We start from the raw sequence: 55,540 nt of genomic DNA, 5'->3' as shown, positions 1-55,540 counted from the left end.
CATGCCGTTGTCGCGGAAATATTCGCCCATCGCGCAGCCGGTATAGGGCGCGAGGAACTGGAGCGGCGCCGGCTCGGACGCGGTGGCGGCGACGACGATGGAATATTCCATCGCACCGTTTTCCTCGAGCTGGCGGACGATCTGGGCGACGGTCGAGCGCTTCTGGCCGACGGCGACATAGACGCAGTAGAGCTTCTTGCCCTCGTCGTCGCCCTTATTGGCTTCGCGCTGGTTGATGAAGGTGTCGATCGCGACCGCGGTCTTGCCGGTCTGGCGGTCGCCGATGATCAGCTCGCGCTGGCCACGGCCCACGGGGACGAGCGCATCGAGCGCCTTGAGGCCGGTCTGCACCGGCTCGTGCACCGACTTCCTGGGGATGATGCCCGGCGCCTTCACCTCGACGCGGCGGCGCTCGCTATATTCGATCGGGCCCTTGCCATCGATCGGGTTGCCGAGGCCGTCGACGACGCGGCCGAGCAGGCCCTTGCCGACCGGCACGTCCACGATCGTGCCGGTGCGCTTGACGGTATCGCCTTCCTTGATCTCGGAATCGGTGCCGAAGATCACGACGCCGACGTTATCGGCTTCGAGGTTCAGGGCCATGCCCTTGATGCCGTTGGCGAATTCCACCATCTCGCCGGCCTGGACATTGTCCAGCCCGTGGATGCGGGCGATGCCGTCGCCGACCGACAGGACCGAGCCGACCTCGGAAACCTGCGCTTCGGAGCCGAACGAGGCGATCTGGTCCTTGATGACCTTTGAGATTTCTGCGGCGCGGATATCCATGTTCAGCCTTTCATCGCAGTCGCGAGAGTGTTCAATTTGGTGCGGATGGAGCCATCGACCTGGCGGCTGCCGACCTTGACGATCAGCCCGCCCAGAATCGCAGGATCGACATGCAGGTTCACGGCGACGTCGCGGCCGATCTGGGCCTTCAGCGTGGCCTTGAGCTCTTCCACCTGCGCATCGGAAAGCGGGTGGGCGGACGTCACCTCGGCGGTGGTTTCGCCGCGATACTGCGCCAGGATCTGGCCGAAGGCGCGGATGGCCGCGCCCGTCTGCGCCAGGCGGCGGTTGGTGGCGAGCACGCCCAGGAAGTTGGTGGTGAGGGGATCGAGCTTCAGCGCCACCGCCACGGCTTCCACCGCGTTGTTGGCGTCGTAGCGGGACACCATCGGGCTGGTCGTCAGCTCGCGCAGCTCGGCCGAATCGGCGAGCGCCTGCTTCAGGGTGGCGAGGCTGGCGGAAACGACGTCCAGCCTGTTCTCGTCACGGGCGAGCTCGAACAGCGCTATTGCATAGCGTCCTGCAAGGCTTGCCTGAATACCGCCGGAAATCTCCACGCGCCTAAAATCCCCCAAATGGATTTCGACCCATACGCAAAAAGGGGGCGCCGGAAGGGCGTCCCCGCATGGGTTGGGCGCCGGTTAGCAGGGGCGGTGCGGGGATGCAAGGCAGCCGTTCACCTTGTGGACATGCGGAGGGACAGGAAGGCCCGATCCGGCGGGACAAGCGCGACATCGGGGGTTCGACAAAGGCCGGCCGCGCGGGCTGGTGCCCGCCGGAAAGGCATCGCCGCTTTGAAAGCAAGCTGCGGGATGCGAAGCGGGCCAACCGGGTCCACATAGGCGGCATGACCCAGATCGAATCATCCCACCCGATCCCCGCAGGCGAGGCCATAGACGGCGATGCCGCCTGGGCGGCGGTGCTGCGCCGGGACCGGGCGCGCGACGGGCATTTCGTGACCGGGGTGCTTTCCACCGGCATCTATTGCCGGCCGTCCTGTGCGGCGCGGCACCCCCGGCGAGAAAATGTCCGTTTCTTTCGCGATGGCGCGGCCGCCCGCGCCGCCGGCCTGCGCCCCTGCCGGCGATGCCTGCCGGACGACGTCGCGCGCGACGAAGCGGGGATCGCCCGGGCGCTGGCCTATATCGCGGCGGAGACCGAGCCGCCCTCGCTCGACGCCGTGGCCGCCGTCGCGGGCTATGCCCCCCACCATTTCCTGCGGCTGTTCCGCCGCGCCACCGGGCTGACGCCCGCCGCCTATGCCCGCGCGCTGCGGGCCCGCCGGGCCGAAACCGCGCTGAAGGAGACCGAGACCGTGACCGAAGCTCTCTACGATGCCGGCTATGCCGCCCCCGCCCGCTTCTACGCCGAGGCGCCGGCCCGGCTGGGGATGACCCCATCGGCCTGGCGCGACGGCGGCCGGGGCGTCTCCATCCGCTGGGCGATCGCGCCGACCAGCCTGGGCGCAATGCTGGTCGCCGCCACCGATCGCGGCATCTGCCGCCTGTCCTTCGACGAGGACGAATCGGTGCTGGCGGACCGTTTCCCACATGCCGATATCGCGCCCGGCGGGGCGGAGCTGGCCGATCTCGTCCGGCGCACGGTGGCGGCGGTCGAGGAGCCGGAACGGCCGCACGATCTGCCGCTCGACGTGAAGGGCACCGCCTTCCAGGAAGCGGTGTGGCGCGAGCTTTCCCGCATTCCGCCGGGCGAAACCCTCTCTTATGCCGCGCTTGCCGCCAAGGTGGGCCGGCCGGGCGCTGCGCGGGCGGCGGGTTCCGCCTGCGGCGCCAACAATGTCGCGGTGCTGATCCCCTGCCACCGCGCCAAGCGCGGCGACGGTACGCTCGGCGGCTATGCCTATGGCCTGGCGATCAAGCAGGAACTGCTGGCGCGGGAAGGGCGGGAGGGCTGAGGAGGGGCGGGATGCCGTCACGCTGGACCGGGCTCAGCGCCCCTCGCGCGACAAGCGATGTCGGCGCGCGTGGAAGGATGGATGCTGAGCGAGTTCAGCATGGCGGATTGGGACAGGAATGCGCTCGGGCATCCGCTAGTGCATCGGCAGGACGAAGCCGTTAGGAGGGGCGTCGCCCTTGTCTCTCTGGAGCTTCCGTGACCGCCGATCCCTTCGCCCAGCTTTTCCGGTCCTCGGCGGAATTGTTCGTGCAGTCGCTGGACGTGGCCGGGGATCGCCTGCTCGTCGCGCGGATGGCGGAGGCGGATTATGCCGGAGCGAGCTTCCTCGATCAGCGCATCCTCACCCAGGATCGCCCCTGCCAATGGTTCGGCTGGGAGGATCTGGAACGCCTGTCGGGATCGTTGCCGGCCACGGCCCGTCACATCTTCCATATCGGCCATGTCGGGTCGACGCTGATATCCCGGCTGCTGGGCGAGCTGCCGGACGTGCTGGCGGTGAGGGAGCCGGTGCTGCTGCGCGGGCTCGCGGACCTGCGCCGCATCCGGGGCAGGCCCGAATCCGCCTGGTCGCCGCAGCGGTTTGATGCGCGGGTCGGCATGGCGCTGGGCTGGCTTTCGCGGACGTTCCGGCCCGAGCAGCGCGCCATCGTCAAGGCGACCAGCTTCGTTTCCGATCTTGCGCCCGAAATCCTGGCGGCCGGGCAGAAGGCGCTTTTCCTGTTCGTGAAGCCCGAAAGCTATCTGCCGACCATCCTGGCCGGCGAGGCATCGATGCAGGAGCTGGCGGTCTGGAGCCCGACCCGGCTCCTCCGCCTCCACGCCCGGATCGGCGCCGAGCCCTGGCGGCTGTGGGAGATGTCGCCGGGCGAGCGCGTGGCGCTCGGCTGGGCGTGCGAGATGGCCGCGCTGGAAGAAGCGGGCGCCGGCGCCGCGGAAGGGCAGGCGCTGTGGATGGACTTCGATGGCTTCCTGGCCGATCCGGCGGCATCGCTTGCGCGGATCGCCGCCCATTTCGGGGCGCCGCTGGCGATGGAACAGGCGCAGGCGCTTGTCGGCGGGCCGATCATGTCGCGCTATTCCAAGGCGCCCGAGCATGGCTATAGCCCGCAATTGCGGCGCGACGTGCTGGCCCAGGCGATGCGCGATCAGGCGGGGGAGATCGCCCGGGGCCAGCGCTGGCTTGCCGAGGCCGGCCGCCAATATCCGTTGATCGCCCGCGCGCTGGATCGCGCGGCGCAGGGAGTGCATTGATGTTCAGGCTGATCGAGAATGTGTTGGTGCCGGAGGCGGTGGCGGAGCTCCGGCAGATCGCGGCGACCTCCAATTTCGTGGACGGGCGCGTCAGCAACCCGCACTCGCGGGTGAAGAACAACCAGCAGCTTCATGAACCCCAGCCGGCGGAACGGACGGCGCAGATCGTGGCGCGCGCGCTGCTCGGCAACCGGGAATTCTTCGACGTGGCCTTTCCCAAGGCGATCGCGCCGCCGCTGCTGGCGCGTTACGAGCCGGGGATGAATTACGGCCTGCATCCCGATGCGGCGATGATGCAGACGCCGAACGGGCCGCTCAGGTCCGATCTGAGCTGCACGGTCTTCCTGGCCGATCCGGCAAGCTATGACGGCGGCGCGCTGCGCATCATGCTGGGCAGCGGCGAGATGCGGTTCAAGGGGCCGCCCGGCTCGGCGATCGTCTATCCGTCGATGACGCTTCATGAGGTGGAGCCGGTGACGCGCGGGCAGCGGCTGGTGGCGATCACCTTCATCCAGAGCCGCATCGCCGATCCGGTGGAGCGCGACCTGCTCTACGAGCTGAACGAGGTGGCGGCGCTGGAGGGCAATAATATGGCGCCGGAGAATTTCTCCCGCCTGCAGGCCGTGCAGTTCAATCTGATGCGGCGCTGGACGGATCACCCCTGATCGGCATTTCCTTTCCGGCTTCGCATCCCTAATTCGGGGGCGTGAACCCTCGCGCCCGTGTCCTCCTGCTCAACCCCGCGCTCGGTCCGCTCGATTATCGGGTGGATCCGGGGCAGGACGTGCGGCCGGGATCGATCGTGCTGGCGCCGCTCGGCCCCCGGCAGTGGACCGGGGTGGTGTGGGAGGCGGATCGCATGCCTTCCGATGCGGAGGTGGGCGACAATCGCCTGCGCCCGCTGGCCGGCGTCTATGATCTGCCGCCGCTGGGCGAGCCGCTGCGCCGGTTGATCGAGTGGACCGCCAATTATTATCTCGCGCCGCCGGCCGCCGTGCTGCGGATGGCGCTTTCCTCCGCATCGGCGCTGGATGGCGCGCGGACCGTGACCGAATATCGCGCCACCGGCCGGGTGCCGGATCGCCTCACCCCGCAGCGCGAGCAGGCGCTGGAGCGGATCGGCGAGCGGCAGGGGCTGGTGCGCGAGTTGGCCGCCATCGCCGACGTTTCCGATGCGGTGATCCGGGGGCTGGTGAAGGCCGGCGCGATCGAGGCGGTGGAGGTTTCGGTCGACGATCCCTTCCTCGATCCCGATCCCGACCATGCCCGGCCTGATCTTTCGGCGGATCAGGCGGCGGTGGCGGGCCGGCTGGTGGAGGCGGTGCGCGCGCACGCATTCCAGCCCTTCCTGCTCGACGGCGTGACCGGATCGGGCAAGACCGAGGTTTATTTCGAGGCGGTGGCCGAGGCGATTCGGCAGGGGCGGCAGACGCTGGTGCTGCTGCCCGAGATCGCCTTGACCGAGCCGTTCCTGAAGCGCTTCGCCGCGCGTTTCGGCCATGCGCCCATCGCCTGGCATTCGGACCTGCGCCAGTCGCAGCGGCGGCGGGCCTGGCGGGCGATTGCGACCGGCGAGGCGAAGGTGGTGGTGGGCGCGCGCTCCGCCCTGTTCCTGCCTTATGCGAAGCTCGGCCTGATCGTGGTGGACGAGGCGCACGAGACCAGCTTCAAGCAGGAAGACGGCGTGATGTATCACGCCCGCGACGCGGCGGTGATGCGCGGCGGCTTCGAAAGCTGCCCGGTGGTGCTGGCATCCGCCACGCCCGCGATCGAGACGCGCCAGCAGGTGGCGCTGGGCCGTTATGAGGAGCTGAAGCTGCCCGGCCGTTACGGCGTGGCGCAGATGCCCGATATCAACGAGGTGGACCTGCTGCGCGATCCGCCGCCGCGCGGCCGCTGGCTGGCGCCGACGCTGGTGAAGGCGATCGAGGAGACGCTGGAGCGCAAGGAACAGGCGCTGCTGTTCCTCAATCGGCGGGGCTATGCGCCGCTCACTTTGTGCCGAACCTGCGGGCACCGCTTCCAATGCCCCAATTGCACGGCCTGGATGGTGGAGCACCGGCTGATGGCGCGGCTCGCCTGCCATCATTGCGGCCATGTGATGCCGCCGCCGGCTTTCTGCCCCGAATGCAAGGCGGAGGATTCGCTGGTCGCCTGCGGGCCGGGGGTGGAGCGGATCGCCGATGAAGCGTCCACGCTCTTCCCCGATGCGAAGACGGCGGTGGTGACGTCCGACACGCTCTGGTCGCCGGCCAAGGCGGCGGAGTTCGTCGGCCGGATGGAAGCGGGTGATATCGATATCGTCATCGGCACCCAGCTCATCACCAAGGGCTATCACTTCCCGAACCTCACCCTGGTGGGCGTGGTGGATGCCGATCTCGGGCTGGCCGGCGGCGATCTGCGCGCGGCGGAGCGCAGTTTCCAGCAGATCGCGCAGGTGGCGGGGCGGGCGGGGCGCGGGGCCAAGCCCGGCCATGTCTATATCCAGACGCGCGAGCCGTCCGCGCCCGTCATCCGCGCGCTGGTGTCGGGCGATGCGGAAAGCTTCTACGCCGCCGAAACCGAATCCCGCCGCGCCGCCAACGCGCCGCCCTTCGGCCGTTACGCCGCGATCATCATCTCGTCCGAAAAGCTGGAGGAAGCGGTGGAAACGGCCCGGCTGATCGGCCGCACCGCGCCCGAGGTGGATGGCATGCACGTCTTCGGCCCCGCGCCGGCCCCGCTCGCGATGCTGCGCGGCCGGCATCGCCAGCGCCTGTTGGTCCATGCCCGCCGCGCGCTCGACGTGCAGGACGTGATCCGCCAGTGGCTGGGCGCGCTGGAATGGCCGCGCGGCGTGCGCGTGGCGGTGGACGTGGACCCTTACTCCTTCGTTTGAGCCATTGTTGCCGGGGCGCGGCCGTGGCACCTTGCGGGCCATGGGCGTGGTGGAACTGCTCGGTGTCGCCGCCAGCGTCAGCCTGCTCGCGGGCTGGAGGCTCTATCTCTGCGTGTTCGCGACGGGGCTGGCGATGCGCACGGGCTGGATCGATCTGCCGCAGCATCTCTCCTCGCTGGACGTGCTGGCCAATCCCTGGGTGATCGGCATATCCGCCGTGGCGCTGCTCGCCGAATTCCTGGCGGACAAGATCGCCATCGTCGACAGCGTCTGGGATGCGATCCACACGCTGATCCGCCCGGTGGGCGGCGCGCTGCTGGCCATGGCGATCGTCGATGCCAGCGATCCCGCCTGGCAGGTGGCGAGCTTCCTGCTGGGCGGCGGCGCGACGCTGATGGCGCACGGCGCCAAGGCCGGGGCGCGGGCGGTGGTGAATGCCAGCCCCGAACCGTTCAGCAATATCGCGGTTTCGACCGGGGAGGACGTCGCCACCACGGGGCTGCTCTACCTGGCGCTCGCCAATCCGGTGGCGGCGGTGGCGATCGCCTTGCTGCTGCTGGCGGCGGTGGTGTTGACGCTCTGGTGGGTGCGGCGGCTGTTGAAGCGGTTGCTGGGCGGGCCTGAAAGGGCCGCGTGAACCGGCGCCGATAGCCTCATGACCAAAAAGAAAACGCCGCCCCGGCGATCGACCGGGGCGGCGCTGTTTCCTGGACGTAGCGGCGGAGCCGCGTCGATCAGCCCTTCACCTCGGCCTTGGCCTTGCCGCCCTTCTTCGGGCGCTTGGGCGCGGCGGGGGTGATCTCGAAGGCGAGGGCCTCGTCCTTCAGGCGGACCTTCACCTCGCCGCCATGGACGAGCTTGCCGAACAGCAGCTCCTCGGCCAGCGGCTGCTTGATCTTCTCCTGGATCAGGCGGCCCATCGGGCGGGCGCCGTAGAGCTTGTCATAGCCCCGGGCGGTGAGCCACGCCTTGGCGTCCTCGTCCATCGAGATGTGGACATCGCGATCGGCCAGCTGAAGCTCGAGCTGGAGGATGAACTTCTCCACCACCCGGCTCACCACCTCGGTCGGCAGGTAGCTGAACGGCACGATCGCATCGAGGCGGTTGCGGAATTCGGGGGTGAACATCTTCTTCACCGCCTCTTCCTGCGCATCCTCGCGGCTGGTCGCGCCGAAGCCGATGCCCTCGCGCGCCATGTCCGACGCGCCGGCATTGGTCGTCATGATCAGGATGGTGTTGCGGAAATCCACCGTCTTGCCGTGGTGATCGGTCAGCTTCCCATTGTCCATCACCTGCAGCAGGATGTTGAACAGGTCGGGATGTGCCTTCTCGATCTCGTCGAGCAGCAGCACGCTGTGCGGATGCTGGTCGACCGCATCGGTCAGCAGGCCGCCCTGATCGTAGCCGACATAGCCCGGAGGCGCGCCGATCAGCCGGCTGACCGAGTGGCGCTCCATATATTCGGACATGTCGAACCGCTGCAGCGGGATGCCCATGATCTGGGCGAGCTGGCGGGCGACCTCCGTCTTGCCGACACCGGTGGGGCCGGAGAACAGATAGTTGCCGATCGGCTTGTCCGGATCGCGCAGGCCCGCGCGGCTCAGCTTGATGGCGGAGGAGAGGACCTCGATCGCGCGATCCTGGCCGAACACCACGCGCTTCAGGTCGGTCTCCAGCGTCTCCAGCACCTTCTTGTCGTCGGTGGAGACGGATTTCGGCGGGATGCGCGCCATCGTCGCGATCACGGCCTCGATCTCCTTGGGCGTGATCACCTTCTTCCGGCGCGACGGCGGCACCAGCATCTGCATGGCGCCCACCTCGTCGATCACGTCGATCGCCTTGTCGGGCAGCTTGCGATCGTTGATGTAGCGGGCCGAAAGCTCGACCGCCGACTTGATCGCATCCGGCGTATATTTCACCGAATGATGTTCCTCGAAGGCCGAGCGCAGGCCGGCGAGGATCTTGATCGTATCCTCCACCGTCGGTTCATTCACGTCGATCTTCTGGAACCGGCGCAGCAGCGCGCGATCCTTTTCGAAATGGTTGCGGAATTCCTTGTAGGTGGTCGATCCGATGCAGCGGATCGTGCCGCCGGAAAGGGCCGGCTTCAGCAGGTTGGACGCATCCATGGCGCCGCCCGACGTGGCGCCGGCGCCGATCACGGTGTGGATCTCGTCGATGAACAGCACGGCGTGCGGCAGCTTCTCCAGCTCCGTCACCACCTGCTTCAGCCGTTCCTCGAAATCGCCGCGATAGCGGGTGCCGGCGAGCAGCGCCCCCATGTCGAGCGAATAGATCACGGCCGGCAGCAGCACGTCCGGCACGTCGCCTTCCACGATCTTCCGGGCCAGGCCCTCGGCGATCGCCGTCTTGCCCACGCCGGGATCGCCCACATAAAGCGGGTTGTTCTTGGACCGGCGGCACAGGATCTGGACGGTGCGGTCCACCTCCGGCCCGCGGCCGATCAGCGGATCGACGCGGCCGTCCTTGGCCTTTTCGTTGAGGTTGACGCAGAACTGCTTGAGGGCGCTCTCGCCCTTCTTGCCATCCTGCTTCTGGGCCTTTTCCTCGTCCGCGCCCTTCACTTCGCGCTGCTCCGTGGGCTGGCCGGCCTTGCCGACGCCGTGGCTGATATAGCTGACCGCATCCAGCCGGCTCATATCCTGCTGCTGGAGGAAATAGACCGCGTAGGATTCGCGTTCGGAAAAGAGCGCGACGAGAACATTGGCGCCCGTCACTTCCTCCCGCCCGGAGGATTGGACGTGGAGGATTGCGCGCTGGACCACGCGCTGGAAACCGCTGGTGGGCGAGGGATCGGTATTGCCCTCCACCTTCAGCGCATCGAGTTCGGTATCGAGATAGAGGCGCACGGCCTCCTTGAGATCGCCCAGCTCCACCCCGCAGGCGGCCATGACCTTGGCGGCATGCTCGTCGTCGATCAGCGCGAGCAGGAGATGTTCGAGCGTGGCATATTCGTGACGGCGGCTGGACGCGGCGGAAAGCGCGTTGTGCAGGGTCTGTTCCAGCTCGCGGGCGAAAGATGGCATTGCAATCTACTCCTTCAGGCCGCGTGGGAGGCGCGACCCGCTGACACATATGTCGTGAGCCTGGGGGCGTTCATCAAGGCACCCGGCCGATCCGGTGCTTCCCGCGTGGAAAGAGCGCCCATCGCCGTTGAAGCCCGCCCGAGCCCGATCGCGTCTTCCGCGCTCAGGCTGGCCCGTCCTCATCGCCGGAATAGGGACTCGGCGCTTGCGCGGTGGTTAACGGCGGCATCGATCTTGCCGCGCACCCGGGCGATCTCCGCCTCCAGCGCGGCGATTCTCGCGTTCAGCTCGTCCACCGAAAACGGGTCGAGATCCTGCAGGCGAAGCAGCGTCAGCGGATCGTCGGTGCGTCGGGGAAGATTGTCGTCAACGTCCATTCGGGGAGCGTTGACCGATGCGCGCTCCATGTCAATAAACGCGACCTGACAAAAGCGCCGAACGGGGGAAATATGGCCGCGCTTCCGGAAACCATGCGGGCGATCGATCCGGACGAGACCGGCGGGCCGGAGGTGCTGCGCGTGGTGGAGCGGCCGGTGCCCCGGCCCGGCGCGGGGGAGGTGCTGATCCAGGTCGCGGCGGCGGGCGTGAACCGGCCGGACGTGGTGCAGCGCAAAGGGGGCTATCCGCCCCCGCCCGGCGCCCCCACGATCCCCGGCCTGGAGGTGGCCGGCCGCATCGTCGCGCTGGGGCAGGGGGTGGAAAGCGAATGGCTCGCCCAGCCGGTCTGCGCGCTGCTGGCGGGTGGCGGCTATGCCGAATATGCGGTCGCGGCCGTCGGCCAGTGCCTCGCGGTGCCGCCCGGCCTGCCGCTGATGGAGGCGGCCGCCATTCCCGAGACGCTGTTCACCGTGTGGACCAATTTGTTCGAGCGCGCTTATGCGGTGGAGGGGGATGTCTCCCTCGTCCACGGCGGCACCAGCGGGATCGGCACGATGGCGATCCAGCTCGGCAAGCTGTTCGGCCTCACCATGATCGTCACCTGCGGATCGGACGAGAAATGCGCCCGCGCGATCGCCATCGGCGCCGATCACGCGATCAACTATCGCACGGCCGATTTCGTCGAGGAGGTGAAGCAGATCACCGGCGGGCGCGGCTGCCAGGTAGTGCTGGACATGGTGGGCGGGGATTATGTGCCCCGCAACCTCGCCTGCCTGGCCGAGGACGGCCGCCACGTCTCGATCGCGGTGCAGCGCGGCGCCAAGGCGGAAGTGCCGATCTGGGATATCATGCGCCGCCGCCTGACCCTCACGGGATCGACGCTGCGCCCCCGCTCCGCCGCGTTCAAGAGCCTCGTCGCGGACGAGCTGGCGGCAACCGTATGGCCGTTCGTGCGCGAAGGCCGGCTCAGGCCGGTGATCGACCGCACCTATACGCTGGAGGAGGCCGCCCTTGCCCATGCCCGCATGGAATCGGGCGATCATGTCGGCAAGATCGTGCTGCTGGTCGGCGAACAGGGCAGCGCTGCTTCCTTATAATTCCGCATCGATCCGCCATCCGCCGCCGGCATCGGGCGGGTGCGCGATTTTCGCGCGCATTTCCCGACGGGCTCGCCTATAGGGGGCCGATTTCATATGGAGGCATGATTGTTCAAGGGTGTGCGGCCGATCCTCTACGGGGGGCGCGAGGTGTGGCCGTTGATCGAGGGCGGCAAGGGTGTCGCCGCTACCAACCATATGAGCTCCGGGGCCTGGGCGGCCGCCGGCGGCATCGGCACGGTATCGGCGGTCAACGCCGACAGCTACGATCCCGAAGGCAAGATCATTCCCCAGGTCTATCATGCGCTTACCCGGCGCGAACGGCATGAGGAGCTGATCGCCTACGCCATCGATGGCGCGGTGGAGCAGGTGAAGCGGGCGTTCGACATCGCCGGCGGCAAGGGCGCGATCAACATCAACGTGCTGTGGGAGATGGGCGGCGCGCAGCGCGTGCTCCACGGCGTGCTGGAACGCACCAAGGGCCTCGTCACCGGCGTCACCTGCGGCGCGGGCATGCCCTACAAGCTCTCCGAGATCGCGGCCTCCTACGGCGTCCATTACCTGCCGATCATCAGCTCGGCCCGCGCTTTCCGCGCTTTGTGGAAGCGGGCTTATTCCAAGGCGTCCGAATGGCTGGCGGCGGTGGTCTATGAGGATCCCTGGCTGGCGGGCGGGCATAACGGCCTGTCCAACGCCGAAGACCCGTTGAAGCCGCAGGATCCTTATCCGCGCGTCAAGGAATTGCGCGCCACCATGCGCGAGGGCGGCATTCCCGATAGCGTGCCGATCGTGATGGCCGGCGGCGTCTGGTATCTGCGCGACTGGAACGAGTGGATCGACAATCCGGAGCTGGGGCAGATCGCCTTCCAGTTCGGAACGCGGCCGCTGCTGACGCAGGAAAGCCCGATCCCGCAGGCGTGGAAGGACCGGCTGACGACGCTGGAGGAGGGCGACGTGCTGCTCCACCGCTTCTCGCCCACCGGATTCTATTCCTCGGCCGTGCGCAATCCCTTCCTCCGCAACCTGGAAGGCCGGTCCGAACGGCAGATCGCCTTTTCGGGCGAAGCGGCCGGCGACCACCAGTTCCAGCTCGACGTGGGCGTGAAGGGCAAGAATTTCTGGGTGACGCGCGGCGATCTGATGCGCGCGCGCGAATGGTTCGGCCTCGGCTACACCACCGCGCTCAAGACGCCGGATAACACGCTCGTCTTCGTGACGCCCGAGGAAACCAAGGAAATCCGCAAGGATCAGGCCGATTGCATGGGCTGCCTCAGCCAGTGCGGCTTCTCGTCCTGGGCGGATACGGAGGGCAATTCCACCGGCCGCCTCGCCGATCCGCGCAGCTTCTGCATCCAGAAGACGCTGCAGGATATCGTCCATGGCGGCGATGTGGAGAACAACCTGATGTTCGCGGGCCACGCGGCCTATCAGTTCAAGAAGGACCCCTTCTATTCCAACGGCTTCGTGCCGACGGTGAAGCAGCTCGTCGATCGTATCCTGACGGGCGACTGATCGGGCGATGAAGCGGGCGCTGGTGATCCGGCATGTGCCGGTGGAAGGTGTCGCCGGTTTTCGCGCGCCGATCGAGGCGGCCGGCTTCATCGTCGATCGCATCGACGTGACCGATCCGGCCTTCCCGGAAACGGACATGGTGGCGCCGGACCTCGTCGTGATGATGGGCGGGCCGATGGGCGTCTACGAGACGGATCGGCACCCGTGGATCGCCTGCCAGATCCGCCGCCTGGGCGAGCGGCTGGCGGCGGACCGCCCCACGCTGGGCGTGTGCCTGGGCGCGCAGATGATGGCGGCGGCGCTGGGCGCCCGCGTCTATCCGGGCGGGCGGCAGGAGGTGGGCTTCGCGCCCGTTTCCCTCAACGGAAAGGGCGCGGATTCGCCGCTGCGCCATGTGGAAGGGCTGCCGATGCTGCACTGGCACGGCGACACCTTCGATCTGCCGGGCGGCACCGAATTGCTGGCCTCCACCGATCATTACGCCCATCAGGCGTTCCGCCGGGGCGCCAATATCCTCGCCCTCCAGTTCCATGCGGAAATGGGCGAGGACCCGCGCTTCGAAAACTGGCTGGAGAAATGGCCCGACGCCATCGCGGCCGCCGGCGGCACCGCCGACGAGCTGCGCGCCCACCACGATGCGCACGGCCCCAATGCCGTCGCCGCCGGCCGCCGCATGATCGCCGAATGGCTGGAAGGGCTGCGGCTGTAGGGCGCTGCCCCGCTTCATGTTTTCGGGCGCCGCTTCCTGTTCCCAACCCACGTCATTCCCGCGAAGGCGGGAATCCGTCATGTCGGATGTCGTCGGCTCCATCGGGCCGCTCGCTTCCACGGATTGGCTGCGGCGGCCTTGGCGGGAATGACGGTTGTTGGGTGCGCCCTCAGAATTGCGGCGCGATCTCCACTTCCAGCCCGTCCAGCTCCGGCTTCAGGATGATCTGGCAGGACAGCCGCGAGGAGGGGCGGACCTCGACGATCGAGCCCATGCCCTCCAGCATGTCCGCCTCGTCCTCGCTGGGCTTGGGCAGCGTGGTTTCGGAAGCGATATAGACGTGGCACGACCCGCAGGAACACATGCCCCCGCAGGTGCCGTCCACGCCCAGCCCGGCGTCGCGCAGCATCTCCATGAGGGCGGAGCCTTCCTGCCCGTCGATCTGCTGGCGGTCGCCGTCGCGGGTGGTGACGTTGATGGTGATCATCACACGATCTCGAACAATCCGGCTGCGCCCATGCCACCGGCGATGCACATCGAAACGATAGCATATTTCACGCCGCGGCGCTTGCCTTCGATAAGCGCGTGTCCCACCAGGCGCGATCCCGTCATACCGAAGGGGTGGCCGATGGCGATGCCGCCGCCGTTGACGTTCAGGATATCGGGATCGATGCCCAGCTTCTGCTGGCAATAGATCGCCTGGCTGGCGAAGGCCTCGTTGATTTCCCACAGGCCGATGTCGGAAACCTTGAGGCCGGCGCGGTCGAGCAGCTTGGGGATGGCGAAGACCGGGCCGATGCCCATTTCCTCCGGCGCGCAGCCGGCGACCTGGAAACCGCGATAGATGCCCAGGATCGGCAGGCCTTCCTTCTCCGCGATCGCGCGATCGACGACGATCTGGGCGGAGGCACCGTCCGAAAGCTGGCTGGCATTGCCGGCGGTGATGTGGCGGCCTTCCTGGATGATCTCGCCATTCTTGAAGACGGGCTTCAGGTTGGCGAGCGCTTCCACCGTGGTATCGCCGCGAATGCCCTCGTCGCGGTCGAGCGTCACCTCCTGCTTGCCGGTCTCGTTGCCTTCCTTGTCGAACAGCGCCTTCTGGACGGTGATCGGCACGATCTCGTCGGCGAAGCGGCCGGCGGCCGTCGCCGCACCGGCGCGCTGCTGGCTGCGGGCGGAAAATTCGTCCTGCGCCTCGCGGCTGATGCCGTAGCGGTCGGCGACGATCTCGGCCGTCTCGATCATCGCCATATAGGCGTGCGGCTCGGCGGCGATCACCGCCTGGCTGCGGTTGCGATAGGTCATCGCATGCTTGTTGAGGGTGAGCGAGATCGATTCCATGCCGGCGGCGACCGCCGCGTCGATATCGCCCGCGATGATCGATCGCGCCGCCAGCGCCACCGCCGTCAGCCCCGATCCGCATTTCCGATCCAGCGCGAAGCCGGCGACGCTCTGGCCCAGGCCGGCGGTGGCCGCCGTCAACCGGCCCAGATTGTAGCTCTGCGTTCCGCTCTGCGTGCCCACGCCCATGAAGATGTCGTCGATGCGCTTGGGGTCCAGCCCCGAACGATCGAGCGCCGCCTTCACCACATGGCCGGAAAGGACGGGCGCCTCCGTGTCGTTGAAGGCGCCGCGATAGGCTTTGCCCACGCCGGTGCGGGCGGTGGATACGATGACGGCTTCACGCATGATCGATTACATTCCCTGCATGTTGTTCGGGCCGAAATAGGCGCGCATCTCCACGACCTTGCCGTCCTCATTGAAGCGGAAAGTATCGATCACGTCGATCCGTGCCGTATCCTTGAAGGCCAGCGACACGGAAAAGGCGAAGGCGGCATAGTCGCCGGCGGTGCGCACGGGGCCTTCCAGCTTCAGCTTCGCGCCCGTCTTCATCGATTCGGTGTAGAAGGCCAGGATCGCGTCATGGCCTACATGCGCGCCGGTGCCGACCGGGTCCTCGACGGACGCGCCCGGCGCGAACAATGCGGCGACGGCGGCGGGATCGCCCTTGGCGAACGCATCGATATAGGCCTGGACGACGGCAACCTTCTGTTCGTGGCTGGGCATCTCTCTCACTCCGGGAAATAGCGGCCGATTGTGTCGACGACGCAGGCCGGCTTGTCACCGCCGTCGATCTCTATGGTGATGCGCACGACCAGCTGGATCGCGCCCTTGATCTCCTCGACATGCACGATCTCGCCCACGCCCCGGATGCGCGATCCTTCGGGCACGGGAGCGAGGAAGCGCGTCTTGTCGGTGCCCACGTTCACCGCATGGGCGAAGCCCTGCACCTCGATAAGCTGGGGCAGGAAGAAGTTGGCGAGGCTGAGCGTGAGGTAGCCGTGGGCGATGGTGCGCCCGAACGGCCCGGTCTTCGCGCGCTTGACATCGACATGGATCCACTGGTGATCGCCCGTCACCTCGGCAAAGCCGTCGATGCGCTTCTGGTCGATCGTCAGCCAGTCGGTGGGGCCGAGCTTCGTGCCCTCCTGGCCGATCAGATCCTGGGGCCTGGCATAGACCTTCGCCGTCATCGTCAGGCCCTCTGGCTGGAAACGCTGACGACCTCGCCGGTCATGTAGCTGGCGAGATCGGAGGCGAGGAACAGCATGACGTTGGAGATTTCCCACACCTCGGCGGCGCGGCCGAAGGCTTCCCGCTCGGTCAGCTTGGCCAGCAGCTCGTCCGTCGTCACCTTGGCGAGGAAGGCGTGCATCGCGATCGAGGGCGATACGGCGTTGATCCGCACGCCATGTTCGGCGGCTTCCACGGCGGAGCAGCGGGTGAAGGCCATCACGCCGGCCTTGGCGGCGGCATAATGGGCCTGGCCCTTCTGCGCGCGCCAGCCGAGCACCGAGGCGTTGTTCACCACCGCGCCGGTCCTGCGCTCATACATGTGGGGCAGGAAGGCGCGGCTCATGCGGAACACGCTGGTCAGCGTCACGTCCAGCACGCGGTTCCACTGGTCGTCGGTCATGTCGACCACGTCGACCTCGCCGCCCAGCCCGGCATTGTTGATGAGCACGTCGACATGGCCGAGCTCAGCCACCGCCGCATCGCGCAGCGCCTGCACCTGCTCCTCGTTCGTCACGTCGCAGATCCGGGTGAAGGGGCGGGTGCCCACTTCCGCGGCGATCCGATCGGCGGCTTCGTTGAGGCGGCGCTCGTGGAAGTCGCTGATGAGGACGGTGGCCCCTTCCTCGGCCGCGCGCTTGGCGGTGGCGAAGCCGATGCCGGTGCCGGCGGCGGCGGTGACGACCACCGTCTTGCCCTTCAGCAGGCCGAGCGGGGTGGGGTAGGCGGGAATGCTGGTCATGCGGCTTGTTCCGTATCGATGATGGCGCGGGCGATAAGCTCGCGATGATGCGCGGGCGAATCCAGCAGCGTGGCCGTTCCGCGCGCGCGCTTGAAGAAGAGGTGGGCGTGATGTTCCCAGGTGAAGCCGATCCCGCCGTGAAGCTGGATGCCGTCCGCCGCGATGCGGAGATAGGCGTCCGAGCAGTAGGAGCGGGCGGCGGCCGAGAGCGTCTCCATGTCGCCCGCGTCGCGGGCGATGGCGTCGGCGGCCATGGCGGCGGCGGACCGGGCCGCTTCCAGCCATAGCTTCATGTCGGCCATGCGGTGCTTCATCGCCTGGAAGGAGCCGATCACCCGGCCGAACTGCACGCGCTGCTTGGAATATTCGACCGTCTCGTCGAGCGTGCGCTGCATGCCGCCCACCTGTTCGGAGGCAAGGATGCCCGATGCGATGGCGAGCGTGCGGCGAAGCGCCGGGCCCGCGGCACCCACGGCGCCCAGGATCGCATCCGCGCCGATCGTGACGTCGAGATCGACATGGGCGAGCGGACGGGTGAGATCGAGCGAGGTGAGCGCCTCGCGCTCGAGGCCGGCGGCGGCAAGCGCGATCAGGCTGATGCCGTCCCAGCCGGCGGAACCGGGCTCACGCGCGGCGACGATCAGCAGATCGGCATCCGCGCCGAAAGGCACGAAATGCGCGCGCCCGCTGAGGCGATAGCCGCCGCCGTCCTTTTCCAGCACCGGGCCGATGCCTTCGGGGATCGGCCCGCCGGCCGCATCGCGCATCGCCAGCGTGGCGATGGTCTCGCCGCGGGCGATGGGGCCGAGCAAGGCCGCCTGCTGCGCCTCGCCGCCGGCTTCCGCGATCGCGGTCGCGGCCAGCACGGCGGTTTCGAACCAGGGGATGGGCGCCAGCGTGCGGCCAAGCTCCTCGGCGATCAGCGCCAGCTCCACCGGGCCCAGCCCCGCGCCGCCATGGGCTTCCGCCACGCCGATCCCGGCAAAGCCCAGTTCCCCGGCGAAGCTGTCCCACAGGGCGCGATCCCAGCCGGCGCCGTCCACGGCCTTGCGCAGCGCATCGAAATCCGCGCGGTCGCGCAGGAAATCCCGCGCGCTGTCGCGGATGAAGATCTGGTCGTCGGTCAGGCCGGCGGACATGGATCAGGCGGTCCCGTAGACGGGCTTGGCGGGCTCGCGCGTCGCCACCAGCTTCTCGACGATCGGGGCAAGCTCGCTCGCCTCGAAGCGGGCGCCCTTGTCGTAGGCGGGGCTGTCCGTCCAGCCCTGCGACAGGAAGATGCGGCCGCCCTTCAGCTCGAACACCTGGCCCGTCACCTTGCGGGATTGCTCGCTGACCAGATAGGCGACCAGCGGCGCCATATTCTCCGGCGCGAACACGTCGAACTCGCCTTCCGCCACGCTCATGTCGAAGGCGGTGGCCGTCATGCGGGTGCGGGCGTTGGGCGCCAGCGCGTTGGCGGTGATGCCGTAACGGGCAAGCTCGGCCGCCTGCACCAGCGTCAGCGTGGCGATGCCGGCCTTGGCGGCCGAATAGGCGCTCTGGCCGATCGAACCCTGCAGGCCCGCGCCGGAGGTGGTGTTGATGATCCGCGCGTCGATCGGGTTGCCCGCCTTCTGCTGCGCGCGCCAGTAATCGACCGCGTGACGGCTGGTGCAGAAATGGCCGCGCAGGTGGACGCGGGTGACGGCGTCCCATTCCTCGGGCGTGCAGGAAACGAACATGCGATCGCGCACGAAACCGGCATTGTTCACCACCGCATCCAGCCGGCCGAAGGTGGAGACCGCAAGGTCCACCATACGCTTGCCGGCATCCCAATCGGCGACGTCGCCGGTATCGGCCACCGCCTCGCCGCCCATGGCGCGGATCTCATCGACGACCTGTTCGGCAGCGCCCTTGGTGAGGCCGTCCTCGCCATGCGTGCCGACGCCCAGGTCGTTCACCACCACCTTGGCGCCTTCGGCCGCCAGGCCCAGCGCATAGGCCTTGCCGAGGCCGTTGCCGGCCCCCGTCACGATCGCCACGCGCCCTTCGCAGATGCCCACGTCTTTCCTCCGTATCTATATCATTTGGATCGCGCGAAGCGGACCGCCCTGGCGCCGCCCGCCGGGCGCCCGCGCCCCGGCTCCATCGCGGCCAGCGGTTCGCATTCGACGAGGCCGGCCAGCGATCGGCGGGCAAGGCGGACATATTCGCCATCCTCCCCCATCCGCCAGAAAACCTTGTCCTCCGGGATTTCCTTCACGACCCTGGCGGGGTTTCCCGCGATCAGGCTGCGCGCCGGTGCCCGCATGTCCGATTTGACGAGGCTCAAGGCCCCGATCAGGCTGTCCTCGCCGATTTCCGCATCGTCCAGCACAACGCTGTTCATGCCGACCAGCACGTTGCGGCCCAGCCGGCAGCCATGGAGCACCGATCCATGGCCCACCGTGCAGCCGAACCCCACCACGCAATCGCTTTCGGACGATGTGTGGAGGGTGCAATTGTCCTGGATGCTGGCATTGCCTTCGACGACCACGCGGCCGAAATCGCCGCGCAGCGACGCGCCGGGGCCGATATAGCAGCCGGGGCCGATCACGACGTCGCCGATCAGCACCGCCGTCGGGTGCAGAAAGGTCGCCGGATCGACCACGGGCACGAGGCCCTCGAAGGCATAGACCGGCATCAGAGCCTTTCGATGATCGTCACGTTGGCGAGGCCGCCGCCTTCGCACATCGTCTGCAGGCCATAGCGGCCGCCGGTGCGCTCCAGTTCGTAGAGCAGCGTCGTCATCAGCTTGGCGCCCGTCGCGCCGAGCGGGTGGCCGAGCGCGATGGCGCCGCCATTGACGTTGACCTTCGACAGGTCGGCGTCCAGTTCCTTCGCCCAGGCGAGGACGACGCTGGCGAAAGCCTCGTTGATCTCGACCAGGTCGATGTCGGAAAGCTTGAGGCCGGTCTTTTCCAGTGCATGGCGCGTGGCCGGGATCGGCGCGGTCAGCATGAAGATCGGGCTGTCGCCACGCACCGTCAGATGATGGATGCGCGCGCGCGGCTTCAGCCCGTGAGCCTTCACCGCCTGCTCGCTGGCGACCAGCACGGCCGATGCGCCGTCCGAAATCTGGCTGGAGACGCCGGCGGTGATGAGGCCGCCCTCGCGCACGGTCTTGAGGCCCGCCAGGCCTTCCAGCGTGGTGCCGCGACGGACCGTCTCGTCCATGCGGAAATCGCCGACGGGCACGATCTGGCTGTCGAAGCGGCCTTCGTCGATGGCGCGTTCCGCCCGCGCATTGCTTTCGACCGCGAAGGCTTCCATGTCCTGCCGGCTGATGCCCCAGGTGGCGGCGATCTTCTCGGCGGCGTAGATCTGGTTCACTTCCTCGTCGCCGTATCGCGCCTTCCACGCCGGCGAGGTGGAGAAGGGCGTTTCGAAGCCCAGCGCCTGCCCGGCATACATGGCGGACGAGATCGGGATGGCGTTCATGTTCTGCACGCCGCCCGCGATCACCAGGTCCTGCGTGCCACTCATCACGCCCTGCGCGGCGAAGTGGATCGCCTGCTGGGAGGAACCGCACTGGCGATCGATGGTGACGCCGGGAATGGCCTCGCTATAGCCGGCCGCCAGCCAGGCGCTGCGGCCGATATTGCCGGCCTGCGGGCCGACGGCGTCCACGCAGCCCCACACCACGTCGTCCACCGCGTTGGGATCGATGCCGGTGCGATCGACGATCGCCTTGATCGGGATGGCTCCCAGATCGGCCGGATGCCAGCCGGCAAGGCTGCCCTTCTTCTTGCCGGTCGGCGTGCGGATGGCATCGACAATATAGGCTTCAGGCATGGATCATCTCGCTTGCGAAGGTGCGATCGGGGCCAAGGTCGATGCCGCCGCCGATCACGGCGTCATCGATACGTTTCAGGTGGAAGGCGCGGTCGCCCCAGGCGCCGGCCAGCGCCCAGGCGCGCTTCATCCAGAAATGGAGGTCGACCTCATAGGTATAACCCATGGCGCCGTGGATCTGGATCGCGGTTTCGGCCGCGAAGATCGCGGCGTCGGTGGCGGCCAGCTTGGCGTGGCTGATATGGACGGAGCCGCGGGCATGGCCGTTCTGGAGCGCATAGGCCGCCCGCCACAGCACCGGCTTGGCGAACTCCACCTTCACCGCCACCGATGCGGCGTGGTGCTTCACCGCCTGGAACGATCCGATCGGCTGGCCGAACTGCTCGCGCTGCTTGGCATAATCGACCGCCAGCGCCAGCATGCGATCGGCCGCGCCGACCAACTGGGCGGCCGCCATCAGTGCCGCAAGGTCGAGCAGCAGCGGATCGCCGCCGCCCAGATCGCCGCGCGCGGAAAGCCGGCGCAGCGGATCGACCGAATCCAGGGCGACGGGCGAGGCGGCGACGTCGGCCAGCTTGCCGTGCGAGATCACCGCGCCCGCCTGATCGAGATCGGCGACCCACGGGTTCACGTCATGGGCGAGCGCCACCTTGAGCGCGCCGCCGGCGATATCCCCCAGCCGATCGGTCTGCCCTTTGGCCGCGAGCCATGGCGCCGCGACGAAGGCGGTATCGACGATCGGCTCGCTGACATTGGCGCGGCCCAGCTCGACCGCGATCAGGGTCGCCTCGATCAGGCCCATGCCCAGCCCACCCTGGTCCTCGGGCACGAGCAGGCCGGCGAGGCCCATTTCGACGAGGCCGTTCCACACGCCGTCGTCGCGGTTGCCATGTTCGTCCAGTTTGCGCAGCAGTTCCGGCGTGTGCGTGCCTTCCAGATATTCGCGCACGCTGTCGCGCAGCGTGATCTGGTCTTCGGTGAAGCGGAAATCCATGGCGCTTACCTCGGCAGGCCGAGCAGCCGCTCGGCGATGATGTTGCGCTGGATCTCGTTCGATCCCGCATAGATCGGGCCGGAGAGCGAGAAGATATAGCCTTCCAGCCACTCGTTCATCGCGCCGTCCGCGAAGGTGCGCAGCTCCGCCGCCGCGCCGAGCAGGCTCATCGCCGTGCGGTGCATCGACCGGTCGAGTTCCGACCAGAAGATCTTGTTGAGGCTGGCCTCCGCGCCGATATGACCGCCCGCCTGGATGGTGGAGGCGACCATGTAGGTGTTGAGCGCATAGGCTTCCGCATCGGTCCAGGCCTGCGCCACCGCCTCGCGCGCGGCGGGGGCGGCATGGGCTTCGTGCTGGCGATAAAGCTCCACCAGCCGCTTCGCCGTCGCCTGGAAGCGGGCGGGGGAGCGCAGCATCAGCCCGCGTTCGAAGCCTGCCGTCGCCATCGCGACGTTCCAGCCCTCGCCTTCGCCGGCGATGCGGTTTTCCACCGGCACGCGCACTTCGTCGAAGAAGATTTCGGCGAAGCCCGTCTCGCCATGAAGCTGGCGGATCGGCCGCACGGTGACGCCGGGCGAGTCGAGCGGCAGCAGGATGAAGCTCAGCCCCTTGTGGCGCTTGCTGTCCTGATCGGTGCGGAACAGGCCGAAGCACCAGTCGGCGAAGGCCGCGCGGCTGGACCAGGTCTTCTGGCCGCTGATGACATAATGGTCGCCGTCGCGCACGGCGCGGCTGCGGATCGCCGCCATGTCCGATCCGGCGTTCGGCTCGGACCAGGCCTGCGCCCACATGATCTCGCCCTTGGCCATGGGGGTGAGGAAGCGGGCCTTCTGCTCGTCCGTGCCATATTCCATGATCGTCGGGCCGAGCAGGAAGATGCCGTTCTGGTTGGCGCGCAGCGGGGCCTTGGCGCGATAATATTCCTCCTCGAAGATCAGCCAGCGGATCAGGTCGAGGTTGCGGCCGCCATAGGCTTCGGGCCACGTCACCATGCCCCAGTTGCCGGACGCCAGCGTGCGCTCCCACTCGACATGCTGGTCATAGCCTTCGCGGCCTTCCAGCGTCTTGAGCGCGGTCTTGGGAACATGGGCTTCCATCCACGCGCGGACCTCGGCGCGGAAGGCTTGCTGTTCGGGGGTGTAATTCAGATCCATCAATTCAAATCCGTTCGTGTCGAGCGAAGTCGAGACACGTTTGCGATCCGCCTGCGGCACGTCCCTCGACTTCGCTCGGGACGAACGGGGAAAGAAAGTCAGCGGGCATCAGAACTTCGCCGCCTGGCCCTTCTCATGGACGAAGGCGTCGCGCGATTTCTGGCTGTCCTCGTGCATGTACATTTCCAGCGTGAAGCCCTGTTCCCAGCGATAGCCCTGGTCGACGTCACGCGGCTCGATGCCGTTCAGCGCCTCCTTGGCGGTGGTCAGCGCCTTGCGGCTCTTGGAGGCGATGATCGCGCAGAATTCGCGGGCCTTGGCATGCAGCTCCTCGACCGGCACGACCATCTCGACCGCGCCCAGCCGATAGGCTTCGGCGGCCGGGATGCGCCCGCCGGTGAAGAAGGCGGCGCGCACCTTCTGGATCGGGAACATGCGCTGGAGGTGGCTGGCGCCGCCCATCGCGCCGCGATCGACCTCGGGCAGGGAGAAATAGGCGTTCTCGGCGGCGATCACCACGTCGGACGCGCCGCAGATGCCGATGCCGGTGCCGATCACGAAACCCTGCACCGCGCTCACCACGGGCACCGGGCAGGTGTGGATCGCCTTGAACGTGCGGTAATTGCCCCGGTTGAGGTTTACGATCCGCTCCGGGTTCGCCTGCATTTCCTTGATGTCGGCGCCGCCGTTGAAGCCCTTGCCCACGGCGCGGATCAGGATGCAGCGCACGTCCTCGCGCTGGCCCACCTCGGCGATGATGTCCGCCAGCTCGTTCACGGTCGCGCTGTCGAGCGCATTAACCGGCGGGTGATCGACGATCACCTCGCCGATATTGTCCTCGACATGGATACGGATGGGCATTGGCTATTCTCTCCTCAGGCCGCCGCGGTCGATGCGGGGGCGGCGCCGGTCAGCGCGGCGATGCGGGCGCGGGCCTCGCTTTCGATCGATGCGATCAGCTCGGCGCAGGTCGGCAGCTTGTCGATGCGGCCGCCGACCACGCCGGTGGCGAGCAGGCCGTTCTCGATATCGCCTTCCACCACCGCCTTCTGGATCAGCGTGGGCGCGGCGGCGGCGAGCATCGCCTGCATGAAGCTCAAGCCGCCATGGCTGGTCATGCCCTTGGCCGCCGCGATCATCTCGCCCCAGCTCGCGCCGGTGCGCTTCTTCATTTCGAGCCCGCCTTCCATCGCGCGCAGCCACATGCCGATCGTGCCGGAACGCTCGATCTTGTCGAACAGGGGCGTGCGGACCATGCGCTGGGGCAGGCCGTCGATCTTCTTCGATACGATGATGTCGTCCGTGCCGGCCTTCAGATAGACGTCCTTGGCCTTCTGCGGCAGCGGGCTTTCCTGCGTCATCAGGAAGCGCGTGCCCATGGCGATGCCGACCGCGCCGAAGGCCAGCGCCGCCGCCAGCCCGCGCCCGTCCGCGAAGCCGCCGGCGGCGATCACCGGCACCTTCACCGCGTCCAGCACCTGCGGCAGCAGGATGGTGGTGGGGACGGAGCCGGTATGGCCGCCGCCTTCGCCGCCCTGCACCGTCACCATGTCGACGCCGAGTTCGACCATCTTCTGCGCATGCTTCACCGCCCCCACGGTGGGCACGCAGAGGATGCCGGCATCCTTGAAGCGCTGGATCATCTTCCGGTCCGGCCCGCGCCCGAAGCTGACGGCGCGCACCCGATCCTTGTTGGCGATGACGAGATCGACGATCTCCGCCGCGCCCGGCTGGAACATGTGGAAATTGACGCCGAAGGGCGCGGTCGTCGCCTCGCGGACCAGCTTGATCTTCTCGGCCGCTTCCCTGGGCGTCATCACCGCGACGCCGAGGAAGCCGAACGCGCCGGCATTGGTGGAGGCGATCACGAGCGGGGGCTCGGCCACCCAGCCCATCGCCGTCTGGATCACGGGCACGCTGCAGCCCAGCCGCTCGGTCAGGACCGTGGCGAGGGGATCGTAAGCCATCAGCGCTTCACGATCACCGAGGAACCGTGGCCGAACAGGCCCTGGTTCGCGGTGATTCCCACCTTGGCGCCTTCCACCTGCCGGTCCCCGGCCTGGCCGCGCAGCTGCCACGTCAGTTCGCACACCTGCGCGATCGCCTGCGCCGGCACGGCTTCCCCGAAACAGGCGAGGCCGCCCGAGGGGTTCACCGGAATGCGCCCGCCGATCCGCGTCGCGCCCGAACGGGTGAGGGCGGCCGCCTCGCCACGGGCGCACAGGCCGCAATCCTCGATCCAGTCCAGCTCCAGCGCGGTCGAAAGGTCGTAGACCTCGGCGACGGACACGTCCTCCGGGCCGATGCCGGCCTGCTCATAGGCCTTGGCCGGCAGTGCCGAACGGAAGCTCAAGGGCGCACCCGCCACCGCGCTGTCGGTGGCGAGATCGGGCATCTCGACCAGCGCCGAGGGGAAGCTCGGCGTCACGGTCGAGATGGCGGCGATGCGCACGGCATCGGCCTTGCCGATCCTGCGGGCATAATCGAGGCTGCACACGATCAGCGCGGCGCCGCCGTCGGAGGTGGCGCACACGTCCATCAGCCGCAGCGGATCGGCCACCATCGCGGATGCCGCGACATCCTCCGCCGTGAACTTCTTCCGATAGCGCGCATTGGGATTGGTGAAGCCATGCTCGGCATTCTTCACCTTCACGGCCGCGAAATCGTCCTGCGTGTCGCCGTAGATTTCCATGCGGCGGCGGGCATAGAGCGCGAAATAGGTGGGGTTGGTGATGCCCACCCGGAAACGCACCCAATCGGGATCGTCGGGGCGCTCGCCCTTGGCCGGGGCCAGGAAGCCCTTGGGCGTGGTGTCCGCGCCCACCACCAGCGCGACCTCGCAATCGCCCGACAATATCTTGGTGCGCGCGGCGGCCAGCGCCTGCGAGCCGGAGGCGCAGGCGGCGTAGGAGGTGTTCACCTCCGCCCCCTGCCAGCCCAGCGCCTGCGCGATGGTGGCGCCGGCGACATAGCCCGGATAGCCGTTGCGCACGGTGCCGCCGCCGGAAATGAAGCGCACGTCGCGCCAGTGGATGCCGGCATCCTTGATGGCGGCCTGCGCCGCCGCCACGCCATATTCGGCGAAGTTGCGGCCCCATTTGCCCCAGGGGTGCATGCCGACGCCGATGATCGCGATCTCGCCGCTCATTGGCCGGCTCCTTCGACGGGCTTCCATTTCCAGGTGAGCTTGCCCTCGGGCAGGTTCGCATCGGCTATGGTGCCCAGCACCAGCTCCATCTCGATGCCGGCCTTCAGGTCCTCGACGCCGACGCCGTCGACCACCTGACCCAGCACGACCATCTTCTCGCGATCCAGCTCCACCGCGGCGATGGCATAGGGCACGAACGGATCGGCCGCGATATAGGGCTCCGGCGGCTTGTAGCAGGCGTTGGTGAAGGACCAGAGCCTGCCCCGGCGCGACAGTTCCACCGTCTCGAACTGCGAGCTTTCGCAGTCCGGGTTGCGGCAGAAGGTTTCCAGCTTGGGGAAATAATAGGTGCCGCAGGCGGCGCAGCGCGTGCCGATCAGGTGCGGGGCCGCACCATCCAGCGTGAACCAGCCGTCGAGAACGGGAACCGTCGCTTCCGTCATCAGTCGCGCCTTCCGGGGGGATTGTCCTTCAGCATCTTGGACCGCACGTCGTTCGGATCGAGCCGCGCGATTTCCGCGAGCACCGCTGCCGACGGGCCTTCCGTCTCCGGGATCGCGCCTTCGGGGCGGACGATGTCGAAGCCGGTATTGTCCTGCACCTCATCGAAGGTGACGCCGGGATGCAGCGAAACGATGCGGATCGCGTGGTCCGGCCCGCCGAAGTCCATCACGCACAGATTGGTGATGATGACGCGCAGGTCGAGGCCGGGCGGATAGCGGCCGTTCATCTGGCGGGCCGGATTGTAGCCGGCCATGCAGACATAGTCGACCTCGCCGCCCATCAGCGCCCGCTTGTTGTGCACGGGGAAGAAGAAGCTGTTGGCGTGGCTGATCGAGTTGCCGGGGAAGCCGCGCGCGCCGAGCAGCGCCGCCTTGGGCTTCGCATGATCGCCGATCACGCTGATATTGGCCTGGCCGAACCGGTCCATCTGCACCGGGGCCACCATCGCGTGGCGCTTGCCGCTCCAGAGGTTGTTGAAGGTGCGGTCGTAAGGCGCCCAGCCTTCGATCACATAATCCTTGCCGTTGCGCGGGCCGGGCGGGATCGGCGCGTCGGCGAACCAGTTTTCGCCGTCCGAGACGATCAGGCGCGGGTTGAGCGTGGTCTTGGCCAGGCTGGCGCCCAGGCGCGGCAGGGGCGTGATGCCGGAAGCGAGGATCTCGCCGTCATTGGCCCAGGCCTTGGAGGCGGTGTGGATGATGAGTTCCGCGAGCGTATAGGTCATGGTCCCGCCTCCCTCAATAAACCGGACGGGGCGAAGCGAGCACGGCATCCGCGCCGCCGACCGCCGCCAGATAGGCATCGGCATCGACCGCAACGAACTGCTGGCGATAGGCCTCCCATGCCTCCGGCGTCTCCGCCGAGGCGACGTAGGTCTTCAGATGCTTCATATCGATCTCATAGTCGGGCTGGGCGCTCGTCGGATGGGCGCCGAACGGGGCCTCCGCCACGCCGGTCAGCACCGAACGTTCGAACAGGTTGAACCGCGCGTTGGCGCGCATGTCGAGCTCGGCTGTGGAGACGATCTTCTCCGCCGTCGCGTAGACCTCGTCGGCGGCGCGGGCGAGCAGCTCGTCGAAGAAGGGGTCCGGCGAAAGCACCAGCACATTGCCCTTCTCGTCCGAACGATGGACGTGGATCAGCGCGATATCGAGCTTCAGCGGCGGCACCGCCACCAGCTCCTCGCCATCCTCGAACGGGCTCTTCACCGTGGCGAAGCCCGGCTGCTCGATGATCGAGGTGCCGATGCCGACGCGGGTGGGCAGGAAGGGCAGCTTCATCGCCGCGCAGCGCAGCATCCAGTGCGCCATGCCCTCGTCCAGCTCCAGCACCGGCAGGCCGGCCTGGCGGGCATTCTTGAAATGCGGCTCGATCGGGATCTGGTCCATCGATGCGAAGGCGAACACCAGCTTCTTGAGCTTGCCCGAAGCGGCCAGGATGCCGATCTCGGGGCCGCCATAGGGCGCCACCAGCGTCAGGTCCTTCAGGTCCGACCGCGCGATCGCGCGGGCCAGCGCCATGGGCTTGCGGCGGGTGGCCCAGCCGCCCATGCCGATCGTCATGCCGTCCTTGATCCGGCCGACGATGTCATCGACCGTCATACGCTTGTCGAAACTCAGATCACTCACTGGCCGAAATCCCATACATGACCCCACAGATCCTCCTTGATGGTGAAGGTGGGGGTGAAATTGCTCCAGTCGGGGCGGATGCCGCCGCAGCCATATTCGATGTCGAACCCGCCCGGCGTGCGCATGTAGAAGCTCACCATCTTGTCGTTGGTGTGCTTGCCCAGCGTCGAGGAGATGTGCGTGCCGGCGGCGAGCGCGCGATCGAGCGCGATGCCCACCTCGTCCAGCGTCGCCACCTCGACCATCGTGTGCACCAGCCCCGAAGGATTGGGGAACTGGGCCAGGCCGATCACATGGTGACGCGGGCTGCCGGCATGGAGGAAATGCATGCCGATGCCGGGATCGTCCGGGCCGCCCTGCAGATAGACGCGCATCTCGTCCGAATTGGCGAAGCCGAGCAGGTCGACATAGAAAGCGCGGGTCTCGTCGATGTTTGGCGCCGGCAGCACGGCATGGCCGAAGCCCATGTCGTTGTCGCCGTCCAGCGTGATGAATCCGTCGACCGCCTGGGGCGAGATGAAGGGCGTGCCGGAAACGATGTGTCCCCAGCCGATCTCCAATGGATTGCCCGCCGGATCGACGCAGCGGAACAGATCGTGGAAGCCGCGCGCCTTGGCTTCGGCTGCGCTCGCCACCTCGACGGCGACGCCCGCATTCTTGAGTGAAGACAGGGACTTGTCCCAATCCGCGCGCGATGCGCATTCCAGCCCGGTGGCGATCAGCTTGTCCGCCTCGCCTGCTTCGATGCGGAAGCGGAAGCTGCGGTGATCCATGCGGTAGTGGAGCACGTTCTCCTGGCCCGAATCCCCCCGCATCAGCCCGACGACCGATTCGGCGTAACTCGTCCAGGCAGCGAGATCGCGGGCGCCTATGACCAGATAGGCGAGCGAATGTACCGACATGCCCCCATCACTCCTCTCTCGTCGCCGCGCTGCGGGCGACGTTCATGCCATCGGCTCTATCGGCCGTTATCGGGCATTTCAAGCGTTAGTCGTTGTCGAAAGCGCGATATGGTTGCGCATATGGTCATCTAAAATGCGGAATTGGCGCCTTGTGCGGAGTGATGATGGCCATTTGCGCGGCATTCGGCATTGACTGTTGACAGCTTGATCCATTCAAGGTGAATGTGATTCACGTTGGCGGCAAGAGGATTCCGTCAGCGCTCGCCGCGGGACATGCGCGGTGGCAGGATCCGCCTACCGCGAAAACGCGGGGGCATCAGGAGGAGAGGTTATGGCCGGCGTTCTCGACGGACTGAAAGTGCTCGATCTTTCCTGGGGCGTGGCGGGGCCGATGACGGCCATGCTGCTCGCCGACCATGGCGCCGAGGTCACCCGGATCGAACGCCCCCAGGGCGATCCCTTCGGCCAGCTCCTCGGCTACAAGGTATGGAATCGCGGCAAGCGCAGCGCCGTGTTTGATCTGAAGGACGTGGACGATCACGCGCTGTTCCTGAAGCTGGCGGCCAATGCCGACGTGCTGATCGAAAGCTTCGCGCCCGGCGTCACGAAGCGGCTGGGCATCGATCACGAGGCGCTCGCCGCCATCAATCCCCGGCTGATCTACTGCTCGATCACCGCTTATGGCGAAGGCACGCCCGATCAGGACCGCAAGGGCTATGACGCGCTGGTCGCCGCCCGCGTCGGCCTGCAATATGAACAGCGCGGCCATCCCGAAGGCGCCGTCTGGCACATGACGGGCCGGGAAAACCCCTTCATCGACGCGGCCGAGATCGATCCCGAATGGCTGCAGGGCGCCAATCGCGAAGGCCCGCTGTTCGTGGCATCGCCCTGGCCGTCGCTGGGCGCCTTCTTCTCCGCCTCCACCGGCATCGCCGCCGCCCTGTTCGCGCGCACCCGCACCGGGCGCGGCCAGAAGGTCAGCACCTCGCTGCAGCAGGGCGCGATGGCCTGCGCCTCGGGCGTGTGGCAGCGCATGGAGGAACCGGACGCCCCCGGCTTCAACACCTGGATCCTCAGCTCCAAGTCGCCCAAGGGGCATTTCCGGTGCAAGGACGGGCGCTGGGTGCATAATTGGGTGCCCAACCCGCGCTTCATCCTGAGCGCGTCGGCCGGCGAAACGCTGAACGCCACGCCCGATCTCACCGTGCAGAACGATCCCGACCGCTTCGGCATCGGGCCGGAGGAATTGCTGGTGATGGCGCATTATCAGCCGCTGCTGCAGGATGCGATCGCCAAGTTCAGCGCGGCCGAATGGGTGGAGGCCGCCCGCATCGCCGAGATGACGATGCAGGAATGCCGCCCGCTCGAGGAATCGCTCACCGATCCGCTGCTGATCGACGATCGCTGCGTCACCACCGTGAACGATCCCGATCTCGGGCCGATTAACCAGGTCGGCATCACCTATCGCCTGTCGAACAGCCAGGGCGAGGTGAAGGGGCCGGCCCATGCCCGCGGCGCGGACACCAAGGCGGTCAAGGACGAGGCGGCCGCGCTGCCCGATCCGGTTCGCCAGCCGGTCGATACCACGCCGGGCGATCCGCCGCTCAAGGGCATCCGCGTGCTCGATCTCGGCCTGGCCATCGCCGGGCCGTTCGGCTGCCAGCTCCTTGCCGATCTCGGCGCGGAGGTCATCAAGATCAATGCCTTGTGGGATACCTACTGGCATCGCAACCACATCGCCTACATGGCCAATCGCGGCAAAAGCTCGATCGCGCTGATGCTGAAGCATCCGAAGGCGATGGCGATCCTCAAGGATCTGATCGCCAGCGCGGACGTGGTGCAGCACAATATGCGCTACGACGCCGCCCAGCGGCTGGGCCTCGATTATGAGACGCTGTCGAAGGAATTTCCGCGCCTCATCTACTGCCACACGCGCGGGTTCGAGAAGGGGCCGCGCATGGGCCTTCCCGGCAACGACCAGACCGGCGCCTGCCTGTCCGGCATCCAGCATGAGGACGGGGCCGTCGCCGCCGGCGGCCGCCCGATCTGGAGCCTCACCTCGCTGGGCGATACCGGCAACGGCTTCCTCTCCGCGATCGGCATCCTCAATGCGCTGATGGAGCGGGAGAAGACCGGCCGGGGCCAGTTCGTCGATACCTCGATCGTCAACGCCTGCCTGCTCAACACCAGCTATGCGGTGGCGAAGCCCGACGGCGCGGCGGTTCCCCGCCTGCGGCTCGACAAGGACCAGACCGGCTATTCGGCGCATTACCGCCTCTATCAGGCGGCGGACGGCTGGGTGCAGGTGGCGGCGATCACGGATGCGGAAAAGCAGGCGTTCGATGGTCTCGCCGGCGGCGATCCGGTTGCCTTCTTCGCGGGCAGGGCGGTGGCCGATGCGCTGGCCGCGCTGGCGGCCGCCGGCGTGCCCGCCGAGCTTTCGGACGACACGGCATCGCTGCGCCTGTTCGACGATCCGGTGCTGCGCCAGCGCAAATGGACGACCGACTATCACGATCCGGCCGTCGGCAAGCTGGAGCAGATCGGCCTGACCTACGAGCTTTCGGGCACGCCGGGCGTGATCCAGGGGCCGCCGCTGATCGTCGGCCGCGATACGGCCAAGATCCTCGAAACGCTCGGCTATGACGATGCCGGGATCGATGCGCTGGCGGCCGAGGGCGCGATCGCCTGCGATCCGCCCCGCGCCACCCAGCAGCAGATGCGGAGCCCTTGGCAATGAATGCGGAGCCCCTGGCGATGAGCGGCGATACCAATCCCAACCCCCACCGTCCTGATCCGATCATGACGGTGGATGGCGCGCCTTTCTGGCGGGCCGCCAACGAAGGGCGCTTCGTCGCGCAGAAATGCGGCGGCTGCGGCCGGCTGTGGCACCCGCCGCGCGCGATCTGCCCCGATTGCCTCAGCAAGGACCGGCAGGAGCAGGAGCTTTCCGGCCGCGGCACGGTGGTGAGCTGGGTGATGCCCGTCCACCCGGCGGCGTTCGGCTTCAACGAGCCGCCGATCGTGGCGCTGGTGGAGGTGGAGGAGGGGCTCCGCTTCGTCACCAATGTCGAAGGCGTGCCGGCGGAGCAGATGCGGATCGGCATGAAGGTGGAGGTGGGCTTCGCCACCACCAGCGGCGGCAATCGCATCCCCGTCTTCCATCCCGCGAAGGAGGCCTGATGATGGTCGATCGCAATGCCCAGGCCGCGATCGTCGGCATCGGCCAGACGGAATTTTCCCGTAATTCGGGCCGTTCGGAACAGCAGCTGATGGCGGAGGCGGTGCTCGCCGCGCTCGACGATGCCGGCCTTTCGCCCAAGGATGTGGACGGCTGCCTGACCTTCGATCTCGACAATTCGGACGAGGTCGATCTGATGCGCAACCTCGGCGTGGAGGAGATCAAATATACGCTCCGCACGCCGCAGGGCGGGGCATCCTCCGTCACCACGCTGGTCCATGCCAAGAAGGCGGTGGAATCGGGTTTCTGCGACGTGATGGTCGTATGGCGCGCGATGAACGAGCGTTCGGCCTATCGTTTCGGCCAGCCCAACCTCAACATCCAGCCCAGCGGCCGCAGCAGCACCTTCATCGAATGGTGCTTCCCTTATGGCGCGCAGACGCCGGCGGTGTGGGAAGCGCTGTCGTGCGCGCCCTATATGAACCGCTACGGCGTCACGTCCGAGGATCTCGGCCGCATCGCGGTGCTGTTGCGCAGCAATGCCGCGACCAACCCGATCGCCTGGTTCCACGGCAAGCCGATCACGCTGGAGGATCACCAGAATTCCAAGTGGATCGTGGCGCCTTGGCTCCACCTGCTCGATTGCTGCCAGGAATCGGATGGCGGCGTGGCGCTGGTGATCGCGCGGGCCGATCGCGCGCGGGATACCAAGAACAAGCCGGCGCGCATCCTGGGCGCGGAATATGCCTTCCTCAAGAATCACGAGATCATATCGGATTATTATGAGGGCGACCTGACCGAGCTTGCCGTGTCGCAGCGGGTGACGGAGCGGTTGACCAAGGCCGCCGGCATCGCGCCGCGCGAAACCAACGTCGCGATGATCTACGACAATTTCACGCCGCAGATCCTGCGCCAGACCGAGGGCTTCGGCTTTTGCGGGCGGGGCGAGGCCAAGGATTATATCCGCGACGGCCATATGAACCTCGACGGCCGCACGCCGCTCAGCCCCAATGGCGGGCTGATGGGCGAGGCCTATATCCACGGCATGAACAACATCACCGAAGGCGTCCGCCAGCTGCGCGGCACGGCCGCCAACCAGGTGAAGAATGTGGAGACGGTGTTCTGCGCCTCCGGCGTCGCGGGCGCGATCCTGGGGCTATGACGGCGGTGGCCGCCTCCCGCGCCGCACCGCGCCACGCCGTGCATGTGCTCAGGGTGGACGTGGGGGAGATCGCGCCGGGCGCGGGGGCGATCGAGCTGGCGCTCGACCTCCATGTCCCCTCCCGGCTGGCGGATCGGCCGCTGCTCTTCTGGTGCGTGCCGGGCGGCGGGGTCGCGCGCGGCTATTATGATCTCCACGATCCGCAAAATCCGGATGACGAGGCGTTCAGCCTCGCCGCCGCCCTGGTCGCGGCCGGGCATGTCGTCGTGGCGATCGATCCCGTGGGCGTGGGGGACAGCACCCAGCCGGAGGATGGCTATGCGCTGACTACCGAGGCGGTGGCGCAGGGGAATATCCGCGCGCTGGCCGATATCCGCGGCCGGCTGGCGGAAGGCGGGCTGGGCGGCCTGCCGCCGCTGCCCGGCCTGCCGGTGATCGGCACCGGCCATTCGGCGGGCGCGATGATCAGCGCGGTGCATCAGGTGGCGTCCCCCGATTTCACGGCGATGCTGCTCTTCTGCTTCGGCACCACGGGCCTGCCCGAATATCTGGATGACGATCTGCGCGCCGCCCTGGAAACGCCCGATGGCGGCCGTTCCCGCGTGGTCGAATTCGCCAGGGTCCGCTTCGGTGCGCAGCCCTATCTGCCGGCCCCCCGGCATGAGAAGGATACGCCCGCCGGCCGCGCGCTGCGCGAGGTGATGAACAATGTGCTCGCCAATATCGGCATGCACGCGATGATGCCCGGCAATGTCCGCGAGGAGCTGGGCGCGATCGGCGTGCCAGTGTTCCTTTCGGTGGGCGAAAGGGACATGACCGGCCCGCCGCACCTGCTGCCGGCGGATTATGCCCGCTGCCCCGATTTCACGCTGCATGTGGTGCCGACATCCGGCCATCACGTGTTCGTGGCGCCGGAGACGGACCGCCTGTATCGCCGCATCCTCAACTGGGTGGACGGGGTGGTCCCGTCCTGACGCCTTGGCGGGCGACGGAGAAGGCGCAAATCCGGGCTGGCTCCGGCGCACGGGCGGCGGCATGATCCGTTGGTGACGATGCCGCCTTCTCCCGCCGATCTCGCCCGCCGGCTGCTCGTCGATTGCGATTGTCCCCTGCCGGTGCCGGACGGGGGCGGGGACCATCCCGCGCTTGCCTGGCGCCGTGCCGGACTGATGGCGGCGACGGGGCGCGAAGACGGTCCTGCGTTGATGTGCCCGGCGGCGTTGACGCTTTCGGCCGATGCCGCCCTGCTGGCGCTCGCCGCGCTGGCGCCGCCCGATGCGCCGCTCCCCCCCCATGGCGCGCTGCTGCTCGGCGAGCGGGCGCGGCTGATGGGGTTGCAGCGGGGCGGCGCGATGTCCGCCAACCGTTCCTGCCGGCTGATCGCGGCCGCCGATGGATATTTCGCCCTCAATCTCGCGCGGGAGGAGGATCGGGATCTGTTGCCGGCGTGGCTGGAGGCGGATGCCGATGGCTGGGATGGCGTCGCGCGCGAGGCGCGGCTTCGGCCCGCCGCCGATCTCGTCGCGCGCGGGATCGAGATGGGCCTGCCGATCGCGCTCGCCGCCGCGCCCCAACCGGCTCCGGCGCCCTGGCTTCGCAGGAGGGGGGCCGGCCCGATCAGGGCAGCCGGGGGAAATCGCCCCTTTGTCGTCGATCTCGCGCCGCTCTGGGCCGGGCCGCTCGCCGGATCGCTGCTGGCGATGCTCGGCGCCGATGTGGTGAAGGTGGAAAGCCTTGCCCGGCCGGACGGCGCGCGGCTGGGCCATGCCGGCTTCTTCGATCTGCTGAATGGCGGCAAGCGCGGCGTGGCCCTCGATTTCCGATCCGGGGAGGGGCGGGCCGCGCTGCGCCGGCTGGTCGCGCGGGCCGATATCGTCATCGAAGGATCGCGGCCGCGCGCGCTGGCGCAACTGGGCGTGGACGCGGACGAGGCCGTGGCGAATGGCGCCATCTGGGTTTCGATCACGGCCTATGGGCGCGAAGGGGCGGCCGCCGATCGCGTCGGTTTCGGCGACGATGCGGCGGTGGCGGCGGGCCTCGCGCAGGCGATGGCGGCCGGCTGGGGCGAGCCGATGTTCGCGGGCGATGCCATCGCCGATCCGCTGACGGGGCTGCACGCGGCGCTGGCCGCCTGGGCCGCCTGGCGCCGGGGTGAGGCCGGGCTGATCGCCCTGTCGCTTGCCGGGACCACCGCGCACGCGATGCGGGCCGGTATCGCGCAAGGCGACCTGCTGGCGGAATGGCAGGCGATGGCGGAGCGGGACGGCGCGCCGCTCTATCCGCCGCGCGCGCCCTTCGCGCCGGCGCGCGCGCTGGGGGCGGATACGGCGGCGGTGCTGGCATCATGCTGATCCGGGACGCGGAGCTGGACGGCGTAAGGGTCGACCTGCGGCTCGCCGGCGGCCGGATCGCGGCGATCGCACCGTCTCTTGCGCCCGCGCCGGAGGAGGCCGTGATGGAGGCCGGCGGCGCGGCGGTCCTGCCGGGGCTCCACGATCATCATATCCACCTGAACGCCGCCGCCGCCGCGCTGGCCTCGCTGCGCTGCGGGCCGCCCGACATCGCTTCGCTGGACGATCTGGCCGCCCGCTTGCGGGCCGCGCCCGGCACCGGCTGGCTGCGCGGCATCGGCTATCATGACAGCATCGGCCGGATCGACCGCGCCTGGCTCGACGATTATGGGCCGGACCGGCCGATCCGGATCCAGCATCGCGGCGGGCGGATGTGGGTGCTGAACAGCCGGGCGATGGACCTGCTCGATGGCGGGCCGGCAGATGGCCGCCTGGTGGATGGCGATGCCTGGCTCGCCGCGCGGCTGCCCCGGAACCCGCCGGACCTGCGGCCGCTGGGCGATCTGCTCGCCAGCTACGGCGTGACCGGGGTGACCGAGGTGACGCCGCGCAACGATGCCCGCGATTGGGCGCGCTATCGCGAGGCCGGTCTGCGGCAGCGGCTGCTGGTGATGGGCACGCGCGCGCTGGACGGGCTGGAAGGCGCAGGAGCGCTGAAGCTCCATTATCACGATCATGACCTGCCGGGGCTGGACGCGCTGGCCGCCGAGATCGCCGGCGCGCACGGCGCCGGCCGGCCGGTCGCCGCGCATTGCGTGACGCTGGCGGAACTGATGCTGACGCTCGCGGCGATCGAGGCGGCGGGGCCGATGCGCGGCGACCGGATCGAGCATTGCGGCGTGGCTCCGCCCGAGGCGATCGACTGGATCGCGCGGCTGGGGCTGACGGTGGTGACGCAGCCTCACTTCGTGGCGGAAAGGCAGGCGGCCTACCGCGCCGAGGTGGCGGCGGCGGACCGGCCGTTCCTCTATCCGCTGCGATCGCTGCTGGCCGCCGGCATCCGCGTGGCGGCGGGCAGCGACGCGCCGTTCGGTGGCATCGATCCCTGGGTGGCGATGGCGGCGGCGGTCGCGCGGCCCGAAGGGCTGGGGCCGCAGGAAGCGGTGACACCGGAACGGGCGCTGGCGCTGTTCACCGGCCGTCCTGACGATCCCGGCGGCCCGGCCCGGCGGTTGGCGGTGGGCGAGCCGGCGGACCTTTGCCTGATCGATCGGCCATGGGCCGCGGCGCGCGCCGGTCTGGCGGCGGTGCGGGCGCGGGCGACCTGGGTGGGGGGCGCGGTGGCCTATTCCACGATCGCGTCCACCAGCCCCCAGTCGTGCGCGGCCGCGGCGGAAAGGCGGCGCATCGACAGCGCGAGATAGGCGGTGCGCTGCCGGCCGATGCGGCGCGGCAGGCTGGTGGTGCCGCCGGCGCCGGGGATCAGGCCATATTTCAGCTCGGGAAGCTGGAACCAGGCATCGGGCGTCGCGGTCAGATGCCGGGCGAAGGCGGCGATCTCCAGCCCGGCGCCGATCGCGGCGCCATGGACGTGGACGGAGAGGCGATCGGCCAGCCGGGCGATGCGGCGGGCGGGCAGGCGGAGCGAGCGGACCCAATGCGCGGTGGCGGGATCGGCGGCCAGCCCGAATTCGGCCACCTCGCCGCCCGTCGAAAAGGCGCGGCCTGCGGCGGTGAGGCGAACGGCGGGCGCATCGGGATCGAGCAGGGCGATATCCAGCGCCTCGCACAGGGCGTCGCGCATCTCGGCGTCGATGGCGTTGAGGGTTGCGGGGCGGTTGAGGCGCAGGCCCATGCCGGTTTCGGTATATGAAATTTCGACCGGGGCGGGCTGGTTGGCGGGCTTCCGTTCTATGCGGGGGAAGCTCAAGCGCCTGAATTCGGGGCCTTGCTGAAGGGTGGCATAAGCGAAGCTTTCCGCCGTGAGCGCGGATTCCAGCGGGAGGCCGGCGCTGGCGCGCAGATGCTGGACGAGGACCATCGCCGCGATCGGCGCGGCGGCGACGTTGCGGGCGATGGGGCCGAGCTGGTCGGCATCGTCCAGCACGACATCGCAGGCGAGGTCGAGCGGGCCGGCGCCGATGCCGATCACCGGGCAGGGCAGGTGCGCGAGCCACGGGCCGAGCGCGGGATCTGCATCGGCGAGCGCGAAGGCGATCAGCGGGCGGGGGCTGTCCGGCCCGAATTCCTCCGGCATCGGCTGGCGCGCGGCGAGGGCCGCGAGATCGGCCGGTGAGAGGATATCGGCCGGGGCGGGCACGGAACCTAGCCAGCCTTGGCGAAGAAGGCGTCGAGCGCGGCCTGCACCGCCGGCTGGCCGGCCGCGTGCGCGATGCCGCCGGCCTCGATCGCAAGCTGATCGGCCAGGCCGTTGCCGGGGCTGGCGTGAAGCTGGCGCTTGAGCACGGCGAGCGCATCGCCCGGCAGCGCCGCGAGCGTGGCGGCGATGCGATCCGCCTCGGCCGCCAGCGCGTCATCGGCGACGACGCGCGCGACGAGGCCCAGCGCCAGCGCGTCCTCCGCCGACAGGACGGGGCTCAGCGCCATGATCTCGAACGCCTTCTGCCGGCCGACGAGGCGGGGGAGGAACCAGCTTGCGCCGCCATCGGGGGTGAGGCCGGACTTGAGATAGGCGGAGACGAGCTTCGCGGATCGCCCGGCGATGGCGAGATCGGCGCCAAGCACGAGGCTGAAGCCGCCGCCCGCCGCGGTGCCGCCCAGCGCCACCACCAGCGGCGCGGCGGCCGCCTGCAACCGTTCGATGCCGAGATGGAAGGTGGAGGCCATTTCAAGGACATGGCGTTCGGCGCGATGCCGTTCGGCCACCATTTCGGCAAGGTCGCCGCCGACCGAGAAGACCGGGCCGTCGGCGCGCATCAGGGTGACGCGGACGGACGGATCGGACTGGATGTCGAGCGCGGCGGTGGCGAATTCACGCAGGAAGGCGATGTCGATCGCGTTGCGGCGCTCGGGCGCGGAGAAGCTCAGCCGGGCGACGCCATCGGCGATGGCGAGCGAGATGCGGGCGGTCATGACGGGCGATGCTCCGGTGCGAGATGATCGGGCTTGGCGATGGCGACGCGGGCGATGGTGCGATCGAGCACATGGGCGAACACGGCATCCCAATCGCCGTCGCGATCGCCCCGGCGGATCGCGGCGGCCAGCGCCGCCTCATCCTCGTCCGCCAGCGGCTTTCCGCGCAGCTCGCGCTCGACCATGGCGAGGATGTGGGTGCAGACGAGCGCCTGATAGCGATCGCCGCCATCCAGCCTGGGGCCGATGCCCTTCAGGAAATCGGCGACGACATCGACGAGATCGGCGGTGGAAGGGCGATAGTGGCGCATCAGTCATATTTTCCCGAAAGCGTCATCAGCAGATCATATTCCATCATCGCCGTGTTGCGGCCGCAGACGGCATAGGCCGGGGATCGGCGGCCGCGTTCGAAGCCGTGGGCCTGGAGGATGTTGTACATGGCCCAGCGCACCAGCCCATAACGTTCCCACCAGCGCAGCTCCTCCGCATCGAGGCGCGGGCCGCCGGCATCGGCATAAGCGGCGATCAGCTCGTCGCGCGCGCCGAAGCCGCCGGCATGGCGGGCCGGCTGGCCGAAGCGCCAGGATCGGGTGCAGAGCCAGCCCAGATCCTCCACGCCCGATCCGAAATGGGTGCATTCCCAATCGAGCAGCGCCGCCAGCCCGGCATCGCCGACCATGAAGTTGCCGTTGCGGAAATCGCCGTGGACGAGCGCGCGGGGGCGTTCCGGCGGGCGATGGGTTTCCAGCCAGCGCAGGCCCAGCTCCAGCGCCGGATGCGGCTCCCCGAGCGCGTCGATGCGCAGCCGCATGGCGGCGACGGGATCGCCGCTTTCGGGAATATCGCCCAGGAAGGCGAGCGGATGGCCGGCGGCCGCTCCTCCCGCGGCGGGCACCGGCAGCGCGTGCAGCCGGGCGGCGGCGGCGGCGATCTGGCGGAGCAGGCCCGCCGGATCGGGGCGCTCCAGCAGGCGGCGCGGCATGGTTTCGCCCGATACGAAGGCGGTGACGAAGCCGGGGCCGAGCGCGTCGGCGGCGTCATATTCGAAGACGGGCTCCGGCACCGGCACGCCGGCGGCATGGACATGGGCCATGATCGCGAACTGCCGCGCGGGCGACAGGAAGGGGTTGGCCTCCCCGCCGAAGGTTTCCTCCCGCGAGACGAGCCGGCGGCGCGCGTTGCCGTCCACCAGATCGAACAGCAGGGTGCGGTTCGATCCGCCGAGCGTGGCCTGGACGATATTGTCCACCCCCGCGCCCGCGCCGAAGCGGCGGCGGACGGCGGCGGTCAGCGCCTCGGCTGGATCGGCGGGGGCGGGATCAGAGAGGGTAGCCGGCAAGGGAGCCGTCCTCCGCCACGCGCTCGATATATTCGGTCATGCCGTATCCGGTCACGCCATCCCAGGTGAAGCGGCTATGGCCCTCGGCGATGCGGCTCAGCAGCGTGCGGCCGCCTTCTTCCCGCCGATTGCGCAGCGGCGCCATCGATAGCACCTCCACCCGGATATCCGCCGTCAGGCCGGTCTCCGTGCGCACGACGATGCGCGCGGCGGCGGGATCGCGATTGGCATCCCATTCGGTGATCGCGTCGAAATCGGTGATCTCGTGATAGGCGCCGTCGACCAGCAGCACGCCCGATCGGCGGGTGCGGCCGCTTTCATCGGCGATGCGGTGGATCATCAGGCCCCGGCCATCGGGGAAGGCCGCCAGGAACAGCCGATACCAGACGATGTTGGTCCACCAGCGCGGCCCCCAGCTATGGTCGCGCCAGCCATGGCCGGAAATGGCGAAACGTTCGCCGCCGATGGTGATGTGGCCGGTCGCGCGCGTATGCTGGTTGAAATGGCCGAGCGAGAAATCGCGGCCATACATGGTCGGCACGTCGTCGCGCACCGGCTCCCCGCCATGCTGGGGGGATATGGTTTCGAGCTGCCATTCCACCGTGCAGGGGAAGCGCGGGGCCGAGGCGAACAGCCTTTGCGGTTCGCGCAGATCATCGGGATCGGTGACGATCATCACCTCGCCCGCATAATGCGCGTCGAGCCTGCGCATCGGCTCCACCACGTCGAAGCGGAGGCCGCCGGCATCGAAGGCGTCATTGCCGGCGATGCGCGGGCGGGCGAACTGCACGGCGATGCGGCCGTCGGGAAGGTAGAGGCAGACGGAAAGCTCGGCCCGCCCCTCATTCACCCGGTTGCCCAGCCGCATCCAGCCGCCGATGCCGGTGCCGTCGTCGAAGGCGTTCACATAGACGCTCTCGTTGAAATTGGGCTCCGGCCCTGCGGGGTGGGGATATTCGTCGGCCGGATCGAGCCGGAAATCGGCGGGGTTCATGAGGCTTCCTCGGGTGATTATGTTCTGTCTCCGCCATGTCCGCGACGGCGGCCATGGTGAATCATATTCATCTTAGACGCGGCCCGGCATGTCCGCCAAGCCCGGATCATGCCTCGAGCGGCTGATAAAGCTCCACCCGGAAGCCATCGGGATCGATCAGATAGGTCACGCGGCCCCAGAAGAGCGGGTTGGGCGATGTGGTGATCGGCGGCGAGACGAAGCGGTGGCCGCGCGCCGAAAGATCGGCGTAGAGCGCGTCCACATCCTCCACCACCACCGCGAAATGGGCGGCGCCGGCATTGCCGTTGGCCGGGTCCACCACCGTGCCGCCATTGGTATATTCCAGCAGCTCGATCAGCTGGTCCCGCCGGCCGAAATCGAGGAAGGCCTGCCGTACCGAGCAGCCGGGATAGCCGGTGACCTTGCCGAGGCCGGGGCCGGTGCGGTCCCAGGGGCCGTGCACCGCCACATCGAAGATCGATGTGTAGAAGGCGATCGAGCGATCCAGATCGGCGACGGTGAGGCCGACATGGTTGAGCGCGGCGATGCGGGCGCGGGGGGCGGCCGGCCTGCTTGCCTCGGACTTTGCCTCAGACAAGGCCGTTGGCCTTGAGGATCGAGAAGAAGGGCGGCACCTCGCCCCCGCCGTCCACTTCCCACGCGGCGCCGTTGACATAGCCGGCATGGTCGGACGCCATGAACAGGCAGGCGGACGCGATATCCTCCCCGGTGCCCAGCCGGCCGATCGGCTGGTTGGCGATGATCGCCTGCTGGATATCGTCCGATCCGTAGGTGGCGGCGGCATCCTCCGTGCCGATCAGCCCCGCGATGATCGCGTTCACCCGGATCTTGGGCGCCCATTCCTGCGCCAGGCTGCGGGTGAGGCCGATCAGGCCGGTCTTGGCGGCGGCATAGGCGGCGGTGCCGGGCGAGGGGCGGATGGCCGAGACGCTGGCGATGTTGATGATGGATGTCTGGCCGGGCGCCTTGACCAGCCAGTCATAGGCGGCGCGGCTGACATGCAGCGGCGCCAGCAGGTTGAGCGCGATGATCGATTCGGAAAAGCGCGGGCTGGCCTTCGCGGCATCCACCTGCGGCGATCCGCCGGCATTGTTGACGACGATGTCGACATGGCCATGCTCGGCCCCGATCGCGTCCAGCATCGCCTGCACCTGATCGGCCTTGCGTACGTCGCAGGCGTGGAAGGCGGCGGGAATCGGCTCTTCCGGCGGATTGCGGCCGCAGGTGACGACCTTCGCGCCCACATCCGCGAAGGCCTGCACGATATCGCGGCCGATGCCGCGGCTGCCGCCCGTTACCAGCACCACCTTGTCGTCGAAGCGCAGACGCCGCTCGGCCAATTTCTTCTCCCCCCACCTTACCGGGTTTCGTTGACAATGGAATCACGATAGATGAAGCGAAGCGGCAAGCAACAGGCAATATGCGTAGAGAATGTCGTAAGGGGCTACGCATATCGAAGAAGAGGGTGGAAGAGGTGCTGATGGAGACGATACCCGGCGTCGCGCGCGAGGCCGCGGCCCGATTCGGCGACAAGGCCGGCGTGGTCGATGGCGAGCGGACGATCAGCTTCGCCGCCCTCTGGGAAGCGATCCGCAAGGCGGCGGCCGGCTTCATCGCCGCCGGGCTGGAAAAGGGCGATCGCGTCGCCATCTGGGCGCCCAACCGGCTCGACTGGATCGTGGGCGCGGTGGGCGCGCAGGCGGCGGGCTGCGTGGTCGTGCCGCTCAACACCCGGCTGAAGGGCGGCGAGGCGGCCTTCATCCTCAACCGCGCGCGGGCGCGCTGGGTGCTGACCGTCGATAATTTCATCGGCAACGATTATCGCGCGATGCTGGCGGCGGAGGACTTGCCGCACCTGGAGCGCGTCATCACCTTCGGCCCCGAATGGGATGCCTTCCTGGCCGCCGCCACCCCCGATGCCGGCACGGATGCCCGCATCGACGCGGTGACGCCCGAAGACCCCAGCGACATCATGTTCACATCCGGCACGACCGGCGATCCCAAGGGCGTTATCAGCGGCCACGGGCAGACGTGCCGCACCTTCCGCATCTGGACCCAGTCGGTGGGGCTGCGGGACGATGACCGCTACCTGATCGTCAACCCCTTCTTCCACAGCTTCGGCTACAAGGCGGGGTGGCTGCCCTGCCTGATGACGGGCGCGACCATCTATCCGCTGGCTACGCTGGACGTGCCGAAGCTGGTGGACCTGGTTTCCGCCCACCGCATCACCATGCTGCCGGGGCCGCCCGCCATCTTCCAGACGATCCTCGCGACCGACATCGGCGGGGCGGACCTGTCCTCGCTGCGGCTTTCCATCACCGGCGCCGCATCGATCCCGCCGGCGCTGATCGAACGGATGCGCAAGGATATCGGCATCGAGACGGTGCTGACCGGATATGGCCTGACGGAAACCTGCGGCACCGTCTCCCTTTCCGACGCGCATGATCCGGCGGACGTCGTCGCGCGGACGTGCGGCAAGCCGATCCCCGGCATCGAGGTGCGCATCGCCGACGGCGATGGCCGCATCCTGCCCGCCGGGGAGGAGGGCGAGGTGCAGGTGCGCGGCTTCAACGTGATGATCGGCTATTTCGAGGATCCGGAGGGCACGGCCGAGGCGATCGACGCCGAGGGCTGGCTCCACACCGGCGACGTCGGCCGCTTCGACGAGGACGGGCGGCTGATGATCACCGACCGGATGAAGGACATGTATATCTCCGGCGGGTTCAACTGCTATCCGGCGGAGATCGAGAAGATCCTGCAGAAGCACCCCGATATCGCGCTTGCCGCCGTGATCGGCGTGCCGGACGAGCGGATGGGCGAGGTGGGCAAGGCCTTCGTCATCCCCGTCGCCGGCGCGCACCCCGATCCGGCGGAGATCTGCGCCTGGGCCAAGGCCAACATGGCCAATTACAAGGCACCCAGGAGCGTGGAGGTGGTGGAAAGCCTGCCGCTCAACGCATCGGGCAAGGTGCAGAAGTTCGCGCTGAAGGACCGGGTGAAGGCGGAGGCGGCCCCGGCCGGGGGCGTGGCCGCGGGCGCCTGAGCGGCGATGGCCGGCTTCTTCACCCTCGTGCCCGGCGACGGCCCCCGGCGCTGGCGGCTGGCGATCGATCCGTGGCTGACGGTGGGGCCGCCCGAAACCTCCTTCATGTTCGGCGGCGTCGGGCTGGGGGCGACGGTGGAGGCGGCCGAGCGGACCACCGGCCGCGCCGTGGTGTGGGCGAGCGCGCAATATCTCGCTTATGCGCCGCGCGACACGGAGGTGGAGTTCCACGTCGTGCCGATGGTGGAGGGCCATTATACCAGCCAGGCGCAGGTGATGGCCGAAGGCCGGGACGGCCAGGTGCTGCGCGCCGGCCTTTCGCTGGGCGCCCGGCCCGATGCGCCGCGCGTGCAGTTCGTGAAGCCGGCGCGCGTGCCCCGGCCGGAGGATTGCCCGCGCATGCCGCTGCGCTGGGGCTATGCGCCCGACGACATGTATTCGCGCCTCGACGTGCGCATCGCCAAGGGTTGGGATGCCGCGGTCGAGGAGGCGGGGCATCTCGTCTTCTGGATCAGGCCCGCCGGCGCGGCGGCGGATGCGGCGATCGACCGGCCGATGCTGGCGATCATGGCCGATTTCGTGCCGGCTTCGATCGGCAACGCCCTGTCAGACGGCACCGCCGATTTCGGCGCCAATAGCCTGGATAACGGCATCCGCTTCCTCCAGATCGTGCCGACCGGCTGGGTGCAGTGCGAGATCCGCGTCCACGGCGCCGCCGACGGCTTCGGCCATGGCGAGATGCTGCTGTTCGCCGAGGACGGCACGCTGATGGCGACGGCGAGCCAGTCGGTGATCCTGCGCGGGCTGATGCATCCGCGCGATCCGCGCGGGCGGTGAAGCGATTGCCCGGATCCGTCAGCCTCCATGGCTGACGCGGGCCGGAAAGGGACGGCACAAGAATGACGATCCCGGCACGACCGGGACGCACAGGACAGGAGAGCATGATGGCCGAAGCCAGTTCCAGCGATTTCATCCAGGCGCCGACCGAGGGGCCGGGCCCCGATCATATCCGCAACGTGATGCGCACCTATGGCGAGCGGATGGGCGCCGCCGATCTGCCGGGCGTGCTGGCGCTGTTCCACCCGGACGCGGTGATCGAAGACCCGATCGGCACCGGCGAGAAGCACGGCCATGCCGGGATCGGCGCCTTCTTCCAGGCGGGATTCGATGCGATGCAGGGCGGCATATTGCTGACGCTGGATGGCGCGGTGCGCGTGGTTGGACGTTATGGCGCGGCCGCCTATATTGCCAGGCCGGTAAACTATCCCGTCAAGGTCGAGATCGAGACGCTGGACGTGATGGAATTCGACGATGACGGGCTGATCGTGCGGATGACCGCCTATTGGGGCGAGACCAACCGCAAGGTCGTCGACTGAGGAGAGCGATGGCGGTGGACGCCGACTGGAAGATCGCAGCCCATGCGGACACGGCGACCGCCGCGATCGACCTGTGCCGCATCCACTGGCCGACGCCCTTCGAGCTGACATTGTGCGAGGCGGCGCCGACGATCAGCCTGAACCTCGCGCCGCCGCACGGCCACAAGGAAGGGCGCTACGCCGCGCCGCGCGCCGATTTCCTGCCGATGGGCGACATATTGTTCCATCCCGCCGGGACCCGGCTGGAAACGCGCGGGCTGGGCGGCGACCAGAGCTTCCTGCGCGTGATGTTCCGGGATCGCGCGCCCGGCGGCGGCGAGGGGCCGGACCTGGATATCGATCCCGCCGATCCGCATGTGCAGCGCGCCCTGTTGGACGTGCGCCAGCCCGAGGTGGCGGGCGCGATGCGCCGCATCGCCGACGAGCTGGCGCGGCCGGGCATGGCGAGCGCCTTCCTGCTCGATGGCCTGACGACGCTGCTGGCGGTGGACCTGGCGCGCGGCCTCGGCCGGCTGAGCGAGGAGGATGAACCGGCGCGCGGCGGGCTGGCGGGCTGGCAGCTCAACCGCGTGCGCGAGCGCATCGCCGAGGCGGATATCCAGCCGCCGACGGTGAGCGAGCTTGCCACGCTGGTGCGATTGAGCCCGCGCCACCTTTCGCGCGCATGGCGGGCCTCGACCGGCACCACCCTGTCCGATGCGGTGGAGGATGCGCGGCAGGCCCGCGCCGAGGCGATGATCCGCGCCGGCGACCGGCAGCTCAAGGAGATCGCCTATCTGCTGGGCTTTTCCAGCCCGAGCAGCTTTTCCACCGCCTTCCGCCGCCGCACCGGCATGTCGCCGCAGGAATTCGCGCGGCGATAGCCTGCCGATCCTGATCCCGGCCGCCGCGCCTTTTTCAAGAGATCACATAGCAGGGAGAGCATGGGATGGCGGATCTGGCGGGGCGCGTCGCGCTGGTGACGGGCGGCGGCGATGGCGTGGGGCGGGGGATCGTGAACCGGCTGGCGGCGGCCGGTGCGGCCGTGGTGATCGCGGAATTCGATGCCGAAAAGGGCCGCGCGGCCGAGGCGGAGGTGCGCGCCGCCGGCGGGACGGCCGCGTTCGTCCGCTGCGACGTGACCTGCCGGGAGGAAATGGAGGGCGTGGCGGAGGCGATCGGCCGCTTCGGCGGCATCCACATCCTCGTCAACAACGCCTATCGCGGCGGCGTGCCGGACCGCATCGAAAATCTCGACGACGATCGCTTCCGCGCCTCGCTGGACATCAACCTGATGGCGGCGAAGTGGTCGATGACGGCGGCCTATCCCGCCATGCGCGAACAGGGTTGGGGCCGGATCGTCAACGTCGCGTCGCTGAACGGCGTGAACGCCCATATGGGCACGGCCGATTACAATGTCGGCAAGGAAGCGCTCCGTGCGCTGACGCGGTCGGCGGCGCGGGAATGGGCGCCCTTCGGCATCTGCGCGAACATCATCTGCCCGGCGGCGATCTCGTCCGCCTTCCGCCAGTTCGCGCAATATCAGCCGGAGGTCGCCGCCGGGGCCGCGCGCGCCAACCCGATGCACCGCATGGGCGATCCCGAACGGGACATCGGCGGCGTCGTGCTGTTCCTGGCGGGGGAGGATGCCCGCTATCTGACGGGCAACACGCTGTTCGTGGACGGCGGCGCCCATATCAGGCGGCGCCCATATCAACGGCGTCGCCTGGGTCCCCGACATCTTCGCCGGGGATTGATCCGGCAGGCGGCCGGGGCGGCCTCTCCCCGGCGTCAGCCGAGGATATCGGCGACGATCCGACGCAGTTCGCGCCGGCTGAGATGGGCCGACTTGCGGGCCGCCATCCGGGGATGTTCCATCGGGAATGCGGGCGCCATCGGCTGGTTGCCGGCCGGAATGGCCGACGGGTGAATCATATCGGATTGCATAAATTCCTGGGCGCGGATCGTCCGCGCAAATTGTTCGATTGGGGGAAGGCGGCGACGGTTTCGCCGCATCATGGGTGCGCCTGCGGGCGCATGGGGCGGCGATCGGGGGATCGCGCGCGGGCGGGCCGGTCGCGGCGATGCCGCTTTCCGTCCGCCATCCCGGCGTCGACCGGGCCAGCCTTGCGGCCGGTTGCCGGTCGTCCATCGGGAAGGGCCGGTCCCCATCCGGTCTGAACCGGATCGGGACCAGCCTGTCCTTCATCGCTCCGCGATTTGCGGGCCGGCGGGTTGATCCGTCCGGCCCGAAATCACGCAGCGTCCGTCAAGGCCGGCGGATCGCTCCGCCCGGCGTTCAGGCCGGCTGGAGGTTGACGGCCGACTGCTTGCCGCGCCGGTCGGTTTCCAGCTCGTAGCTCAGCCGCTGGTCCTTGTTGAGCGTCGCCATGCCGGCGCGCTCGACCGCGGTGATGTGGACGAAGCTGTCGCCCGAGCCGTCCTCGGGGGCGATGAAGCCATAGCCCTTGTCGGCGTTGAAGAATTTTACGGTGCCGATCGGCATGATGTTTTCCTTTCGCGAAAACACAGTGATCCCACCGGCGACATGCCGGCGGAGCCAGGTAGCGAGATAAGGAAGAATCAGCCTCTCGGGCTTCAAGTTCCGTCGCAGGCGACGTTAGCAGGACTGCATATAGGCCAAATCGGCGTCCATATCAACCAAGGCCCCCGGCCGGCCGGAACTTGCCGCCACCAGATCCATGGCCAGACGATCGTAGAAGGCGGAAATCCAGACGAGGTTGGCGGGCGTGACGACCAGCCTTTCGCCGATCGCGATGCTTCTGCCGAGGCCGCCGGCATGTTCCCCGCAGGGCCAGCCCACCGTCATCGTCCCGCCATGCCGGCTGTCGCTGCGCGTGACGATGCCGTCGCAATAGAACAGGCAATCGCGGGACCGGCCGATCGCGCGCAGGCGATCATGATCCGGGCTGGGCCGGCCCATGGCGGTATGGAGGGCGCGCAGCTTGTTGGGGGTGTTGCGCTGCCGGGCGAGGCTGCCGGTGTCGACGTGGCGCGGCGGCAGGGCGCCCGCCACCTCGTCGATCAGCACGCTCAGGAACCGGTCCAGCTCGCGCAGGCCGTTGCCGATCACCTTATGGTCGCAGCGGCCCGCCACGCCCACCGAACCGGGAGGCAAGGAAACCGGGCTCCGCCCGCCGCGGCCCTTCGCCGTGCGCAGCCCGTCCCCGAAGAAGGCCGCGCCGCGCCTCAGGGTCGCCAGGGCCGATGTCAGGCGTGAACTCTGGCTGTCGATGAACAAGCTACCCCCAGGCCCCGCGAAAGCGGGCATCGCCACGGCCCTGCCGCAACGCCCCTCGCCCCTACGCGGATTCGCGTCTTACCCCCAAAGGGTATATCAGGGATCATCGCCGGCCCGAGTCCCAGCAGGCATCCGACGACTGAGAGACAAATGCGCGCTCCCGCTTGCCCGAGGAGTCGCATCATGACCGTCCCGAGCCTGTCGGACTATCTGCTTTCGCGTGAGAAAATCTCGATCACGGCCGCCCGCGACGCTACCCATTCCAGCGCCCGCATCGCCCATGAACAGCTTGCCGCCGCCTATCATGCCCGCCGCATGGCCGAGGCCCCGTCGCCGCCGCGCAAGCAAGATTGACGCTCATGACCTGCCGGATCGACTATCGGGCCTGGGCCTCGCGCGCGGCGCGGGAAGCCCTGGCCGCCGCCCATCACGAAACGCGGATGCGGTGCAGGAACAGCGCGGCCGCCTGGGGTTCGATCGCCGACGCGATCGATGCCGGGGATAGTTGCAGGGTGGAACGCCTGACCAACAATCTCCGCTTTCTGGAGATCGGCTAGGTTTCCGGCGGCGAGGCGATTCAGCCCGTGCCGCCATGCTCCGTGGCGCTGAAATCGCGGCGGGTGTCCGGCTTGGTGGGTTCGAGGGCCTTGGTGCCCTTATCCTCCACGAAGCCCCGGAAATCGCCGACCAGCGTGGTCCACCAGTCGAAGCTGTCGAGGAAGTTCGCCGCGCTGACCCCGCCGACCAGCGAGATATAATAATCGAGGACGAGATCGTCGTCGGCGTCGATCGCGGCGCGGGCCATGCGATAGCCTTCGTTCCACTCGTTCACCGCCTTGGCATCCAGCGTGGGCGGGCGGGTCAGCCAGGCGAGGAAGCGGATGCCGCGGCAGCCCTTGGCGCCCTCGCACTCGGTGAAGTTCACGGTGAAGCTCACCCCGCCGGCGGCGCTGTCGATATAGCGCTGCCCGTCCTCCCGCGTGCGGATGCGCGCCTTGTATCCCGCATCCTGCAGGACGGCGGTGAAGCCGTCGATATCGTCGCCGTGCAGCACGGCGGGGGCCGCGCCGGGATTTTCGGGAAGCCGCGCCGTGGCCGCCGCCGGAGATGCCGCCGCCGTCATCGCCGTGATGCCGGCAAGCGCCAGCGCCAGAGCAGTCGCGCTCCCGTGGGGAAAGCTGCGTTTCGCCTTCATGCCGGCCCTCTCCTATGGCCTTTTTTGGCAGAATGGACGAGTTGGCGATGGCGTCAAGATGGCCGCGACGGCGCGGTGCGGAAGGGCGGCGCGGCGGGGCCTTGGGGCGGGCGGTTCAGGCCGGCGCTTTTGCCACGCCTTTCAGCACGATATCGGCGATCGCATCCGCGGTGGACGCGCCCGGCGCCTCGGTGCTGACGAGCAGGCGGAACAGCGTGGTGCCGACGGCGATGTCGAACAGGGCGTCGGCATCCACCTCCTCGCGCACCAGATCCAGCGCCTTGCCGCGCGCGACGATGGAGCGGAGCTGGGCGCGGGCATCGGATTCGAGCGGGCTGTGCAGCTCCTCCCGGAGCGAGGGCTCGCGCTGGTAGGATACGATCATGCCGATCGCCGCCGCGCCGATGGCGGGTTCGGCATAGCGATCGTAAAGCTGGCGCACGAGGGCGCGGATCTCCGCCTCCACGCCCTGCTCGGCGATCACGTCGGGCAACCGCCCCTCGCCGCCATTGGCGATCTCGCTGGTGAGGTGCGCCTTGCTCGCCCAGCGGCGGTAGATGGAGACGCGGGAGATGCCGGTCGCCTGGGCCACTGCCTCGATGCTGAGCGCGTCGAAGCCGCGCGTGGCCAGGATGTGGCGCGCGGCCGCCAGGATCGCGGCATCCGTTTCCGGGTTGCGCGGACGGCCGCGGCGGGGCCGGCCGGGATCGGCGACGGGGGAGGGCTGGCTCATCCGCCGCTCCCTATCGCCGCCGCCCGGCCGCCGCCACCTCGGCGCCGGTCCGGCCGGCGCTCAGGCCGCCTCGCCGGCGGTTTCGGCCGCATGCTGGGCGAACGCCTTCTGGTTGGCGGTCATGATCGTCTCGATGAAGTCGTCGCGCTTCTCGCGGCACCAGTCGAAGCTCCTGACCCGCGCCTGATTGTCGCCGTTGATTTCCGGCAGGACGTAGCGGGCGAACATCTCCAGCGACCGGCGGAGATGGTGCGGCGCGGACCAGTTCTTCTCCAGCAGCAGCAGGCAGCCGAAATCGGGCACCTTCTCCTCCAGCCGGCGGATCTGGGCGATGGCATCGTCCGGCGTGCCGACGACGATCTCCTGCCGCTCGATCAGGTCCTCCAGCGTCAGGTGCGCGGGCGAATCGGGAAGCTGCTCGGACTGGTTCTTGATATATTGCAGATAGCGTTCGTAACCGGCGCGGACCTGGTCCATCGCCTTGTCGCGGGTTTCGGCGATATGCATCTCCGTCGCGCAGCGGAGGCGCGAGGGGGACATGGTGCGGCCCAGCTTCGCCGAGCTTTCCTGCGCGATCTGCCAGTTGATCGATAGCGCGTCGAAGCCCTGATACATGGTGGAGGCGAGGCAGAGCATGCCCGCATCATATTTGGCGGCGAGCTTGCCGCCATTGGGCGAGAAGGTGCTCGCCACGCACAGCTCGAGGTCGCGATTATAGGGGAGAAGCTGGCAATGCGCGTCGCGCAGGTCATACCAGCTCGACTTTTCCGTCACCCATTCGCCGGCCAGCAGGCGGGTGACGACGCTCAGCCCCTCGTCCAGCTTGCGGCGCGAGTCGGTGGCGTCGAGGCCCAGCATGTGCGCGTCCGACACCAGCAGGCCAGGGCCGGCGCCGAAGATCAGGCGGCCGAAGCTCAGATGATCGAGCTGGGCGATGCGGTTCGCCGTCATCAGCGGGTTGTGATAGGGCAGCGATACCACGCCGGTGCCCAGGCGGATGCGCTTGGTGCGCTGGGCGGCGGCGGCGATCATCAGCTCGGGCGAGGCCGAAAGCTCGTAGCCGCCGCTATGGTGCTCGCCATACCAGAATTCGTCGAAGCCGAGATTCTCGACATCCACCGCAAGCTGGAGGTCGCGTTCCAGCGCCAGCGTGGGATTTTCGTCCAGCGGATGGAAGGGCGCCAGGAAAATCCCCGCCCGCAGCTTCACCTTGCGCATCTCTCGTCCCCTCGATGATTCCTTTTGGTTCCTGTGGACGATATTAATTACGTTACACACTGTAAATATAATTTGCCGGCATGATCGGGATGTGAAAATCTGCCGGTCGGAGGAAGGCCGCCCGCAGAAGGCGGCGAGGGATGGAGAGAGCCCTTGAAGGCAGCCGATTTCACCGCGCCCGGCCATATCGGGATACGGAGCGACGCGACCCCGCCCATGCCCGCGCCGGGCGAAGTGATCGTCGCGGTGGAGGCATGCGGCATCTGCGGATCGGATCTGCACATGTATCGCAACGACAGCTATCGCGACCGGCTGACCCGGCGGACGCCCGAAGGCTATACGGTGCCGGGCCACGAATTCGCCGGCCGCATCGCGGCGCTGGGCGAGGGCGTCGAGGGCTGGCGGCTCGACCAGCGCGTGGTGGGCGTGACGGGGCTGGGCGGCGGCATGGCCGATCGGGTGGCGGTGCCGGCCAATCCCTATCAGCTCGTCGCCATGCCGGACGGCGTGAGCTTCGCCGAGGCCGCGACCACCGAGCCCATGGCCGATGGCCTGCAGATGGTGCGCAAGGCGGCGATCCGCGATGGCGAGAATGTCGCGGTGTTCGGCGTCGGCATCATCGGGCTGGGCGTGATCCAGGCGATCCGCGCGCGCGGCGTTCCGGTGGGGCGGATCGTCGCCATCGACGTGCAGCAGGCGCGGCTGGACAAGGCGCTGGAAATCGGCGCGACCGATATCGTCAACCCGCGCGACGGCGACGTTTTCGCCCAGGTCGCGGCGGTCTGCGGCACCGAGGAGGGGTATCGCGGCATTTCCGCCAATATCGGCGTGGTGTTCGACTGCGCCGGCTATATCGCCCACATGGCCGGCCCGCCGCCTCTGGAGACGGCGCTGCGCCTGATCGCGCTCCGGGACGGGCGGATCATCTGTTTCGGCGGATTCGAAGGGGCGATGACCATCGACATGGGGCCGATCATCCAGAAGGAGCCGGCGATCCTGGGATCGAACGGCTATGCGCCCGAGGAGCTGGTGGAGGCGCTGGAGCTGATGCGCAGCGGCGCCGTCGATCGCCGCACGCTGATATCGCACCGCCTGCCGCTGTCCGCGATCGGCGAGGCGTTCGAAACGCAGTGCCGGCCGGATGCGGTGAAGGTGATGCTGGAGATCGGGCCGGAGGCGGCGGCGTGAGCGGGCCGGCCCCGCATTTTTCCGGCGGGCGGATGGTGGCGATCGCCTTCATCGCCCAGAATCTGGCGGTGGGGCCGACTTATGGCGCCTTCGGGCCGCTGCTCCACGAGTTCGAACGCACCTACGGCATGTCGCGGGCGATGGTCTCGCTGCCCTTGTCGCTGGTGGTGCTGGCGGGCGGGCTGATGGCGCCGATCATCGGCGCGCTGATCGGCCGGCTCACCATCCGCTACACGCTGATGCTGGGGGCGGTCCTGCTCGCCGCCGGCTATGTCGCGCTGGCGCTCGCGCCCTCGGGCATCGCCGTGCTGGCGATTTACGGGCTGATGATCGGGCCGGGCATCGCCATGATGGGGATGCTGCCCAACGCCACCCTCGTCACCAACTGGTATGCCGAACGGCAGGGGGTGATGCTGGGCATCGTCAACATGCCGCTGATGGTGATGGCGGTGCCGCTCGCCACCGCCTGGGCGCTGCCTTATCTGGGCCTGAAGGGCGTGCTGATCGCGCTGGCGGCGTTGCACGCCGCGATCCTGCCGCTGCTGTGGCTGGTGATCGACCGGCCGGAAGCGATCGGCGAGCGCCCTTATGGCGCGGACGGGCCGATCGCCGCCGCGCAGGCCGCCGCCGCCCGGCCGGTGCCGATGCTGTCGCTGCTGGCGATGCCGGTATTCCTGCTGACGGTGGTGGGATCGGGCCTCGCGGTGGGCGCGGGCGTGACGAAGATGGTCCACCTCGTCCCCCTCGTCACCGAACGGGGCTGGACGCTGGAGCAGGCGGCGCTGCTTTCGGCCATATCCGGCGGCACGGGCATCGCCGGATCGCTGCTGTTCGGCTGGCTGGCCGATCGCTTCGGCGGCGGCGCGGCGCTGATCCTGAACTGCGTGGTGCAGGCGGCAGTGTGGATGATCCTGATCCTGCCGGTGGGCTATGGCGTGCTGATCCTCGACGCGGTCGTCATCGGCATGTGCGGCGGCGGTTTCATCACCGCCAAGTCGGTGCTGGTGAACCATCTGTTCGGCCGCGCCGCCTTCGCCCGCGTCATGGGCCTGTCCGGCCTGCTCACCGTGCCCTTCCTGTTCGGCATGGCGCCGCTGGCCGGCTGGCTGCGCGACGTGACGGGCAATTACGGCCTCGCCGTGGGCGCGCACATGGCAGGCTTCGCGATCGCCGCGGCCTGCTTCGCGCTCGCCGCCTTCGCCATCGGCCGCGAGCGGCGCGGGGCGGGGGCGGCGGAGGCCGTTTGAGGGGCGGGCAACGTCCTTTCGTCGGGGCACCCCCTTCGCGCTGGTCGATGCGGAGATCGCCCGTCCGGCGCGCCCTGGCCCCAAAAACCTCGTCATTCCCGCGAAGGCGGGAATGACGAAGAAGGGAACGAGGGGCCGCCGCCATCACCCGCGCTTGCGCTTGCGGCCCCGGTTCCGCCCCTCACGCCTCCGCGATCATATAGCCGCCGCTGGCGATCAGGCATTCGCCGGTGATGAAGGCGGCGGCCGGGCTGGCGAGGAACAGGACCGGCCCCGCAATGTCCTGCGGATCGCCCCAGCGGCCGAGCGCCATGCGGGCGGCGGTGGCGGGGCCGTAGGCGGGGTCGTCCGCATAGCGTTCCGTCATCGGCGTGCGCACCGGGCCGGGGGCGACGGCGTTGATGCGGATGCGCCCGCCCCAGCCCTGCGCCAGCGATTTCGTCAGCAGCAGCAGCCCGGCCTTCGCCGCGCTGTAGCCGGGGAAGATCGAATTGCCGAACACCGCCATCATCGATGCGATCGATACCACCGCGCCGCCGCCGGGCATGTCGCTCGCCTCCAGCAACGGGGCAAGGCCGGTGGTGAGGCGATGGACGCCGGTGAGGTTGGTCTGGACGGCGGCGGCGAAATCCTCCGGGTGGCCGGTGGCGCCGGCATTGTTGACGAGGATGTCGAGCCGGTCGATCGAGGCGATCAGCGCATCGGTGCTGGCGGCATCGCCCAGCAGGAAGCGGCGATATTCGCCGGGCGGCGGATCGGCATAATCGCCGGCCGAAGGGCGGGTGCCGGTGGCGATCACCTCGGCCCCCGCATCGGCGAAGGCCCGCGCGATCGCCGCGCCGATGCCGCTGGTGGCGCCGGTCACGAGCACGCGCCGGCAGGAAAAGTCGAAGCTGACGGCCGCCATCGCCCTTACCCCGCCGTCTGCCCGGCATCGACCGGCAGCGCGATGCCGGTGATCTTGCGCGCGTCGTCGGATGCGAGGAAGGCGACGGCGGCCGCCACGTCCTCCGGCTCGCACAGATCGCCCAGCTTGGGCGAATTGCGCATCACCAGCGCCATGTCGACGCCGTCGGGCAGGGCGACGCTGCCGTGCATCGCCGTCTTCACGCCGGTCGGGCAGATGGCGTTCACGCGCACGCCGGCGGCGGCGAATTCGATCGCCAGCGATTTGGTGA

General features: G+C 68.6%; 59 protein-coding genes (1 of these 59 running past the window's edge). 23 read left to right on the top strand and 36 right to left on the bottom strand.

Going from position 1 to position 55,540, the window contains the following annotated elements; all coding sequences use genetic code 11:
• Window positions 1-786, bottom strand: partial view of a F0F1 ATP synthase subunit alpha gene (gene atpA, locus BHE75_RS15735; protein WP_015457726.1) — the 5' portion only. 744 nt of this gene lie to the left of the window's left edge; 786 of the gene's 1,530 nt are visible here — the first part of the coding sequence; it begins with the start codon at window positions 784-786; its stop codon lies off the left edge, out of view.
• 2 nt (window positions 787-788) lie between these two features.
• Entirely contained in the window at window positions 789-1,343 is a 555-nt protein-coding gene (locus BHE75_RS15730) for a F0F1 ATP synthase subunit delta (RefSeq protein ID WP_015457725.1), read from the bottom strand.
• 290 nt (window positions 1,344-1,633) lie between these two features.
• Here BHE75_RS15730 and ada point away from each other — a divergent pair, with 290 nt between their 5' ends.
• The 5 genes from ada to BHE75_RS15705 all read left to right on the top strand — a co-directional run bounded on the left by ada (window position 1,634) and on the right by BHE75_RS15705 (window position 7,469).
• Window positions 1,634-2,701, top strand: a complete 1,068-nt coding sequence (gene ada / locus BHE75_RS15725) for a bifunctional DNA-binding transcriptional regulator/O6-methylguanine-DNA methyltransferase Ada (RefSeq protein ID WP_070935984.1) — start codon at window positions 1,634-1,636, stop codon at window positions 2,699-2,701.
• Window positions 2,702-2,898: 197 nt separating this feature from the next.
• Window positions 2,899-3,954, top strand: coding sequence for a hypothetical protein (locus tag BHE75_RS15720; RefSeq protein WP_070934422.1), 1,056 nt, complete (start codon window positions 2,899-2,901; stop codon window positions 3,952-3,954).
• Window positions 3,954-4,619 carry a Fe2+-dependent dioxygenase gene (locus BHE75_RS15715; protein ID WP_070934421.1) on the top strand — a complete coding sequence of 222 codons (666 nt, stop codon included), beginning with the start codon at window positions 3,954-3,956 and terminating at the stop codon, window positions 4,617-4,619. The genes BHE75_RS15720 and BHE75_RS15715 overlap by 1 nt, the downstream gene beginning before the upstream one ends.
• Before the next feature lie 41 nt (window positions 4,620-4,660).
• Complete coding sequence (locus BHE75_RS15710; RefSeq protein ID WP_070934420.1) at window positions 4,661-6,832, top strand: primosomal protein N'; 2,172 nt, start codon at window positions 4,661-4,663, stop codon at window positions 6,830-6,832.
• Between the two features lie 40 nt (window positions 6,833-6,872).
• Window positions 6,873-7,469: a DUF4126 domain-containing protein gene (locus tag BHE75_RS15705; protein ID WP_015457720.1), complete on the top strand. Its 597-nt coding sequence runs from the start codon at window positions 6,873-6,875 to the stop codon at window positions 7,467-7,469.
• Between the two features lie 97 nt (window positions 7,470-7,566).
• Here the strand turns inward: BHE75_RS15705 and clpA are convergent, their stop codons facing one another.
• Together clpA and BHE75_RS15695 are read right to left on the bottom strand one after the other, a co-directional pair.
• Entirely contained in the window at window positions 7,567-9,879 is a 2,313-nt protein-coding gene (clpA, locus tag BHE75_RS15700; protein WP_015457719.1) for an ATP-dependent Clp protease ATP-binding subunit ClpA, read from the bottom strand.
• A gap of 179 nt (window positions 9,880-10,058) precedes the next feature.
• The gene (locus tag BHE75_RS15695) at window positions 10,059-10,256 is read right to left on the bottom strand and encodes a DUF1192 domain-containing protein (RefSeq protein ID WP_015457718.1); all 198 of its coding nucleotides are present in this window, start codon (window positions 10,254-10,256) and stop codon (window positions 10,059-10,061) included.
• Window positions 10,257-10,328: 72 nt separating this feature from the next.
• On the opposite strand from BHE75_RS15695, the gene BHE75_RS15690 reads away from it, so the two are divergent.
• The 3 genes from BHE75_RS15690 (at window position 10,329) to BHE75_RS15680 (ending at window position 13,575) form a co-directional block, all read left to right on the top strand.
• Window positions 10,329-11,354, top strand: coding sequence for an NAD(P)H-quinone oxidoreductase (locus tag BHE75_RS15690; RefSeq protein ID WP_139181744.1), 1,026 nt, complete (start codon window positions 10,329-10,331; stop codon window positions 11,352-11,354).
• A 108-nt stretch (window positions 11,355-11,462) separates the two neighbouring features.
• On the top strand, window positions 11,463-12,866 hold the full coding sequence (locus BHE75_RS15685) for an NAD(P)H-dependent flavin oxidoreductase (RefSeq protein WP_015457716.1): 1,404 nt from the start codon (window positions 11,463-11,465) through the stop codon (window positions 12,864-12,866).
• 7 nt (window positions 12,867-12,873) lie between these two features.
• The gene (locus tag BHE75_RS15680) at window positions 12,874-13,575 is read left to right on the top strand and encodes a glutamine amidotransferase (protein ID WP_070934418.1); all 702 of its coding nucleotides are present in this window, start codon (window positions 12,874-12,876) and stop codon (window positions 13,573-13,575) included.
• A gap of 169 nt (window positions 13,576-13,744) precedes the next feature.
• Here the strand turns inward: BHE75_RS15680 and BHE75_RS15675 are convergent, their stop codons facing one another.
• The 18 genes from BHE75_RS15675 to BHE75_RS15590 all read right to left on the bottom strand — a co-directional run bounded on the left by BHE75_RS15675 (window position 13,745) and on the right by BHE75_RS15590 (window position 29,040).
• A complete protein-coding gene (locus tag BHE75_RS15675; protein WP_015457714.1) occupies window positions 13,745-14,062 on the bottom strand; it encodes a 2Fe-2S iron-sulfur cluster-binding protein in 318 nt (105 codons plus the stop codon).
• Window positions 14,062-15,264: a thiolase family protein gene (locus BHE75_RS15670; RefSeq protein ID WP_070934417.1), complete on the bottom strand. Its 1,203-nt coding sequence runs from the start codon at window positions 15,262-15,264 to the stop codon at window positions 14,062-14,064. The genes BHE75_RS15675 and BHE75_RS15670 overlap by 1 nt, the downstream gene beginning before the upstream one ends.
• 6 nt (window positions 15,265-15,270) lie before the next feature.
• Entirely contained in the window at window positions 15,271-15,642 is a 372-nt protein-coding gene (locus tag BHE75_RS15665) for a nuclear transport factor 2 family protein (protein ID WP_015457712.1), read from the bottom strand.
• A gap of 5 nt (window positions 15,643-15,647) precedes the next feature.
• Window positions 15,648-16,109, bottom strand: coding sequence for a MaoC family dehydratase (locus tag BHE75_RS15660; RefSeq protein ID WP_070934416.1), 462 nt, complete (start codon window positions 16,107-16,109; stop codon window positions 15,648-15,650).
• A 2-nt stretch (window positions 16,110-16,111) separates the two neighbouring features.
• Entirely contained in the window at window positions 16,112-16,891 is a 780-nt protein-coding gene (locus BHE75_RS15655; RefSeq protein WP_070934415.1) for an SDR family oxidoreductase, read from the bottom strand.
• On the bottom strand, window positions 16,888-18,030 hold the full coding sequence (locus tag BHE75_RS15650; protein WP_070934414.1) for an acyl-CoA dehydrogenase family protein: 1,143 nt from the start codon (window positions 18,028-18,030) through the stop codon (window positions 16,888-16,890). The genes BHE75_RS15655 and BHE75_RS15650 overlap by 4 nt, the downstream gene beginning before the upstream one ends.
• Before the next feature lie 3 nt (window positions 18,031-18,033).
• Window positions 18,034-18,936: an SDR family oxidoreductase gene (locus BHE75_RS15645; RefSeq protein WP_015457708.1), complete on the bottom strand. Its 903-nt coding sequence runs from the start codon at window positions 18,934-18,936 to the stop codon at window positions 18,034-18,036.
• 20 nt (window positions 18,937-18,956) lie between these two features.
• A complete protein-coding gene (locus tag BHE75_RS15640; RefSeq protein ID WP_015457707.1) occupies window positions 18,957-19,556 on the bottom strand; it encodes a gamma carbonic anhydrase family protein in 600 nt (199 codons plus the stop codon).
• A complete protein-coding gene (locus BHE75_RS15635) occupies window positions 19,556-20,707 on the bottom strand; it encodes an acetyl-CoA C-acetyltransferase (protein ID WP_015457706.1) in 1,152 nt (383 codons plus the stop codon). The genes BHE75_RS15640 and BHE75_RS15635 overlap by 1 nt, the downstream gene beginning before the upstream one ends.
• Window positions 20,700-21,701: an acyl-CoA dehydrogenase family protein gene (locus BHE75_RS15630; protein WP_015457705.1), complete on the bottom strand. Its 1,002-nt coding sequence runs from the start codon at window positions 21,699-21,701 to the stop codon at window positions 20,700-20,702. Before BHE75_RS15630 ends, BHE75_RS15635 begins: the two co-directional genes overlap by 8 nt.
• A gap of 5 nt (window positions 21,702-21,706) precedes the next feature.
• Window positions 21,707-22,858, bottom strand: coding sequence for an acyl-CoA dehydrogenase family protein (locus BHE75_RS15625; protein WP_070935982.1), 1,152 nt, complete (start codon window positions 22,856-22,858; stop codon window positions 21,707-21,709).
• Between the two features lie 108 nt (window positions 22,859-22,966).
• Entirely contained in the window at window positions 22,967-23,719 is a 753-nt protein-coding gene (locus tag BHE75_RS15620) for an enoyl-CoA hydratase family protein (RefSeq protein ID WP_015457703.1), read from the bottom strand.
• 14 nt (window positions 23,720-23,733) lie between these two features.
• Window positions 23,734-24,825: an NAD(P)H-dependent flavin oxidoreductase gene (locus BHE75_RS15615; protein ID WP_070934413.1), complete on the bottom strand. Its 1,092-nt coding sequence runs from the start codon at window positions 24,823-24,825 to the stop codon at window positions 23,734-23,736.
• Window positions 24,825-26,006 carry a lipid-transfer protein gene (locus BHE75_RS15610; protein ID WP_015457701.1) on the bottom strand — a complete coding sequence of 394 codons (1,182 nt, stop codon included), beginning with the start codon at window positions 26,004-26,006 and terminating at the stop codon, window positions 24,825-24,827. Before BHE75_RS15610 ends, BHE75_RS15615 begins: the two co-directional genes overlap by 1 nt.
• Complete coding sequence (locus tag BHE75_RS15605; protein ID WP_015457700.1) at window positions 26,003-26,449, bottom strand: Zn-ribbon domain-containing OB-fold protein; 447 nt, start codon at window positions 26,447-26,449, stop codon at window positions 26,003-26,005. Before BHE75_RS15605 ends, BHE75_RS15610 begins: the two co-directional genes overlap by 4 nt.
• The gene (locus tag BHE75_RS15600; RefSeq protein WP_015457699.1) at window positions 26,449-27,234 is read right to left on the bottom strand and encodes a CoA-transferase subunit beta; all 786 of its coding nucleotides are present in this window, start codon (window positions 27,232-27,234) and stop codon (window positions 26,449-26,451) included. Before BHE75_RS15600 ends, BHE75_RS15605 begins: the two co-directional genes overlap by 1 nt.
• 13 nt (window positions 27,235-27,247) lie before the next feature.
• On the bottom strand, window positions 27,248-28,138 hold the full coding sequence (locus BHE75_RS15595; protein ID WP_015457698.1) for a CoA transferase subunit A: 891 nt from the start codon (window positions 28,136-28,138) through the stop codon (window positions 27,248-27,250).
• Window positions 28,135-29,040, bottom strand: coding sequence for a VOC family protein (locus BHE75_RS15590; RefSeq protein WP_015457697.1), 906 nt, complete (start codon window positions 29,038-29,040; stop codon window positions 28,135-28,137). The genes BHE75_RS15595 and BHE75_RS15590 overlap by 4 nt, the downstream gene beginning before the upstream one ends.
• Before the next feature lie 331 nt (window positions 29,041-29,371).
• Here BHE75_RS15590 and BHE75_RS15585 point away from each other — a divergent pair, with 331 nt between their 5' ends.
• From BHE75_RS15585 to BHE75_RS15560, 6 genes are all read left to right on the top strand, one after another.
• Entirely contained in the window at window positions 29,372-31,780 is a 2,409-nt protein-coding gene (locus tag BHE75_RS15585) for a CaiB/BaiF CoA transferase family protein (protein ID WP_070934412.1), read from the top strand.
• The gene (locus BHE75_RS15580) at window positions 31,777-32,223 is read left to right on the top strand and encodes a Zn-ribbon domain-containing OB-fold protein (protein ID WP_084653252.1); all 447 of its coding nucleotides are present in this window, start codon (window positions 31,777-31,779) and stop codon (window positions 32,221-32,223) included. Before BHE75_RS15585 ends, BHE75_RS15580 begins: the two co-directional genes overlap by 4 nt.
• The gene (locus BHE75_RS15575) at window positions 32,223-33,383 is read left to right on the top strand and encodes a thiolase C-terminal domain-containing protein (protein ID WP_139181743.1); all 1,161 of its coding nucleotides are present in this window, start codon (window positions 32,223-32,225) and stop codon (window positions 33,381-33,383) included. Before BHE75_RS15580 ends, BHE75_RS15575 begins: the two co-directional genes overlap by 1 nt.
• Window positions 33,380-34,357, top strand: coding sequence for an alpha/beta fold hydrolase (locus BHE75_RS15570; protein ID WP_070934411.1), 978 nt, complete (start codon window positions 33,380-33,382; stop codon window positions 34,355-34,357). Before BHE75_RS15575 ends, BHE75_RS15570 begins: the two co-directional genes overlap by 4 nt.
• A gap of 78 nt (window positions 34,358-34,435) precedes the next feature.
• Window positions 34,436-35,734: a CoA transferase gene (locus tag BHE75_RS15565; RefSeq protein ID WP_070935975.1), complete on the top strand. Its 1,299-nt coding sequence runs from the start codon at window positions 34,436-34,438 to the stop codon at window positions 35,732-35,734.
• Complete coding sequence (locus tag BHE75_RS15560; protein WP_070935977.1) at window positions 35,728-37,098, top strand: amidohydrolase family protein; 1,371 nt, start codon at window positions 35,728-35,730, stop codon at window positions 37,096-37,098. The genes BHE75_RS15565 and BHE75_RS15560 overlap by 7 nt, the downstream gene beginning before the upstream one ends.
• Here the strand turns inward: BHE75_RS15560 and BHE75_RS15555 are convergent.
• From BHE75_RS15555 to BHE75_RS15525, 7 genes are all read right to left on the bottom strand, one after another.
• Window positions 37,020-37,994, bottom strand: coding sequence for an enoyl-CoA hydratase/isomerase family protein (locus BHE75_RS15555; RefSeq protein ID WP_070934410.1), 975 nt, complete (start codon window positions 37,992-37,994; stop codon window positions 37,020-37,022). The two genes, BHE75_RS15560 and BHE75_RS15555, sit on opposite strands and share 79 nt — an antisense overlap.
• A 5-nt stretch (window positions 37,995-37,999) precedes the next feature.
• Window positions 38,000-38,767, bottom strand: a complete 768-nt coding sequence (locus BHE75_RS15550) for an enoyl-CoA hydratase/isomerase family protein (RefSeq protein WP_070934409.1) — start codon at window positions 38,765-38,767, stop codon at window positions 38,000-38,002.
• Complete coding sequence (locus tag BHE75_RS15545) at window positions 38,764-39,078, bottom strand: DUF6285 domain-containing protein (protein ID WP_070934408.1); 315 nt, start codon at window positions 39,076-39,078, stop codon at window positions 38,764-38,766. Before BHE75_RS15545 ends, BHE75_RS15550 begins: the two co-directional genes overlap by 4 nt.
• The gene (locus BHE75_RS15540; RefSeq protein ID WP_070934407.1) at window positions 39,078-40,106 is read right to left on the bottom strand and encodes a phosphotransferase family protein; all 1,029 of its coding nucleotides are present in this window, start codon (window positions 40,104-40,106) and stop codon (window positions 39,078-39,080) included. Before BHE75_RS15540 ends, BHE75_RS15545 begins: the two co-directional genes overlap by 1 nt.
• Window positions 40,087-41,100, bottom strand: a complete 1,014-nt coding sequence (locus BHE75_RS15535; RefSeq protein WP_070934406.1) for a DUF7064 domain-containing protein — start codon at window positions 41,098-41,100, stop codon at window positions 40,087-40,089. Before BHE75_RS15535 ends, BHE75_RS15540 begins: the two co-directional genes overlap by 20 nt.
• Before the next feature lie 106 nt (window positions 41,101-41,206).
• Window positions 41,207-41,698, bottom strand: a complete 492-nt coding sequence (locus tag BHE75_RS15530) for a VOC family protein (protein WP_070934405.1) — start codon at window positions 41,696-41,698, stop codon at window positions 41,207-41,209.
• Window positions 41,691-42,461 carry an SDR family oxidoreductase gene (locus tag BHE75_RS15525; protein WP_070934404.1) on the bottom strand — a complete coding sequence of 257 codons (771 nt, stop codon included), beginning with the start codon at window positions 42,459-42,461 and terminating at the stop codon, window positions 41,691-41,693. The genes BHE75_RS15530 and BHE75_RS15525 overlap by 8 nt, the downstream gene beginning before the upstream one ends.
• A gap of 140 nt (window positions 42,462-42,601) precedes the next feature.
• Between BHE75_RS15525 and BHE75_RS15520 the strand changes: the two genes are divergently transcribed.
• The 5 genes from BHE75_RS15520 (at window position 42,602) to BHE75_RS15500 (ending at window position 47,449) form a co-directional block, all read left to right on the top strand.
• Entirely contained in the window at window positions 42,602-44,164 is a 1,563-nt protein-coding gene (locus BHE75_RS15520) for a FadD3 family acyl-CoA ligase (protein ID WP_070935973.1), read from the top strand.
• A gap of 6 nt (window positions 44,165-44,170) precedes the next feature.
• On the top strand, window positions 44,171-45,001 hold the full coding sequence (locus BHE75_RS15515) for an acyl-CoA thioesterase (RefSeq protein WP_070934403.1): 831 nt from the start codon (window positions 44,171-44,173) through the stop codon (window positions 44,999-45,001).
• 107 nt (window positions 45,002-45,108) lie between these two features.
• Entirely contained in the window at window positions 45,109-45,540 is a 432-nt protein-coding gene (locus BHE75_RS15510; protein ID WP_015457681.1) for a nuclear transport factor 2 family protein, read from the top strand.
• An 8-nt stretch (window positions 45,541-45,548) separates the two neighbouring features.
• Complete coding sequence (locus BHE75_RS15505; RefSeq protein ID WP_070934402.1) at window positions 45,549-46,403, top strand: helix-turn-helix domain-containing protein; 855 nt, start codon at window positions 45,549-45,551, stop codon at window positions 46,401-46,403.
• A 65-nt stretch (window positions 46,404-46,468) separates the two neighbouring features.
• Window positions 46,469-47,449, top strand: coding sequence for an SDR family NAD(P)-dependent oxidoreductase (locus tag BHE75_RS15500; protein ID WP_139181742.1), 981 nt, complete (start codon window positions 46,469-46,471; stop codon window positions 47,447-47,449).
• Between the two features lie 369 nt (window positions 47,450-47,818).
• Here the strand turns inward: BHE75_RS15500 and BHE75_RS15495 are convergent, their stop codons facing one another.
• Entirely contained in the window at window positions 47,819-48,025 is a 207-nt protein-coding gene (locus BHE75_RS15495) for a cold-shock protein (protein WP_015457678.1), read from the bottom strand.
• Window positions 48,026-48,139: 114 nt separating this feature from the next.
• Window positions 48,140-48,781, bottom strand: a complete 642-nt coding sequence (locus BHE75_RS15490) for a hypothetical protein (RefSeq protein ID WP_070934401.1) — start codon at window positions 48,779-48,781, stop codon at window positions 48,140-48,142.
• A 183-nt stretch (window positions 48,782-48,964) separates the two neighbouring features.
• Between BHE75_RS15490 and BHE75_RS24555 the strand changes: the two genes are divergently transcribed.
• Both BHE75_RS24555 and BHE75_RS15485 read left to right on the top strand, forming a co-directional pair.
• Entirely contained in the window at window positions 48,965-49,135 is a 171-nt protein-coding gene (locus BHE75_RS24555) for a hypothetical protein (protein ID WP_170112628.1), read from the top strand.
• Complete coding sequence (locus BHE75_RS15485; protein ID WP_144061986.1) at window positions 49,132-49,338, top strand: hypothetical protein; 207 nt, start codon at window positions 49,132-49,134, stop codon at window positions 49,336-49,338. The genes BHE75_RS24555 and BHE75_RS15485 overlap by 4 nt, the downstream gene beginning before the upstream one ends.
• Before the next feature lie 20 nt (window positions 49,339-49,358).
• Here BHE75_RS15485 and BHE75_RS15480 read toward each other — a convergent pair whose 3' ends face one another.
• The 3 genes from BHE75_RS15480 to BHE75_RS15470 form a co-directional block, all read right to left on the bottom strand.
• A complete protein-coding gene (locus BHE75_RS15480) occupies window positions 49,359-49,976 on the bottom strand; it encodes a YbjN domain-containing protein (protein WP_015457675.1) in 618 nt (205 codons plus the stop codon).
• Between the two features lie 115 nt (window positions 49,977-50,091).
• Window positions 50,092-50,709 carry a TetR/AcrR family transcriptional regulator gene (locus tag BHE75_RS15475; protein WP_070934400.1) on the bottom strand — a complete coding sequence of 206 codons (618 nt, stop codon included), beginning with the start codon at window positions 50,707-50,709 and terminating at the stop codon, window positions 50,092-50,094.
• Between the two features lie 60 nt (window positions 50,710-50,769).
• Entirely contained in the window at window positions 50,770-51,927 is a 1,158-nt protein-coding gene (locus BHE75_RS15470; protein ID WP_070934399.1) for an LLM class flavin-dependent oxidoreductase, read from the bottom strand.
• Window positions 51,928-52,080: 153 nt separating this feature from the next.
• On the opposite strand from BHE75_RS15470, the gene BHE75_RS15465 reads away from it, so the two are divergent.
• Together BHE75_RS15465 and BHE75_RS15460 are read left to right on the top strand one after the other, a co-directional pair.
• On the top strand, window positions 52,081-53,115 hold the full coding sequence (locus BHE75_RS15465) for a zinc-dependent alcohol dehydrogenase (RefSeq protein WP_070934398.1): 1,035 nt from the start codon (window positions 52,081-52,083) through the stop codon (window positions 53,113-53,115).
• Complete coding sequence (locus BHE75_RS15460) at window positions 53,112-54,362, top strand: MFS transporter (RefSeq protein ID WP_070934397.1); 1,251 nt, start codon at window positions 53,112-53,114, stop codon at window positions 54,360-54,362. Before BHE75_RS15465 ends, BHE75_RS15460 begins: the two co-directional genes overlap by 4 nt.
• A gap of 181 nt (window positions 54,363-54,543) precedes the next feature.
• Here the strand turns inward: BHE75_RS15460 and BHE75_RS15455 are convergent, their stop codons facing one another.
• Both BHE75_RS15455 and BHE75_RS15450 read right to left on the bottom strand, forming a co-directional pair.
• Complete coding sequence (locus BHE75_RS15455) at window positions 54,544-55,269, bottom strand: SDR family NAD(P)-dependent oxidoreductase (RefSeq protein ID WP_070934396.1); 726 nt, start codon at window positions 55,267-55,269, stop codon at window positions 54,544-54,546.
• Between the two features lie 5 nt (window positions 55,270-55,274).
• On the bottom strand, window positions 55,275-55,540 hold a 266-nt coding region (locus BHE75_RS15450), incomplete at its 5' end, for an SDR family oxidoreductase (protein ID WP_139181847.1).

The organism is Edaphosphingomonas haloaromaticamans (genome assembly GCF_001853345.1).
GTDB lineage: Bacteria > Pseudomonadota > Alphaproteobacteria > Sphingomonadales > Sphingomonadaceae > Sphingomonas_E > Sphingomonas_E fennica.
Note: the sequence above shows the minus strand (reverse complement) of the source record. Positions and strands in the feature narration are given on the sequence as shown.

Bases quoted from the DNA above. Each gene is read 5' to 3' on its own strand.
- ada (WP_070935984.1), top strand. From the start codon at position 1,634: ATGACCCAGATCGAATCATCCCACCCGATCCCCGCAGGCGAGGCCATA.
- BHE75_RS15715 (WP_070934421.1), top strand. From the start codon at position 3,954: ATGTTCAGGCTGATCGAGAATGTGTTGGTGCCGGAGGCGGTGGCGGAG.
- BHE75_RS15705 (WP_015457720.1), top strand. From the start codon at position 6,873: ATGGGCGTGGTGGAACTGCTCGGTGTCGCCGCCAGCGTCAGCCTGCTC.
- clpA (WP_015457719.1), bottom strand. From the start codon at position 9,879: ATGCCATCTTTCGCCCGCGAGCTGGAACAGACCCTGCACAACGCGCTT.
- BHE75_RS15695 (WP_015457718.1), bottom strand. From the start codon at position 10,256: ATGGACGTTGACGACAATCTTCCCCGACGCACCGACGATCCGCTGACG.
- BHE75_RS15690 (WP_139181744.1), top strand. From the start codon at position 10,329: ATGGCCGCGCTTCCGGAAACCATGCGGGCGATCGATCCGGACGAGACC.
- BHE75_RS15680 (WP_070934418.1), top strand. From the start codon at position 12,874: ATGAAGCGGGCGCTGGTGATCCGGCATGTGCCGGTGGAAGGTGTCGCC.
- BHE75_RS15675 (WP_015457714.1), bottom strand. From the start codon at position 14,062: ATGATCACCATCAACGTCACCACCCGCGACGGCGACCGCCAGCAGATC.
- BHE75_RS15670 (WP_070934417.1), bottom strand. From the start codon at position 15,264: ATGCGTGAAGCCGTCATCGTATCCACCGCCCGCACCGGCGTGGGCAAA.
- BHE75_RS15665 (WP_015457712.1), bottom strand. From the start codon at position 15,642: ATGCCCAGCCACGAACAGAAGGTTGCCGTCGTCCAGGCCTATATCGAT.
- BHE75_RS15660 (WP_070934416.1), bottom strand. From the start codon at position 16,109: ATGACGGCGAAGGTCTATGCCAGGCCCCAGGATCTGATCGGCCAGGAG.
- BHE75_RS15655 (WP_070934415.1), bottom strand. From the start codon at position 16,891: ATGACCAGCATTCCCGCCTACCCCACCCCGCTCGGCCTGCTGAAGGGC.
- BHE75_RS15650 (WP_070934414.1), bottom strand. From the start codon at position 18,030: ATGTCCGCCGGCCTGACCGACGACCAGATCTTCATCCGCGACAGCGCG.
- BHE75_RS15640 (WP_015457707.1), bottom strand. From the start codon at position 19,556: ATGCCGGTCTATGCCTTCGAGGGCCTCGTGCCCGTGGTCGATCCGGCG.
- BHE75_RS15635 (WP_015457706.1), bottom strand. From the start codon at position 20,707: ATGCCTGAAGCCTATATTGTCGATGCCATCCGCACGCCGACCGGCAAG.
- BHE75_RS15630 (WP_015457705.1), bottom strand. From the start codon at position 21,701: ATGGATTTCCGCTTCACCGAAGACCAGATCACGCTGCGCGACAGCGTG.
- BHE75_RS15625 (WP_070935982.1), bottom strand. From the start codon at position 22,858: ATGGATCTGAATTACACCCCCGAACAGCAAGCCTTCCGCGCCGAGGTC.
- BHE75_RS15620 (WP_015457703.1), bottom strand. From the start codon at position 23,719: ATGCCCATCCGTATCCATGTCGAGGACAATATCGGCGAGGTGATCGTC.
- BHE75_RS15615 (WP_070934413.1), bottom strand. From the start codon at position 24,825: ATGGCTTACGATCCCCTCGCCACGGTCCTGACCGAGCGGCTGGGCTGC.
- BHE75_RS15610 (WP_015457701.1), bottom strand. From the start codon at position 26,006: ATGAGCGGCGAGATCGCGATCATCGGCGTCGGCATGCACCCCTGGGGC.
- BHE75_RS15605 (WP_015457700.1), bottom strand. From the start codon at position 26,449: ATGACGGAAGCGACGGTTCCCGTTCTCGACGGCTGGTTCACGCTGGAT.
- BHE75_RS15600 (WP_015457699.1), bottom strand. From the start codon at position 27,234: ATGACCTATACGCTCGCGGAACTCATCATCCACACCGCCTCCAAGGCC.
- BHE75_RS15590 (WP_015457697.1), bottom strand. From the start codon at position 29,040: ATGTCGGTACATTCGCTCGCCTATCTGGTCATAGGCGCCCGCGATCTC.
- BHE75_RS15585 (WP_070934412.1), top strand. From the start codon at position 29,372: ATGGCCGGCGTTCTCGACGGACTGAAAGTGCTCGATCTTTCCTGGGGC.
- BHE75_RS15580 (WP_084653252.1), top strand. From the start codon at position 31,777: ATGAATGCGGAGCCCCTGGCGATGAGCGGCGATACCAATCCCAACCCC.
- BHE75_RS15575 (WP_139181743.1), top strand. From the start codon at position 32,223: ATGATGGTCGATCGCAATGCCCAGGCCGCGATCGTCGGCATCGGCCAG.
- BHE75_RS15570 (WP_070934411.1), top strand. From the start codon at position 33,380: ATGACGGCGGTGGCCGCCTCCCGCGCCGCACCGCGCCACGCCGTGCAT.
- BHE75_RS15565 (WP_070935975.1), top strand. From the start codon at position 34,436: ATGCCGCCTTCTCCCGCCGATCTCGCCCGCCGGCTGCTCGTCGATTGC.
- BHE75_RS15560 (WP_070935977.1), top strand. From the start codon at position 35,728: ATGCTGATCCGGGACGCGGAGCTGGACGGCGTAAGGGTCGACCTGCGG.
- BHE75_RS15550 (WP_070934409.1), bottom strand. From the start codon at position 38,767: ATGACCGCCCGCATCTCGCTCGCCATCGCCGATGGCGTCGCCCGGCTG.
- BHE75_RS15545 (WP_070934408.1), bottom strand. From the start codon at position 39,078: ATGCGCCACTATCGCCCTTCCACCGCCGATCTCGTCGATGTCGTCGCC.
- BHE75_RS15535 (WP_070934406.1), bottom strand. From the start codon at position 41,100: ATGAACCCCGCCGATTTCCGGCTCGATCCGGCCGACGAATATCCCCAC.
- BHE75_RS15520 (WP_070935973.1), top strand. From the start codon at position 42,602: ATGGAGACGATACCCGGCGTCGCGCGCGAGGCCGCGGCCCGATTCGGC.
- BHE75_RS15515 (WP_070934403.1), top strand. From the start codon at position 44,171: ATGGCCGGCTTCTTCACCCTCGTGCCCGGCGACGGCCCCCGGCGCTGG.
- BHE75_RS15510 (WP_015457681.1), top strand. From the start codon at position 45,109: ATGGCCGAAGCCAGTTCCAGCGATTTCATCCAGGCGCCGACCGAGGGG.
- BHE75_RS15505 (WP_070934402.1), top strand. From the start codon at position 45,549: ATGGCGGTGGACGCCGACTGGAAGATCGCAGCCCATGCGGACACGGCG.
- BHE75_RS15500 (WP_139181742.1), top strand. From the start codon at position 46,469: ATGGCGGATCTGGCGGGGCGCGTCGCGCTGGTGACGGGCGGCGGCGAT.
- BHE75_RS15495 (WP_015457678.1), bottom strand. From the start codon at position 48,025: ATGCCGATCGGCACCGTAAAATTCTTCAACGCCGACAAGGGCTATGGC.
- BHE75_RS24555 (WP_170112628.1), top strand. From the start codon at position 48,965: ATGACCGTCCCGAGCCTGTCGGACTATCTGCTTTCGCGTGAGAAAATC.
- BHE75_RS15480 (WP_015457675.1), bottom strand. From the start codon at position 49,976: ATGAAGGCGAAACGCAGCTTTCCCCACGGGAGCGCGACTGCTCTGGCG.
- BHE75_RS15475 (WP_070934400.1), bottom strand. From the start codon at position 50,709: ATGAGCCAGCCCTCCCCCGTCGCCGATCCCGGCCGGCCCCGCCGCGGC.
- BHE75_RS15470 (WP_070934399.1), bottom strand. From the start codon at position 51,927: ATGCGCAAGGTGAAGCTGCGGGCGGGGATTTTCCTGGCGCCCTTCCAT.
- BHE75_RS15455 (WP_070934396.1), bottom strand. From the start codon at position 55,269: ATGGCGGCCGTCAGCTTCGACTTTTCCTGCCGGCGCGTGCTCGTGACC.